Source organism: Qipengyuania huizhouensis (assembly GCF_019711635.1).
Taxonomy (GTDB): Bacteria; Pseudomonadota; Alphaproteobacteria; order Sphingomonadales; family Sphingomonadaceae; genus Qipengyuania; species Qipengyuania huizhouensis.
In genome coordinates, this window is sequence record NZ_JAIGNT010000006.1 from 1 (window position 1) to 54,055 (window position 54,055).

65 protein-coding genes and 2 tRNA genes (1 of these 67 cut by a window edge) are annotated in these 54,055 nt (G+C 61.8%); 33 read left to right on the forward strand and 34 right to left on the reverse strand.

Translation table 11 applies throughout. The features are described from left to right. Positions 1–145: 145 nt before the first annotated feature. The 4 genes from K3180_RS06935 to recR all read right to left on the reverse strand — a co-directional run bounded on the left by K3180_RS06935 (position 146) and on the right by recR (position 3,402). Positions 146–505: a PilZ domain-containing protein gene (locus K3180_RS06935; RefSeq protein WP_221539362.1), complete on the reverse strand. Its 360-nt coding sequence runs from the start codon at positions 503–505 to the stop codon at positions 146–148. Between the two features lie 113 nt (positions 506–618). Then, positions 619–2,028 carry a DNA recombination protein RmuC gene (locus K3180_RS06940; RefSeq protein ID WP_221539364.1) on the reverse strand — a complete coding sequence of 470 codons (1,410 nt, stop codon included), beginning with the start codon at positions 2,026–2,028 and terminating at the stop codon, positions 619–621. A 147-nt stretch (positions 2,029–2,175) separates the two neighbouring features. Beyond that, positions 2,176–2,742, reverse strand: coding sequence for a peptide deformylase (locus tag K3180_RS06945; RefSeq protein WP_221539365.1), 567 nt, complete (start codon positions 2,740–2,742; stop codon positions 2,176–2,178). 63 nt (positions 2,743–2,805) lie between these two features. Then, entirely contained in the window at positions 2,806–3,402 is a 597-nt protein-coding gene (gene recR, locus K3180_RS06950) for a recombination mediator RecR (RefSeq protein WP_221539368.1), read from the reverse strand. A 140-nt stretch (positions 3,403–3,542) separates the two neighbouring features. On the opposite strand from recR, the gene fmt reads away from it, so the two are divergent. From fmt to K3180_RS06965, 3 genes are all read left to right on the forward strand, one after another. Next, positions 3,543–4,451: a methionyl-tRNA formyltransferase gene (fmt, locus tag K3180_RS06955; RefSeq protein WP_221539370.1), complete on the forward strand. Its 909-nt coding sequence runs from the start codon at positions 3,543–3,545 to the stop codon at positions 4,449–4,451. Further along, a complete protein-coding gene (gene truA, locus K3180_RS06960; RefSeq protein WP_221539373.1) occupies positions 4,448–5,197 on the forward strand; it encodes a tRNA pseudouridine(38-40) synthase TruA in 750 nt (249 codons plus the stop codon). Before fmt ends, truA begins: the two co-directional genes overlap by 4 nt. A gap of 83 nt (positions 5,198–5,280) precedes the next feature. After that, positions 5,281–6,390, forward strand: coding sequence for a zinc-binding dehydrogenase (locus K3180_RS06965; RefSeq protein ID WP_221539375.1), 1,110 nt, complete (start codon positions 5,281–5,283; stop codon positions 6,388–6,390). A 1-nt stretch (position 6,391) separates the two neighbouring features. On the opposite strand, the gene K3180_RS06970 is transcribed toward K3180_RS06965, so the two are convergent. Continuing rightward, positions 6,392–7,369, reverse strand: coding sequence for an asparaginase (locus K3180_RS06970; RefSeq protein ID WP_221539377.1), 978 nt, complete (start codon positions 7,367–7,369; stop codon positions 6,392–6,394). Between the two features lie 70 nt (positions 7,370–7,439). Here K3180_RS06970 and K3180_RS06975 point away from each other — a divergent pair. Further along, positions 7,440–7,515: transfer RNA gene (locus K3180_RS06975), tRNA-Val, on the forward strand. A gap of 2 nt (positions 7,516–7,517) precedes the next feature. Here K3180_RS06975 and K3180_RS06980 read toward each other — a convergent pair. Continuing rightward, positions 7,518–7,934 (reverse strand): TlpA family protein disulfide reductase, encoded by a 417-nt coding sequence (locus tag K3180_RS06980; RefSeq protein WP_247710388.1) that lies wholly within the window; start codon positions 7,932–7,934, stop codon positions 7,518–7,520. Positions 7,935–8,094: 160 nt separating this feature from the next. Here K3180_RS06980 and argH point away from each other — a divergent pair, with 160 nt between their 5' ends. From argH to K3180_RS07000, 4 genes are all read left to right on the forward strand, one after another. Further along, complete coding sequence (gene argH / locus K3180_RS06985; protein WP_221539613.1) at positions 8,095–9,468, forward strand: argininosuccinate lyase; 1,374 nt, start codon at positions 8,095–8,097, stop codon at positions 9,466–9,468. Between the two features lie 5 nt (positions 9,469–9,473). Next, positions 9,474–9,710: a hypothetical protein gene (locus K3180_RS06990; protein WP_221539380.1), complete on the forward strand. Its 237-nt coding sequence runs from the start codon at positions 9,474–9,476 to the stop codon at positions 9,708–9,710. A gap of 62 nt (positions 9,711–9,772) precedes the next feature. After that, positions 9,773–11,035, forward strand: coding sequence for a diaminopimelate decarboxylase (gene lysA, locus K3180_RS06995; protein ID WP_221539383.1), 1,263 nt, complete (start codon positions 9,773–9,775; stop codon positions 11,033–11,035). Further along, on the forward strand, positions 11,035–11,805 hold the full coding sequence (locus K3180_RS07000) for a precorrin-2 dehydrogenase/sirohydrochlorin ferrochelatase family protein (RefSeq protein ID WP_221539385.1): 771 nt from the start codon (positions 11,035–11,037) through the stop codon (positions 11,803–11,805). Before lysA ends, K3180_RS07000 begins: the two co-directional genes overlap by 1 nt. On the opposite strand, the gene K3180_RS07005 is transcribed toward K3180_RS07000, so the two are convergent. Beyond that, positions 11,802–12,773 (reverse strand): MarR family winged helix-turn-helix transcriptional regulator, encoded by a 972-nt coding sequence (locus K3180_RS07005; RefSeq protein WP_221539388.1) that lies wholly within the window; start codon positions 12,771–12,773, stop codon positions 11,802–11,804. The genes K3180_RS07000 and K3180_RS07005 overlap by 4 nt on opposite strands. A 157-nt stretch (positions 12,774–12,930) precedes the next feature. Here K3180_RS07005 and obgE point away from each other — a divergent pair, with 157 nt between their 5' ends. From obgE to K3180_RS07020, 3 genes are read left to right on the forward strand one after another with little or no spacing between them, the layout of a single operon-like run. Then, positions 12,931–13,986, forward strand: coding sequence for a GTPase ObgE (gene obgE / locus K3180_RS07010; RefSeq protein ID WP_221539390.1), 1,056 nt, complete (start codon positions 12,931–12,933; stop codon positions 13,984–13,986). Between the two features lie 4 nt (positions 13,987–13,990). Then, positions 13,991–15,112: a glutamate 5-kinase gene (gene proB / locus K3180_RS07015; RefSeq protein ID WP_221539393.1), complete on the forward strand. Its 1,122-nt coding sequence runs from the start codon at positions 13,991–13,993 to the stop codon at positions 15,110–15,112. Continuing rightward, positions 15,109–16,014: an NAD-dependent epimerase/dehydratase family protein gene (locus tag K3180_RS07020; protein ID WP_221539395.1), complete on the forward strand. Its 906-nt coding sequence runs from the start codon at positions 15,109–15,111 to the stop codon at positions 16,012–16,014. The genes proB and K3180_RS07020 overlap by 4 nt, the downstream gene beginning before the upstream one ends. Before the next feature lie 40 nt (positions 16,015–16,054). Here the strand turns inward: K3180_RS07020 and K3180_RS07025 are convergent, their stop codons facing one another. From K3180_RS07025 to K3180_RS07065, 9 genes are all read right to left on the reverse strand, one after another. Next, on the reverse strand, positions 16,055–16,810 hold the full coding sequence (locus K3180_RS07025) for a phosphoadenylyl-sulfate reductase (RefSeq protein ID WP_345719440.1): 756 nt from the start codon (positions 16,808–16,810) through the stop codon (positions 16,055–16,057). Beyond that, the gene (locus K3180_RS07030; protein WP_221539398.1) at positions 16,807–17,253 is read right to left on the reverse strand and encodes a DUF934 domain-containing protein; all 447 of its coding nucleotides are present in this window, start codon (positions 17,251–17,253) and stop codon (positions 16,807–16,809) included. The genes K3180_RS07025 and K3180_RS07030 overlap by 4 nt, the downstream gene beginning before the upstream one ends. After that, positions 17,246–18,877, reverse strand: coding sequence for a nitrite/sulfite reductase (locus K3180_RS07035; protein WP_221539400.1), 1,632 nt, complete (start codon positions 18,875–18,877; stop codon positions 17,246–17,248). The genes K3180_RS07030 and K3180_RS07035 overlap by 8 nt, the downstream gene beginning before the upstream one ends. Next, positions 18,877–19,173: a DUF2849 domain-containing protein gene (locus K3180_RS07040; RefSeq protein ID WP_221539402.1), complete on the reverse strand. Its 297-nt coding sequence runs from the start codon at positions 19,171–19,173 to the stop codon at positions 18,877–18,879. The genes K3180_RS07035 and K3180_RS07040 overlap by 1 nt, the downstream gene beginning before the upstream one ends. Then, complete coding sequence (gene cobA, locus K3180_RS07045) at positions 19,170–19,925, reverse strand: uroporphyrinogen-III C-methyltransferase (protein ID WP_221539403.1); 756 nt, start codon at positions 19,923–19,925, stop codon at positions 19,170–19,172. Before cobA ends, K3180_RS07040 begins: the two co-directional genes overlap by 4 nt. Before the next feature lie 174 nt (positions 19,926–20,099). Continuing rightward, on the reverse strand, positions 20,100–21,158 hold the full coding sequence (locus K3180_RS07050; protein ID WP_221539405.1) for a mechanosensitive ion channel domain-containing protein: 1,059 nt from the start codon (positions 21,156–21,158) through the stop codon (positions 20,100–20,102). Between the two features lie 2 nt (positions 21,159–21,160). Next, positions 21,161–22,372 carry a cystathionine beta-lyase gene (gene metC, locus K3180_RS07055; RefSeq protein ID WP_221539407.1) on the reverse strand — a complete coding sequence of 404 codons (1,212 nt, stop codon included), beginning with the start codon at positions 22,370–22,372 and terminating at the stop codon, positions 21,161–21,163. 2 nt (positions 22,373–22,374) lie between these two features. Continuing rightward, positions 22,375–23,208, reverse strand: a complete 834-nt coding sequence (locus K3180_RS07060; RefSeq protein WP_221539409.1) for a sulfurtransferase — start codon at positions 23,206–23,208, stop codon at positions 22,375–22,377. A 36-nt stretch (positions 23,209–23,244) separates the two neighbouring features. Then, on the reverse strand, positions 23,245–24,360 hold the full coding sequence (locus K3180_RS07065) for a hypothetical protein (protein ID WP_221539411.1): 1,116 nt from the start codon (positions 24,358–24,360) through the stop codon (positions 23,245–23,247). Between the two features lie 102 nt (positions 24,361–24,462). Here K3180_RS07065 and queF point away from each other — a divergent pair, with 102 nt between their 5' ends. Further along, positions 24,463–24,921 (forward strand): preQ(1) synthase, encoded by a 459-nt coding sequence (queF, locus tag K3180_RS07070; RefSeq protein ID WP_425594520.1) that lies wholly within the window; start codon positions 24,463–24,465, stop codon positions 24,919–24,921. Positions 24,922–24,934: 13 nt separating this feature from the next. After that, the gene (locus K3180_RS07075) at positions 24,935–25,729 is read left to right on the forward strand and encodes a DUF1499 domain-containing protein (RefSeq protein ID WP_345719441.1); all 795 of its coding nucleotides are present in this window, start codon (positions 24,935–24,937) and stop codon (positions 25,727–25,729) included. 103 nt (positions 25,730–25,832) lie between these two features. On the opposite strand, the gene K3180_RS07080 is transcribed toward K3180_RS07075, so the two are convergent. Together K3180_RS07080 and K3180_RS07085 are read right to left on the reverse strand one after the other, a co-directional pair. Further along, positions 25,833–25,908 (reverse strand) — tRNA-Ala (locus K3180_RS07080). Between the two features lie 54 nt (positions 25,909–25,962). Further along, positions 25,963–26,868 carry an ABC transporter permease gene (locus K3180_RS07085; protein WP_247710389.1) on the reverse strand — a complete coding sequence of 302 codons (906 nt, stop codon included), beginning with the start codon at positions 26,866–26,868 and terminating at the stop codon, positions 25,963–25,965. A gap of 72 nt (positions 26,869–26,940) precedes the next feature. On the opposite strand from K3180_RS07085, the gene K3180_RS07090 reads away from it, so the two are divergent. Next, positions 26,941–27,621: a GcrA family cell cycle regulator gene (locus K3180_RS07090; protein WP_221539412.1), complete on the forward strand. Its 681-nt coding sequence runs from the start codon at positions 26,941–26,943 to the stop codon at positions 27,619–27,621. Between the two features lie 63 nt (positions 27,622–27,684). Further along, on the forward strand, positions 27,685–28,218 hold the full coding sequence (locus K3180_RS07095; RefSeq protein ID WP_221539414.1) for a DUF1993 domain-containing protein: 534 nt from the start codon (positions 27,685–27,687) through the stop codon (positions 28,216–28,218). Here the strand turns inward: K3180_RS07095 and K3180_RS07100 are convergent. From K3180_RS07100 to K3180_RS07130, 7 genes are all read right to left on the reverse strand, one after another. After that, entirely contained in the window at positions 28,215–28,895 is a 681-nt protein-coding gene (locus K3180_RS07100; protein ID WP_221539416.1) for a polyamine aminopropyltransferase, read from the reverse strand. The genes K3180_RS07095 and K3180_RS07100 overlap by 4 nt on opposite strands. A 69-nt stretch (positions 28,896–28,964) precedes the next feature. Further along, positions 28,965–30,026, reverse strand: a complete 1,062-nt coding sequence (locus K3180_RS07105; RefSeq protein WP_221539418.1) for a methyltransferase domain-containing protein — start codon at positions 30,024–30,026, stop codon at positions 28,965–28,967. Positions 30,027–30,216: 190 nt separating this feature from the next. Beyond that, positions 30,217–32,511: a polyribonucleotide nucleotidyltransferase gene (gene pnp / locus K3180_RS07110; RefSeq protein ID WP_221539420.1), complete on the reverse strand. Its 2,295-nt coding sequence runs from the start codon at positions 32,509–32,511 to the stop codon at positions 30,217–30,219. A gap of 179 nt (positions 32,512–32,690) precedes the next feature. Beyond that, the gene (gene rpsO, locus K3180_RS07115; protein ID WP_221539422.1) at positions 32,691–32,960 is read right to left on the reverse strand and encodes a 30S ribosomal protein S15; all 270 of its coding nucleotides are present in this window, start codon (positions 32,958–32,960) and stop codon (positions 32,691–32,693) included. A gap of 4 nt (positions 32,961–32,964) precedes the next feature. Beyond that, complete coding sequence (gene truB, locus K3180_RS07120; RefSeq protein ID WP_345719442.1) at positions 32,965–33,981, reverse strand: tRNA pseudouridine(55) synthase TruB; 1,017 nt, start codon at positions 33,979–33,981, stop codon at positions 32,965–32,967. After that, positions 33,978–34,667 (reverse strand): site-2 protease family protein, encoded by a 690-nt coding sequence (locus K3180_RS07125; protein ID WP_221539427.1) that lies wholly within the window; start codon positions 34,665–34,667, stop codon positions 33,978–33,980. The genes truB and K3180_RS07125 overlap by 4 nt, the downstream gene beginning before the upstream one ends. 38 nt (positions 34,668–34,705) lie before the next feature. Next, positions 34,706–35,284: a thymidine kinase gene (locus K3180_RS07130; protein ID WP_221539429.1), complete on the reverse strand. Its 579-nt coding sequence runs from the start codon at positions 35,282–35,284 to the stop codon at positions 34,706–34,708. Between the two features lie 106 nt (positions 35,285–35,390). Here K3180_RS07130 and K3180_RS07135 point away from each other — a divergent pair, with 106 nt between their 5' ends. Beyond that, the gene (locus K3180_RS07135) at positions 35,391–37,019 is read left to right on the forward strand and encodes an AbgT family transporter (RefSeq protein WP_221539431.1); all 1,629 of its coding nucleotides are present in this window, start codon (positions 35,391–35,393) and stop codon (positions 37,017–37,019) included. Between the two features lie 3 nt (positions 37,020–37,022). On the opposite strand, the gene rbfA is transcribed toward K3180_RS07135, so the two are convergent. From rbfA to pspF, 7 genes are all read right to left on the reverse strand, one after another. Continuing rightward, positions 37,023–37,421: a 30S ribosome-binding factor RbfA gene (gene rbfA, locus K3180_RS07140; RefSeq protein WP_221539433.1), complete on the reverse strand. Its 399-nt coding sequence runs from the start codon at positions 37,419–37,421 to the stop codon at positions 37,023–37,025. Next, positions 37,421–37,840, reverse strand: coding sequence for a PaaI family thioesterase (locus K3180_RS07145; protein ID WP_345719443.1), 420 nt, complete (start codon positions 37,838–37,840; stop codon positions 37,421–37,423). The genes rbfA and K3180_RS07145 overlap by 1 nt, the downstream gene beginning before the upstream one ends. Beyond that, positions 37,837–40,350, reverse strand: a complete 2,514-nt coding sequence (gene infB / locus K3180_RS07150; RefSeq protein ID WP_221539435.1) for a translation initiation factor IF-2 — start codon at positions 40,348–40,350, stop codon at positions 37,837–37,839. The genes K3180_RS07145 and infB overlap by 4 nt, the downstream gene beginning before the upstream one ends. Before the next feature lie 20 nt (positions 40,351–40,370). Continuing rightward, complete coding sequence (locus K3180_RS07155) at positions 40,371–41,111, reverse strand: DUF448 domain-containing protein (RefSeq protein ID WP_221539438.1); 741 nt, start codon at positions 41,109–41,111, stop codon at positions 40,371–40,373. Beyond that, positions 41,092–42,777 (reverse strand): transcription termination factor NusA, encoded by a 1,686-nt coding sequence (gene nusA / locus K3180_RS07160; RefSeq protein WP_221539440.1) that lies wholly within the window; start codon positions 42,775–42,777, stop codon positions 41,092–41,094. The genes K3180_RS07155 and nusA overlap by 20 nt, the downstream gene beginning before the upstream one ends. Then, the gene (gene rimP, locus K3180_RS07165) at positions 42,777–43,334 is read right to left on the reverse strand and encodes a ribosome maturation protein RimP (RefSeq protein ID WP_221539442.1); all 558 of its coding nucleotides are present in this window, start codon (positions 43,332–43,334) and stop codon (positions 42,777–42,779) included. The genes nusA and rimP overlap by 1 nt, the downstream gene beginning before the upstream one ends. Before the next feature lie 135 nt (positions 43,335–43,469). Continuing rightward, positions 43,470–44,495 (reverse strand): phage shock protein operon transcriptional activator, encoded by a 1,026-nt coding sequence (pspF, locus tag K3180_RS07170; RefSeq protein WP_221539444.1) that lies wholly within the window; start codon positions 44,493–44,495, stop codon positions 43,470–43,472. 156 nt (positions 44,496–44,651) lie between these two features. Here pspF and K3180_RS07175 point away from each other — a divergent pair, with 156 nt between their 5' ends. From K3180_RS07175 to K3180_RS07230, 12 genes are read left to right on the forward strand one after another with little or no spacing between them, the layout of a single operon-like run. Next, positions 44,652–44,804 (forward strand): hypothetical protein, encoded by a 153-nt coding sequence (locus K3180_RS07175; protein WP_221539446.1) that lies wholly within the window; start codon positions 44,652–44,654, stop codon positions 44,802–44,804. Further along, positions 44,801–45,706: a phage shock protein PspA gene (gene pspA / locus K3180_RS07180; protein ID WP_425594521.1), complete on the forward strand. Its 906-nt coding sequence runs from the start codon at positions 44,801–44,803 to the stop codon at positions 45,704–45,706. The genes K3180_RS07175 and pspA overlap by 4 nt, the downstream gene beginning before the upstream one ends. Before the next feature lie 3 nt (positions 45,707–45,709). Then, a complete protein-coding gene (gene pspB, locus K3180_RS07185; protein WP_221539448.1) occupies positions 45,710–46,006 on the forward strand; it encodes an envelope stress response membrane protein PspB in 297 nt (98 codons plus the stop codon). Continuing rightward, positions 46,003–46,380 carry an envelope stress response membrane protein PspC gene (gene pspC / locus K3180_RS07190; protein WP_221539450.1) on the forward strand — a complete coding sequence of 126 codons (378 nt, stop codon included), beginning with the start codon at positions 46,003–46,005 and terminating at the stop codon, positions 46,378–46,380. Before pspB ends, pspC begins: the two co-directional genes overlap by 4 nt. Positions 46,381–46,404: 24 nt before the next feature. Further along, positions 46,405–46,713, forward strand: coding sequence for a hypothetical protein (locus tag K3180_RS07195; protein ID WP_221539452.1), 309 nt, complete (start codon positions 46,405–46,407; stop codon positions 46,711–46,713). Then, complete coding sequence (locus K3180_RS07200) at positions 46,713–47,021, forward strand: hypothetical protein (protein WP_221539454.1); 309 nt, start codon at positions 46,713–46,715, stop codon at positions 47,019–47,021. Before K3180_RS07195 ends, K3180_RS07200 begins: the two co-directional genes overlap by 1 nt. Beyond that, positions 47,021–47,326 carry a hypothetical protein gene (locus K3180_RS07205; RefSeq protein WP_221539456.1) on the forward strand — a complete coding sequence of 102 codons (306 nt, stop codon included), beginning with the start codon at positions 47,021–47,023 and terminating at the stop codon, positions 47,324–47,326. Before K3180_RS07200 ends, K3180_RS07205 begins: the two co-directional genes overlap by 1 nt. Continuing rightward, positions 47,323–47,610, forward strand: a complete 288-nt coding sequence (locus K3180_RS07210; RefSeq protein WP_221539457.1) for a hypothetical protein — start codon at positions 47,323–47,325, stop codon at positions 47,608–47,610. Before K3180_RS07205 ends, K3180_RS07210 begins: the two co-directional genes overlap by 4 nt. Positions 47,611–47,650: 40 nt before the next feature. Continuing rightward, positions 47,651–47,884 (forward strand): hypothetical protein, encoded by a 234-nt coding sequence (locus tag K3180_RS07215; protein WP_221539459.1) that lies wholly within the window; start codon positions 47,651–47,653, stop codon positions 47,882–47,884. Beyond that, positions 47,881–48,057 (forward strand): hypothetical protein, encoded by a 177-nt coding sequence (locus K3180_RS07220; protein ID WP_221539461.1) that lies wholly within the window; start codon positions 47,881–47,883, stop codon positions 48,055–48,057. Before K3180_RS07215 ends, K3180_RS07220 begins: the two co-directional genes overlap by 4 nt. 43 nt (positions 48,058–48,100) lie before the next feature. After that, complete coding sequence (locus K3180_RS07225; protein WP_221539463.1) at positions 48,101–48,508, forward strand: SufE family protein; 408 nt, start codon at positions 48,101–48,103, stop codon at positions 48,506–48,508. Position 48,509: 1 nt separating this feature from the next. Next, positions 48,510–48,857 carry a YbaN family protein gene (locus K3180_RS07230; RefSeq protein ID WP_221539465.1) on the forward strand — a complete coding sequence of 116 codons (348 nt, stop codon included), beginning with the start codon at positions 48,510–48,512 and terminating at the stop codon, positions 48,855–48,857. Between the two features lie 213 nt (positions 48,858–49,070). Here the strand turns inward: K3180_RS07230 and K3180_RS07235 are convergent, their stop codons facing one another. Together K3180_RS07235 and K3180_RS07240 are read right to left on the reverse strand one after the other, a co-directional pair. Beyond that, positions 49,071–49,589 carry a sterol desaturase family protein gene (locus tag K3180_RS07235; RefSeq protein WP_221539627.1) on the reverse strand — a complete coding sequence of 173 codons (519 nt, stop codon included), beginning with the start codon at positions 49,587–49,589 and terminating at the stop codon, positions 49,071–49,073. Between the two features lie 38 nt (positions 49,590–49,627). Further along, complete coding sequence (locus K3180_RS07240) at positions 49,628–50,050, reverse strand: acyl-CoA thioesterase (protein ID WP_221539467.1); 423 nt, start codon at positions 50,048–50,050, stop codon at positions 49,628–49,630. Between the two features lie 122 nt (positions 50,051–50,172). Between K3180_RS07240 and leuC the strand changes: the two genes are divergently transcribed. The 5 genes in view from leuC to K3180_RS07265 are tightly spaced (at most 39 nt apart) and all read left to right on the forward strand, a layout consistent with a single transcriptional unit that may run on beyond the window. Then, positions 50,173–51,609, forward strand: coding sequence for a 3-isopropylmalate dehydratase large subunit (leuC, locus tag K3180_RS07245; RefSeq protein ID WP_221539469.1), 1,437 nt, complete (start codon positions 50,173–50,175; stop codon positions 51,607–51,609). Positions 51,610–51,648: 39 nt separating this feature from the next. Next, a complete protein-coding gene (locus tag K3180_RS07250) occupies positions 51,649–51,807 on the forward strand; it encodes an isopropylmalate isomerase (RefSeq protein ID WP_160608011.1) in 159 nt (52 codons plus the stop codon). Between the two features lie 26 nt (positions 51,808–51,833). Continuing rightward, positions 51,834–52,670, forward strand: coding sequence for an N-acyl homoserine lactonase family protein (locus K3180_RS07255; protein WP_221539471.1), 837 nt, complete (start codon positions 51,834–51,836; stop codon positions 52,668–52,670). Beyond that, positions 52,670–53,281 (forward strand): 3-isopropylmalate dehydratase small subunit, encoded by a 612-nt coding sequence (leuD, locus tag K3180_RS07260; protein ID WP_221539472.1) that lies wholly within the window; start codon positions 52,670–52,672, stop codon positions 53,279–53,281. The genes K3180_RS07255 and leuD overlap by 1 nt, the downstream gene beginning before the upstream one ends. Beyond that, positions 53,278–54,055, forward strand: partial view of an NADPH:quinone oxidoreductase family protein gene (locus K3180_RS07265; RefSeq protein ID WP_221539473.1) — the 5' portion only. 221 nt of this gene lie beyond the right edge of the window; the window shows 778 of its 999 coding nt (coding positions 1–778); the start codon lies at positions 53,278–53,280; the stop codon falls past the right edge of the window. The genes leuD and K3180_RS07265 overlap by 4 nt, the downstream gene beginning before the upstream one ends.

Here is a 54,055-nt window from a genome sequence, read left to right on the forward strand (position 1 = left end):
ACACATGGGCGCCTCAACAAGCTAAGCTCAGTTCAAATTATCCCTTGCCAACGGAGAGCCGTCCACACAGGCGTCGTTAGCCGACATTCGGATCATCAGCTGCCGTACACTGCATGCACCGAGCGCGAGTTGGCAGCAGGACCGCTCAGGACGTTCGCGTCGGAACGTGGGTGCGTTTCTCTATCTCGGGCACGGGCTTGCGACCCCGGGCCTCGTTCCTGCCGCCTTCAGCAATGATATGATCGAGCACGGAGGGATAGAGCGGCTGCTCGAACTCGATGCCGACGTTGCGTTTATCTATCCATTTTACCTGCGCAGCGAGGGGCCCGATCGAGCCGATCCGGATGGTGATGGCGTTGCCCTTCTGGACGCGTCCGACCAGATCGGAAAACTGGCAACCATATTCGGAGAGATCCTTGATCGCGACATTGAAGCCCATGCCGGTGCCCTTGCGATAGCGCCCGAGCACGGCGATCGAGTATCTTTTTTCTCTGCGTAGATCCATTCGCCCACTCCGGCAGTATTTGCCCAATGTGATTGCGAAACCCGAATTGTGTTTATTCTGCTGGTAAACGGATAGGGCGGAATCGTTTACGAATGGCTAAAGCAAGGGTGCGATCACTCCGCCGCTTCACGCCCGTCTTCCGCCGAACTTCCGATCTGAGCGACGTCTTCGGCATTGTAGCGCGGTGTCGACTCGACTTTCGGCACTTCCTCGATTTCCCGCTTGCCGATCTCGATCCCCTTCTCGTGCAGGCGCCGCCCGGCTGACAGGACATTGCGCTCGAAACTGCCGACGAACTTGTTGTAATTGTTGACTGCGGTTTCCAGCCCGCCACCGACGCGCTTCATGTGTTCGGCGGCGACGGCGAGACGATCGTAAAGCTCCGCCCCGGCCTTGCCGATTTCCACCGCCTCGCGGGCGATCGTATCCTGCCGCCAGACCTGCGCCACCGTGCGCGCAATGGCGACGAGATTTGTCGGAGTTGCGAGCAACACCTTGTTACGGAAGGCGAAATCCCACAGCTCGGGATCGTGTTCGAGCGCCGCGGCAACGAAATGTTCCCCCGGCACGAACATTACAACATAGTCGGGCGCGTCGTCGAACTGGCTCTGGTAGCTCTTCGATCCCAGCGTTTGGACGTGGTTGCGCATCGACTTCGCGTGCAGATCGAGATGCCGCACGCGCTCCTCGTCGCCCTCTGCCTCGAAAGCCGCCTGATAGGCGTTGAGCGAGACCTTGGCGTCGATCACCAGCTTCTTCTGGCCCGGTACGTTCACGATGGCATCGGGACGCAAGCGGCCTTCATCGGTCGAAACTGAGTGTTCGAGGATATAATCGGTATGTTCGCTCAGCCCGCACTGTTCGAGCACGTTCTGCAGCGCACGTTCGCCCCAGCGCCCCCGCGCCTTGGGGGCATTGGTCAGCGAATTGCCCAGCCGCTGCGCTTCGCGCCGGACCTCTTCCTGCCCGCGCTGCATTTCGGTGATCTGCTGGTAGAGCCGCCCGAAGGCATCGGTGCGTTTCTCCTCCAGCGCGGCCACCTGCTTCTCGTAGGCTTCGAGACGTTTGCCGACCGGGTCGAGCAGGGCCTTCAGCTTTTCTTCGGACGTTTTTTCCGAATGGCCGAACCGCTCGGTTGCGCTGGCGAGAAATTTCTCCTGCGCCGCGCCGAGTACCTTGGCGCCCGTATTCTCGAACTCCTTGACGAGGTTGACGCGCGATTCCTCAAGCAGGCGCTTCTGTTCCTCGAATCCGGCGCGTTCGGCCTTGAGCGCGGAGAGTTCCTCGCGCGCCTTGTCCAGCGTTTCCGCCAGTGTATCGGCGCGCGCGGCTCGTTCGGACATGGTCGCCAGTTCGGGAGCCATGCGGGCGAGCTTGTCGGAAAGGTCTTTCGCCTCCGCATCGCGCTCGGCATGGCGCGCCTGCCAATCGGCAGCCGGAGCCGAGCCAAACCGATGGCCGAGGAAATAGCCCAGGCCGAGGCCAAGGATCAGCGCGATGATGGCGAGAAGTGAGGGGTCCATCCCGCCACACTAGAAGGAACGGAGAGGGAACACCAGAGGCTGGCTCGTAACTTCCCACAAACGTCATCCCAGCGAAAGCCGGGAACTTCCTCGACGAGGCGATTGGGCCGATAGCTATCCCAGCTTTCGCTGGGATGACGGGCTTGCCTACGCCGCTTCGCGCAGCTTCCGCAGCTTCTTCAGAGCCATGTTGCGCTTCAGACGCGAAAGATGGTCGATGAAGAGAATGCCTTCGAGGTGGTCCATCTCGTGCTGGAGGCAGGTGGCCATCAGCCCGTCCAGATCTTCCTCGTGCGTTTCGCCCTCTAGGTCCTGATAGCGCACGCGGCAGGTCGCCGGACGGTCCACATCGGCGAAGATGTCGGGAACCGAGAGGCAGCCTTCCTGATAGGTCGCCAGTTCTTCCGCCGGATCCAGAATCTCGGGGTTTATGAAGACCCGCGGTTCCTTCTTGGTCGGATAATGGACGTGTTCGTGGCCGCCGTGGTTGCAGACTTCGCCCTCGGCTTCCTCGTCTTCGGGCTGGAGGTCGATCACGAGCACGCGCTTGGGCACGCCGACCTGGATTGCGGCGAGACCGATACCGGGCGCATCATACATGGTTTCGAACATGTCGGAGACGAGTTCGCGCAGTTCGTCGTCGAACTCCGTTACAGGTTCGGACACGACCTTGAGCCGGGGATCCGGCACTTCGAGGATTTCACGGATAGCCATGAAGGGTCAAATAGTCGCGAAATCGGCGATTTTCAATCAAATTGGGACGGTCAGAGTGATCGACTAGCCGAGCGGCCTGCGAGCTCTCAAGGCCTGCGCAAGGGTCCCCTCATCCAGGTAATCCAGTTCCCCGCCCACCGGCAGACCGTGGGCCAGCTGGGTAATTCTCACGGGAAAGCCCTCCAGCCGCTCGGCAAGGTAATGCGCTGTGGTCTGCCCTTCGAGTGTGGCATTCATCGCGAGCACGACCTCGTCCACCCCGCCTTTTTCCACGCGCGACAGCAGGCTGGCGATGTTGAGATCCTCGGGCCGGATGCCATCCAGCGCGGAGAGCTTGCCGCCGAGCACATGATACCTGCCGGTGAAGAGCTTCGCCCGGTCGAGCGCCCATAGATCCGCCACATCCTCCACCACGCACAGCCCCTTGCCATCACGACGCGGATCGGCGCAGATTCCGCAGGGATTGGTGGTATCGACATTGCCGCAGGTGCTGCATTCGACCAGCGTATCGCCAACCGTCGCGAGCGCTTCGAGCAAGGCGGGCAGTGCGCTTTCGCGGCGCTTGACCAGCCACAGCACGGCACGTCGTGCGCTGCGTGGGCCGAGGCCGGGAAGGCGGGCCAGCGCAGAAGCGAGCGTTTCGATTTCTTGTGAGGCCATCGCGCTTTGTTAGAAATCCGTTCGGGCTGAGCTTGTCGAAGCCCTGCACTTTCTTATAGCGCTGCACAAGAAGTGAAGTACGGCCGTTGACCTTTGGCCAGCTTCGCTTCCGACAAGCTCAGGGCGAACGGAGGTATCGGTTGCGCATAATCTTCATGGGATCGCCGGAATTTGCCGTGCCGACGCTGCAGGCTCTGGTCGATGCTGCGCATGAGGTGATCTGCGTCTACACCCAGCCGCCCCGCCCGGGCGGAAGGCGAGGCAAGGAACTGACGAAAACTCCCGTGCACCAACTGGCCGAGCGGCTTGGTATCGAGGTCCGTCATCCCACCTCGCTCAAATCGGCCGAGGAGCAGGAGAAATTCGCCGCGCTCGATCCCGATGTGGCAGTGGTGGCAGCCTATGGATTGATCCTCCCCCAGCCGATTCTCGATGCGCCGAAGCGTGGCTGTCTCAACGTCCATGCCTCTTTGCTGCCCGCATGGCGCGGAGCTGCGCCGATTCACCGCTCCATCATGGCGGGCGACGAACTGACAGGGGTGACGATCATGCAGATGGAGGCCGGACTCGACACCGGCCCGATGCTTGCCACAGTGCGCACGCCGGTTGAGGACAAGACCACGGGCGAATTGACCGAGGAGCTGGCAGAACTGGGCGCGCAGCTTATGGTCGGCACGCTGATCGATCTCGATGCACTGCATGCGGTGGAACAGGACGACGAAGCAGCGACCTATGCGAAGAAGATCGACAAGGCCGAGGCGCGGATCGACTGGTCGCGGCCTGCTGCGGAAGTAGTTCGCCATATCCACGGTCTCTCTCCTTTCCCCGGCGCATGGTTCGAAATGGAAGGGCTGCGCGTGAAGGTGCTGCGCGCCGAATTGGCGGAAGCTTCTGGTGAGGCGGGAACAGTGCTCGATGGCGACCTGGCCATCGCCTGCGGTGAAGGAGCCATCCGCCCCGCCCGCCTCCAGCGCGCAGGCAAGCCCGCGATGGATCTGGCGGAATTCCTGCGCGGCAATGCAATCGAAAAAGGCGCGCACCTCACGTGACCCGCTTCGCGCTCACTCTGGAATTCGACGGTACGCCCTTCTTCGGTTTGCAGCGGCAGGACAACGGTCCGAGCGTGCAGCAATCGCTCGAGGAGGCAGCCTTTCGCGTCACGGGCGAGGATGTCCGCCTCCATAGTGCGGGCCGTACCGATACAGGGGTCCACGCGCTCGCCATGCGCAGCCACATGGATATCGAGAAGGACATCGCCCCCTTTCGCCTGATGGAAGCGCTCAATGCGCAGGTCCGGCCGGACCCGATCGCGGTGACACATTGCGAGATCGTGCCCGACGACTGGCACGCACGGTTTTCCTGCACCGGGCGCAGCTATGTTTACCGCATCGCCAACCGCCGTGCACCGCTGACGCTGGAGCGCAACCGGCTGTGGCAGGTCCCGCAGGAACTCGACCACGAAGCGATGGACCGCGCCGCCAGGGCGCTCGTGGGCCTCCACGATTTTACCACCTTCCGCTCTGTTCAGTGCCAGTCGCAGAGTCCGATCAAGACACTGGACCGGCTCGATGTAGAACGGGAGGGCCAAGAAGTGCGCATCCACGCCGCCGCGCGCAGTTTCCTCCATCATCAGGTACGTTCGATGGTCGGCTGCCTCGCGCTGGTCGGCATGGGCCGCTGGCGCGAGGAGCAGTTGGCCGAGGCACTGGAGGCGAAGGATCGGCAGGCTCTCGGCCTCAACGCGCCACCCCACGGCCTCTATTTCGTCGAGGCGACATATCCGGAAGATGCATGACGTAACGGCACCCTAGCCAAGCCTGTTTTCGAGGCGTAGCGAAGCCCGGAACAGGTTTCGTAAAGCAACGAAAGGGAATTCCGATGACCACCGGCAAGCAGCTTTTCACCACGCTGACAAGCGACGGGACGCTCACCCTCGCGATAGAGGAGGTCACCTTCCCCGACCCGACCGGCAACCAGATATTGGTCAAGATGGAAGCCGCCCCCATCAACCCTTCCGATCTCGCGATTCTCACTGGCGCGGCAGATTTCGAGAATGCCGAATATTCGCCGGGCAAGGTCGTTGCCAAGATGCCCGAACCTTTCAATTCGGGCCAGAAATCGCGCCACGGTCAGAAGCTTCCCGCGGGCAACGAAGGCGCGGGCACAGTGATAGCCACGGGTGACAGCGACATGGCCAAGGCGCTCATGGGCAAACGCGTTGCCTGTGTCCCTGGAAATGCTTTCAGCCAGTATGCCATCGCCGACGCAGCCATGTGCCTGCCGTTGGGCGAGCATAGCGCCGAAGCGGGGGCGTCCAGCTTCGTCAATCCGATGACCGCGCTCGGCTTCGTCGAGAACGCCAAGGCAGATGGCCAGAAGGCGATCCTCCACACCGTCGGTGCGTCGAACCTCGGCCAGATGCTCAACCGCATTTGCCTCGAGGATGGGATCGACCTCGTCAACATAGTGCGCAAGGACGACCAGGCCGAACTGCTGAAATCGCAGGGCGCGAAGCATGTCGTCAATTCCTCGGATGGCGATTTCATGGACCAGCTTCGCAGTGCCATTGCGGAAACGGGTGCATTTTACGGCTTCGATCCTATCAGCGGCGGACAGATGGTCGATAGTTGCTTCAAGGCGATGGAGCAGGTCGCCGTCTCGCAGATGAGCGAATATTCACGCTATGGCTCCAACCAGCACAAGCGCATGTTCATCTATGGCCGTCTTGATTTCGGACCGACCATATTGACGCCTGCCTATGGCTTCGGCTGGACCTTGTCGGGCTGGCTGCTGACGCCTTTCCTCCAGAATGCCGGCATGGAAACAGTCATGCGGATGAGGAAGCGCGTGCTCGACAATCTGACCACCACTTTTGCCAGCAATTACAAAACCAGGGTCGACCTGGAAGGCATGCTGACCAAGGACGCGATCCTCGACTATCGCCAGATGAAAACCGGCGAGAAATATCTCGTTACGCCAAACGGCTGAGCTAGCGGCGGTCGAATTTCTTCTGGATGGCGGCGGGGTCGGTGATCCCGTTCGCCAGCAGAAGTTGCAGCAGGATCCGCGCCTTTTGCGGATTGAGCGCCCGCGCGGCGACGAAGCCATTCTCCGCGTCTTCGGGCTCGAGATCGACCAGGCCTTCGTCGGCGCGGCTGGCACGCACCACTGGCAGACCCCGCCTGACCTGAACTTTCAGCGCCTCACGAACTTCCTCGGGCATATTGCCCTCACCCACGCCTGCCACAACGATGCCGCGCGTCGCCTGCCCCACCTGCCGCCCGACGCTCGTAGCCTCCAGACCGGCATAGGCATATATGATGGCGACCTCCGGCAAGGTGTCCGACCATTCGAATGAAGTGGCGCTGCCCTGCCGCCACGGCGCACCGAACCATTCAAGGCTAGACGGAGTTACGAGAGCTATGGATTCGCGCGGGAAGCCGCGGAATGCCTCTGTCCCGCGTGTCCTGACCTTGCGCACATCGCGCGCGGCGAACACGCGGTCGCCCATGACCACCAGCACTCCCCGTCCCGATGCGTCTGGATCGCTTGCGACGCGCACGGCATTGGCAAAATTCCGCAAGCCATCGTAGCCGACGGCATCGGCGGGCCGCATCGCGCCCACAACGACTACAGGTTTGTCGGCGGGCAGCGTCAGATCGAGAAGAAAAGCGGTTTCTTCCAGCGTATCGGTGCCGTGGGTCACGATTACGCCGGCGCATGATTCTTCGGCCAGCGCTTCCATTATCGCGGGGTGGAGCGCATTCCAGACCTCCGGCCCAATGTCCGCCGAATCGATATTGGCGATTTGCCTGCCGGACAATTCGGCTTCGAGCCCGAGCCCGCCGACCTTTTCGAGGTAATCCTCGATGCCGATTTCACCCGCACGGTAATCCTTGGCGATGGCAGATCCGGCGATTCCCGCGATGGTGCCGCCTGTGGCGAGGACTGTAAGCCTGGTCGTCATGACGAAGCGCGATAGCGGCAATTGATTTTCCCGTCACGCACGCTATGTGGCGCTCTCCCGACACCGGTTGGGGCGCTTAGCTCAGTTGGTAGAGCATCTCGTTTACACCGAGAGGGTCGGCGGTTCGAGCCCGTCAGCGCCCACCATTTCACTCGAAGCGCAAGGCTTCGTCGATCGCGGTGCGGGCTTCCTCGCTCGACCAGTCGTAATCGCCCCGCACCCGCCAGACTTCCTGCCCCAGCGCGTTGTAAAGCACGGTCGTGGGAAGCGCGGTATCGCCCAGTGCGAAGCTCAGCTCTGCGTCCGGGTCCATCCATGAACCGAGATACTCGAACTGGTTTTGTGCGAAGAATTCCGCGACCTTGTCCTCACCGCCCATGTCCTGACTGGCGGTGATAACGCGCATTCTGCCTTCGTAGTCGCCCGCCAGATCGTCGAGCAGCGGCATTTCCTTCACGCAGGGGGCGCACCAGGTCGCCCACAAATTGAGCAAGACCGGGGTTCCCTGCACTGCCCCAAGATTGAGTTCCCGCCCGTCGAGATCGCGTAAATTCGATGCAGGCATGAGCTCTCCCGCCATGCTGCGATCGATTTCGCCGCTTGTCGGTGCCGAAGCACCGTTTTCTTGCGCCTCTTCCGGCGCGCTCCTATCGCAGGCCGCAACGAAAAGACCGAGGACACAGGCAAACGTGAGCGACAAGCGGGACAATTCGGGCTCCAACAGCATGTGGGGCGGAAGGTTCGCCGAAGGACCTAGCGCCATCATGCGTGAAATCAACGCCTCGATCCCATTCGACAAGGCGCTGTGGCGCGAGGATATCTCCGGGAGCCGGGCGCATGTCGCGATGCTGGCGAAGCAGGGTATCGTGAGCGAGCCGGATGCGAAGGCAATCGATGAAGGCCTCCAGCAAGTGGCTGCGGAATACGAGCGTGACGGGGTGCCCGTGGATTGGGATCTCGAAGACATCCACATGACCGTTGAATCCCGCCTTACCGAGATTATCGGCCCGGTTGCCGGACGCCTCCATACCGCGCGCAGCCGCAACGACCAGGTGGCAACCGATTTCCGCATGTGGGCGCGCAGCGCAATGCAGCGCGCCATCGCCGGTATCGACGCTGTCCTTTCCGCTCTGATCGAACGGGCCGACGAACACGCCGCCAGCATCATGCCCGGTTTCACACACCTCCAGACGGCGCAGCCCGTGACGCTCGGCCATCATATGCTCGCCTATTTCGAGATGCTGGTGCGCGACCGTTCGCGCTTTGCCGACGCGCTGGATCGGATGGACGAATGCCCGCTGGGTTCGGCTGCACTGGCCGGAACGGGCTTCGATCTCGATCGTGAAATGACGGCGGAGGCGCTGGGTTTCGCTCGGCCCACCCGCAACAGTCTCGATGCTGTCTCCGACCGGGACTTCGCGCTCGATTACCTGATGGCGGCAAGCCAGTGCTCGCTCCACCTCAGCCGTCTCGCCGAGGAATTCATTATCTGGGCGAGCCAGCCTTTCGGCTTCGTCAAATTGCCCGATATCCTCTCCACCGGCAGCAGCATCATGCCGCAAAAACGCAACCCCGATGCAGCCGAACTGGTGCGTGGCCATGCCGGGCGGATAATCGGCTGCGCTACCAGCCTGATGGTCACGATGAAGGGGCTTCCGCTCGCCTATTCGAAGGATATGCAGGACGACAAGCCGCCGGTCTTCGAGGCTGCGAGCCTGCTCGATCTCAGCCTCGCCGCGATGGCAGGCATGGTGGCCGATAGCGGGTTCGACACGGCAAGGATGCGCAAGGCGGCAGAGGCGGGCCACGCGACTGCAACGGACTTGGCCGACTGGCTCGTCCGGCAGGCCGACATCCCGTTCCGCGAGGCACATCACATTACCGGCGCTGCGGTAAAACTGGCAGATCAGAAGGGCGTTGCGCTCGATGGACTATCTCTCGAAGATCTTAAGAGGATCGATAATCGCATCGACGAACGCGTCTTCGATGCGCTCTCCGTCGATGCTTCCGTGGCGGCCCGGTCTTCCTATGGTGGGACTGCGCCGGTCCGTGTTAGGGAGCAGGTCGAAGCCGCCCGCAAGCGGTTGAAGGAGTTCTGATCGACATGCGCAAAATCGCTGCCCTTGGTCTTGCCATCGCGCTCACCGCTTGCGGCCAGAAGGCCGAACTGACGCCGGTTGCGGGCGAGACATTGCCGCCCAAACCCTATGGTGCAGAGGTGCAGCCCGATGCGGCGGAATTGCTGGCGCTGGACCCGCAGGCTGCGCCAGACCGGTCGGTGGAACTGCGCACCCGTTCCGAAGAGCGCGAGGACGATCCCTTCGACCTCCCGCCCGAGTGAATTTCCGGTCGCAAAGCACAGCTTGTTAGACTTCGCGCCCCGGATTCGGCAGAGGCGCAGGCATGGACCATTTCCAGCTTCGTGACGGCATCCTGCACGCCGAGGATGTGCCGCTTCCCGCTATCGCCGACGAGGTCGGCACCCCTGTCTATGTCTATTCCCGCGCCACGCTGGTACGCCATGCCCGCGTATTCCGCGATGCCCTTTCGGGCCTCAAGGATCCGCACATCGCCTTTGCGGTGAAAGCCAATCCGAACCTTGCCGTACTGCGTGTGCTGGCAAACGAAGGTTACGGTGCCGACGTGGTTTCCGGCGGCGAGCTGACCCGTGCGCTGGCTGCGGGCATGAAGCCGGAGGACATCGTTTTTTCCGGTGTCGGAAAGACCCATGCGGAACTCCAGCAAGGTCTCGAACAGGAGATCGGCCAGTTCAACATAGAGAGCGAGGAAGAGGGCTACGAACTCGCCGCGATCGCGCGGCGCTTCGGCAAGCAGGCGGCCTGCGCCCTGCGGGTAAATCCCGATGTCGATGCGCGCACGCATGAAAAGATTTCGACCGGCAAGCGCGAAAACAAGTTCGGCGTTCCGCTTGATCGGGCCACGGAAATCTACACCGCTCTGGCAAAGGAAGACGGGCTCGATATGCGCTGCATCGCGGTGCATATCGGCAGCCAGTTGGCCGATCTCGAACCGCTGGAAACGGCCTTCGGCAAGGTCGGCGCGCTGATTGCCGAATTGCGCAATGCGGGATGCAGCGTGACCCATGCCGATCTCGGCGGAGGGCTCGGTGTACCATACAAGGCGGGCGAGGAGCTTCCCGCCCCTGCCGAATATGGCGCGATGGTGGCGCGGGTCACCAAGGACTGGGACGTGCGGCTGATGTTCGAGCCCGGCCGCGTGATTGCCGGAAATGCCGGAGTGCTGCTGACGCGGGTCGTGCGCGTGAAACGCGGGATCGAGCGGCCGTTCGTCGTGGTCGATGCCGCGATGAACGATCTGGCTCGCCCCGCCATGTATGGCGCGTGGCACGATTTCGAAGCAGTGCAGCCGACCGGCGAGAAAACGATCGCGCATATCGTCGGCCCAATCTGCGAGACCGGCGACACCTTCGCGATGGACCGCGAATGCGATGCTCTGATACCGGGCGATCTTGCCATTTTCCGCACCGCGGGCGCATATGGCGCGACCATGGCGTCCAGCTACAATTCCCGAGGGTTCGTGGCCGAGGTCCTGGTGGACGGCGACCGTCATGCCATCGTTGCCGATCGCATCCCGGCAGATGCGATCATGGACGCCGAACGCGTGCCCGACTGGCTGGAAAGCTGATGCATTCGCTGCCGCTGTTCCACCGAATCGCGGGCGAGCGGGTCGTCGTCGTCGGCTCGGGCGGGATGGCGGCAGCAAAAGTTCGCCTGGTGGAACGTGCAGGCGGGATCGTTTGCGCAGAAACCGAAGCACACCACGCGAAGCTTGCCTTCGTTGCATTGGAGGACGAGCGGGCGGCAGAGGCTGCGACCCTGCGCCTGAAACGCGCGGGGCTGCTGGTCAATGTCGCCGACCGTCCGGAATTGTGCGACTTCACGCTGCCCAGCATACTGGACCGCGAACCGGTGCTCGTCGCTATCAGCACGGGCGGAGCTTCGGCCGGATTGGCAAAGCATCTCCGGCTGCGGCTCGAGAGGCTTATCCCCCAGTCTATCGGAAATCTTGCAAGCGGGCTTTCCTCTATACGTGAAAAACTGCGTGCGCGATGGCCCGATGCCGACATGCGGCGCAGCGCGCTGGACCGGGCCCTCGAAGAAGGAGGCCCGCTCGATGTGCTCCAGGCAGAGTCCGCGTCGCGTATCGATACGTGGATAGAAACCGGTACGATGGAAGGCGAAACGTCGGTTTTCGAGTTCGTCCTGACGAGCGACGACCCTGACGACCTGACCCTGAGGCAGGCTCGACTACTGGGCAGAGCGGACACAGTGCTTCACGACCCGGCAATTCCGGAAGCCATTCTCGTGCGAGCCCGTGCCGATGCCCGGCGGTACCCCTTGCCCGATGAAGAGCCGACAAGCGGCTTGACCGTGATCCTTCGCCGGTCGATCTAGACCGCCAGCAACTCGTCCGCCGTAATTCCGACTGCTTCGAAGTAACGCGCCATGGCATCGGCTGTGGTATCATCCAGAGCGATGTGTGCACGACGACGATCGTGCGGATCGGGAATACGCACCAGCAAGCCGGCATCGACCATCTGGCTGATCCAGCGCAAACCCGTCGTCGCCGGCACCCCCGCCGCGATGCAGAGCGAAGTGACGCTGACTCTGCGCCGTTCCGACTTCGCAGCCGCAAGGTCGAGCAAAATGTCCCAGGCCGGGTCGGCAAACAGTTCGGCATCGAAAAACTTTGCCCGTGCCTGTCGCGCCTGGATTATCCTGCGAATACGATCCCCCGGCGGGAGGCGGGGAGGCTTTTCACGCGACGCGGAATATTCTTCTCCCTGCTGCGCGAAAGCCTGGGTTGGCGATTCGAACCGGAATGGCCCACCCCCCTCTCGCTGGCCCGGTGACAGACTTTCGAGCCGTTCGGCAATCTTGCTCATCTGTTCGGTCAGGCGGAGGAGCATCAGCCGGTCTTCCTCGGCCAGTTCGCGCAGCCGCAAATTGGGTACATGGGCAAGCACGCGGCCAATCGCGATTACCCTTTCCGCACGACAGGGATCGACGAGTATTTGTGCGCCCGACATCGCGAAACAGCCGAATACGGCATCGAGCGATGCCATCGTGGTCGAGACGACGATGTGCGCACCCGACTTGCCTGCACGCATATCGAGCCGCGAAAGCAGCGCGACGGCGGCAGCATCCGCCTCTGCGCAATCCACCAGCACCAGATCGCCCAGTGCACCTGACGCGCCAGACGCGAACTCATCGAGGCTGCAGCATTCCAGAATCCGGAATCCGGCAGCTTCGGCATCTTCGCGCAACTGCCCCCTTACCGTGTCCCGATCGGCCAGAATCGTTATCGCCAGCTGAAAACCGGCGCTGTCAAAAACAGGTTCATAGGTGAAATCGGCCTGCATCGAATCGAGCTCCTTCACGTCAGTTCGGAACTTAGTGAGAACAAAGAGGGAACATATCAAGAATATGGAGAGACCGACGGATGCTCCACTGGGGTGTCTCTCACAGTCGATCCCGGATCGCTCGCCTTCCGCCGAAAAAGCGATTAGGGCGCACTCCATGCACTTCCTCGACCAGGCAAAAATCTACCTCAAGTCCGGCGGAGGCGGCCCCGGCGCCGTCAGCTTCCGGCGTGAGAAGTATATTGAATACGGCGGCCCGGACGGCGGCAATGGCGGCAAGGGCGGTGACATTGTATTTCGTGCCGTTCAGGGCCTCAATACGCTGATCGATTTCCGCTATTCGCAGCATTTCAAGGCGCAGCGAGGGAAGCACGGCATGGGCCGTGACCGTACCGGCGCAGGCGCGCCCGATCTCGTTATCGAAGTGCCGGTCGGCACGCAGGTCCTATCCGAGGACAAGGAAGAAATCCTCGCCGATTTTACCGAAGTCGGGCAGGAAGTGGTCTTCCTCGAAGGCGGTATGGGCGGCCGCGGCAACGCCAGCTACAAGAGCAGCACCAACCGTGCCCCTCGCCAGCACCAGCCCGGCGTTCCGGGTGAGGAAATGTGGGTCTGGCTGCGGCTCAAGCTGCTGGCGGATGTGGGGCTGCTGGGACTGCCCAATGCAGGCAAGAGCACCTTCATCAACCAGGTGACGAATACCAAGGCCAAGGTGGGTGATTATGCATTCACTACCTTGGTGCCCAAGCTGGGCGTAGTGCGCCACAAGGGCCGCGAATTCGTGCTCGCCGATATTCCAGGCCTGATCGAAGGCGCGGCAGAAGGCGCAGGTATCGGTGACCGTTTCCTTGGCCATATCGAACGCTGCCGTGTCCTGATCCACCTGATCGATATCGCGGGCGAGAATCCGGCCGACGCGTATCGTACGGTCAATTCCGAGCTGGAAGCTTACGGCGCGGGACTTCTCGACAAGCCGCAACTGGTCGCGCTCAACAAGCTCGACCTTGCCGACGAGGAACTGGGCAAGGCCTTCGCCGACGAATTGCTGGAAGCAGGGGCGGAAAAGGTCTTCTCCATCTCGGGAGCCACGGGCTCGGGCATCGAGGAGTTGCTCGATGCAATTCTGAGCTATCTGCCCGACCGCACTTCGACCGAAACCCATGCGGAAGAAGTCGAAGACGAGGACGAAGCTCCTGACTGGTCGCCCATCTGACCGCATGACAATCGAGACACTCTCCGGACTCGTCGGGACAAAGCGTCTCGTGATCAAGGTCGGCTCGGCGTTGCTGATCGAAGGAGGTGAGGCGCGGTCGGACTGGCTGGCGACACTTGCCGGAGAAATTGCCGACCTGAGGAAGCGCGGGACACAAGTGATCGTGGTGTCCTCGGGCGCAATCGCTCTTGGCGCTGCCAGGCTTGGCCTGACGAAAGGCGGGCGAGGTAGCCTCGCCGATGCACAGGCCGCGGCCTCTGTAGGGCAAGTCGAATTGGCACGCCTGTGGTCCGAAATGTTCGGCAGGCACGATATCGTCGCAGCCCAGATGCTGGTGACACTTGGCGATCTTGAAGATCGTCGGCGCTATCTCAACGCTTCGGCAACGCTGGACCGCTTGATCGAGGCGGGAGCGATCCCTGTGGTCAACGAGAACGACAGTGTCGCGACGGAAGAGATCCGGTTCGGAGACAATGATCGGCTGGCGGCGCGTGTTGCTCAGGCAGCGCAGGCAGATGCCGTGCTGCTCCTTTCCGACGTAGACGGCCTATATGATCGTGATCCGAAGGAGCCGGGTGCAGAACTCGTCGCCATCGTCGAGGGTGTCACTCCCAAAATCATCGCCATGGCGACAAGGGAATCCTCGTCGGGCCTGGGCTCGGGCGGGATGCTGGCTAAGCTGCAGGCAGCGCGAATTGCCGAGCGTGCCGGGATTGCGCTTGCCATCATCAACGGCAAGCACGATGCGCCTATAACCGAGGCGGTGAATGCCAACCGCGGAACGCTGTTCCTTCCGCAGGGTGACGAGAACGCGCGCAAGGCATGGCTGTCGGGGCGGCTGGCCCCTGCCGGTGTGCTCAGCGTAGATGAGGGCTGCACCAAGGCGCTGGCGAATGGCGCCAGCCTGCTCGCTGCTGGCCTTACCGATGTGGAAGGCGACTTCCGGCGCGGCGACCTCGTCGCGATCTTCGGTGCCAAGGGCGAACGGCTCGGCCAGGGTCTCGTCGAATATACTGCCGCCGAATGCCGCGCCATTCTGGGCCTTCGCGAGGAAGAACAGGCCGAGAGGCTTGGCTACGCACCGCGTGCGGCGATTGTTCACCGCGATCATATGGTGCGCGGATGATTATTGCCCTGACCGGGGCGACGGGCTTCGTCGGTCAGGCCGTGCTCGATGCCGCAGCGCGTCAGGGTGTGGAAGTCCGGGCGCTGACCCGCCGCGCGCAAAAGCCGCGCGCAGGAGTGACATGGATCGAAGGAAGTCTGTCCGATAATGCATCGCTGGCGCGACTGGTCGAAGGCGTAGACAGCGTCGTCCATGTCGCCGGACTGACAAATACCTCCGACCCGCGAGAATTCGAGATCGCCAATGTGGAAGGTACGACTGCGCTGCTGAACACCCTGCGTTCCAGCCCGATGAAGCGCTTCATTTTCACCTCTTCGCTGTCTGCACGAGAACCGAAGCTGTCGCTCTACGGCGCATCCAAGGCGAAAGCGGAAGCCTATGTCGAAACCAGCGGACTCGATTGGACCATCGTGCGCCCCCCCGCAGTTTACGGCCCGCGCGACAAGGATATGTTCGAGCTGTTCCGTACGGCCAAATACGGCATCGTACCGGTACCGCCCAGGGGTCACACATCGCTCATCCATGTCGACGATCTTGCAGAATGCCTGCTTGCGCTCGCTCTTGATGGGGTCGCTACGGGTGCCACACTGGAACCGGACGACGGACGCAGCGGCGGCTATGAACACGGGGAGCTGGCAAAGCTGATTGGCAACGCCGTGGGGAAGAAGGTCCTTGCTCCGCACCTACCCAAGGTGCTGCTCGCGCTTGCCGCCCGCTCGGATCGTCTGATCCGCGGGAGCCGGGCCAAGCTCACTCCCGACAGGGTCGGATACATCGTCCATCCCGACTGGGTTTGCCGCCCGGAACGCGCCGTTCCAGCTGGTATCTGGACGCCGCGCATCGACGGTCCCGAAGGCCTGGCATCCACCGCGCGCTGGTACAGAGACGAGGGCTGGCTCTAAACGGGGAGCGCCAAAGCTGCCCGGTGCCCTTGATCTCCCGCTACAGGAACGGCTCTTCGCCCGGTTTGTGGATACCGCATTCGACCTTGTCCCAGCCCGCCCAGCGACCGGCGCGGGGGTCTTCCCCTGGGGCGACGGCGCGCGTACAAGGTGAGCAGCCGATAGAAGTGAAGCCGCGATCGACCAGAGGGTGGCGCGGCAAGTCGTGCTCTTCAAAATAGGCGGCGATGCGATCGGCATCCCAGTCGATCAGCGGATTGATCTTGAACCGGCCCTGCGCGTCCGACGTGTCGATTTCGAAGCGCGGCAGGTTTGCGCGGGTCGAAGACTGAAAGGCCTTGCGCCCGGTCAAGCTGGCATCGAAACCGGATAAGGCTTTCTCGAGAGGACGGACCTTGCGCAGCTCGCAGCAACCATCGGGGTCATAAGACCAGCGCAGACCACTTTCGTCACGCGCCTGCAAATCTTCCAAGTCAGGATAGACATTGACGAGATTCAGGTCGAGCCGCGCGGCCAACAGGTCGCGATAGGCGAGAGTTTCAGGAAAGTGCTTGCCTGTTTCGAGGAAAAGCACCGGCACCGAAGCATCGATTTGCGATACCAGATGGAGCAGCACGGCACTTTCGGCACCGAAACTGGAGACGATGGCGATGTCACCGACGAGGTTGCCCTCCAGTACCGCACCAAGCCACTCGTCCGTATCGCTTCCGCGGAACATGCGATTGAGCCGGATGGCATCCTGCTCCTTGAACCGCGGCCCGGTGTCGATCCGGTCTATCGCGCGCAGTTCGTTCACCCGTGCCTCTTGTTCCAGATCGGTGTGGATGCGTCGGCAGCCGATTGATAGACCTCGGGCCAGCGCGATAGCGCGGCCTCGACATCACTTTGATCGAGCGGTGCGTCCGGATCGAAAGCATCGAAGCCGCAGCGGCGCATATAGGCAACCTGATCGACCAGCACGTCGCCGACTGCTCGCAATTCGCCTTCGTAACCAGCTTCGCGCAGCAACCTTGCCGAGGAGTAGCCCCGCCCATCGCCGAAAGAGGGGAAGTTGACTTCGACGAGAGCGAGGCGTTCGAGATGGGGGATCAATTCGCGCGCATCATCACCCGGCTCGACCCGGACTGCGCTGGCCGAAGACTGGTCGAGGAAGGAATCGACAGTCACTGCCGCATGATCGACTGGATCGTCCTTGCGATAGCGGATCAGACGGTCGTTTTCGGACGAAAGGTCAGCCATAAAGCGCCTCCTTGAAGGGGGTCATGCCGATACGGCGGTAGGTATCGAGGAAGCGTTCGCCGTCCTCGCGTTCGCGCAGATAGACATCGGCTGCAGTCTCGACCGCATCTACGATGCCCGCTTCATCGAAGCCCGGACCGGTAATCTTGGCCAGGCTGACATCTTCCGCCTCGCTTCCGCCGAGGAGCAACTGGTAGTTCTCGACGCCTTTCCGATCGACGCCGAGGATGCCGATGTGGCCTGCATGGTGATGGCCGCACGCGTTGATGCAGCCGGAGATCTTGAGCTTGAGTTGGCCCAGAGCCTCGGTCTTGCCGCTGGCGGAAAAACGCTCCGAAATCTTCTGCGCCACCGGGATCGAGCGGGCATTGGCAAGGCTGCAATAATCGAGACCCGGGCAGGCGATAATGTCCTCGACAGTATCGAGATTAGGGCTGCCCAGACCGGCTGCTTCCAGCGCGGTCCACAGCGCGTGGAGATCCGCCTTGCGGACATGCGGCAGGACGATGTTCTGGGTGTGCATGACGCGCAGTTCGTCGAAGCTGTACTCCTCCGCTAGGTCGGCCATCAGCCGCATCCGCTCGGACGTCGCATCCCCCGGAATGCCGCCAACCGGCTTGAGGCTGATCACCGCAGAGGCATAGCCCGGTACCTTATGGGCCACCGTATTGCGATCCACCCAAAGCGCGAAATCCGGATCGGAACGGTCGATATCTTCGCTTGCGCTCTGATCGAAGGCAGGGTCCTCGAAGAAAGTGCGGATACGTTCCAACTCAGCGAAAGGCGGTTCGATGCCCTCGTCCAGCATATGCTCGAATTCGGCATCGACTGCCTTGGCGTATTCCTCCGCGCCCATCTCATGGACGAGGATCTTGATCCTCGCCTTGTACTTGTTGTCGCGCCGGCCTTCACGATTATAAACCCGCAGGCAGGCTTCGGCATAGGTCACCAGCCGGTCGAGCGGGACGAACTCCTTGATGCAAGGCGCAATCATCGGAGTCCGGCCCATCCCGCCCCCAACATAGAATGCGGCGCCAAGTTCGCCGTCCTGTTCGACAATCTGGATACCGATATCGTGCAGACGCATTGCAGCGCGATCGGTATCGCTGGCAATCACAGCAATCTTGAACTTTCGCGGTAAGTAGCTGAATTCAGGGTGGAAGCTCGACCACTGGCGCAATAGCTCGGCATAGGGGCGCGGATCGACCAGTTCGTCTGCCGCGGCACCTGCGAAATGGTCCGAACTTATGTTGCGGATGCAGTTGCCGCTTGTCTGGATGGCGTGCATCTCGACCTTGGCGAGGTCCGCCAGGATATCGGCAGCGTCTTGCAGCCTGATCCAGTTATACTGGATGTTCTGCCGCGTGGTGAAGTGGCCGTACCCGCGGTCGTACTTGTCGGCGATGTCAGCCAGCGCATGCATCTGGCGGCTGTTAAGCGTACCGTAGGGGATTGCGACGCGCAGCATATAGGCGTGCAATTGCAGATAGAGACCGTTCATCAGCCGCAATGGTTTGAACTGATCCTCGGTCAGTTTGCCTTCCAGCCGCCGGCGTGCCTGATCGCGGAATTCCTCGACGCGAGCATCAACCATGGCCTGGTCGTAATGGTCATAAAGATACATCAGATCACCCAGTTGCCGATGTCGGGATCGGCAGGTTTGAGAGTGAGGTCGGGACGCACCGTAGGCCCCAGTGCACGAATGCGGTCCTTGATATGCACCGGGCGTGGGCTGCCTGCATGCAACTCCGCGTCGATCGCATAGGACGCGTTGACCCGGCGTGCGGCTTCCTCCCGCCGGGCGATTTCCTCCTCGCTGCCGCTAACATCGGCGGCGTCCTCCACATGAAGCGACCAGTCGCTACCGGTCCACCAGATCACCTCACCGCTTTTCAGATCGTTGCCGGTCAAAATCCTCATGCAACAGCCTCCTGGGCAACGACGGCCAGCGCGCTGTCGCGTGCGGTCACTTCTCCGATCACTATCAATGCAGGACTGACCACATTCTCGTGTTCCACCAGATCGGGGAGACCGGCCAGAGAGCTCCGCAATACGCGCATGGTCGGCCTTGCCCCGTTCTCGATGACGGCCACCGGCATCGAAGGGGACAACCCATCCGCCATCAGTTTTTCGGCAATCTGCGGCGCGGTTTTCACGCCCATATAGATGACCAGGGTCCGCCCCTTGCCGGCAAGCCCCGCCCAGTTCTGCTCGGCCGGGCCTTTGCACTGGCCCGCCACGTAACTGACGATCGAAGCGGCATCGCGATGGGTCAGCGAAATCTGTGCGGCCGCAGCGGCGCCGTTCGCTGCACTGATACCGGGGACCACCTCCACCGATACGCCCGCTGCATGAGCGGCCTCTGCTTCCTCTCCGCCACGTCCGAATATGAATGGATCGCCGCCCTTCAGGCGCACAACGTCCTGTCCATTGCGGGCAATCGCAATCAGGAGGCGGTTGATTTCATCTTGCGGAAGCGTGTGCTTCGAACGCTGCTTCGCCACCGAAATCAGTTTTGCCTGCGGATGTGCAAGCCTGAGAATCGAGGAATCGACAAGCCCGTCATGGACGATGACACCCGCAGCTTCGATAAGCCGCGCAGCGCGCAAGGTAAGAAGGTCGGGATCGCCCGGTCCTGCACCGACGAGATAGATGGTTCCATCCTTTGCCATGTCTGCAAATTGCGGACTGGCACGCGATTGCGCCAAGCAGAATGAGTAGCCGGGGCGGAAGATCGAATTTTGAAATCGAAGCTGTCACGCATGAAAGGCGATATTTCAAAATCGCCGCTGCGCAAGCCGGAAGCTGAGCTTTAGTGTCGATACCCGATGTGGGGCGAATTGAAGCTAGTCTCGGGTCTCGCCCTTTTGCCGGGACATGGCCTCGAACCACCTCTCCAGCTGGTCGCTCGAGCGGATATGGATGTCGCGCTGCGGGAAGGGAATTTCGACCCCGTGCTCCTTGAACAGCCACCATAATTGTTTCAGCACTGCACTACGTACATTGCCGACGCCGTCTTCCGGATCGCGAATCCAGCAATGGATCGTGAAATTGACGGAATTGTCGCCGTATTCGCTCATCCAGACTGTCGGCGGCGGTGCCTTGAGCACGCGCTCGCAGCTTTTCGCAGCTTCGAGCATCAGCTCCTCGGCCAGATGCATGTCCGCTTCGTAGCTGACGCCCACAGGCACCTGCATGCGCACGTTCTTCGAAGAATAGGACCAGTTTTCCACCTGATTGATCATCAGGTTTTCGTTCGGGATCAGGTATTCGCGCTGATCGCGTGTCGTCACAGAGACTGCCCGTACGCCGATCTTGCGTATCTGGCCGAAGGTTTCGTTGCCGGCCATGTCGGTTACCGCGATCACGTCCCCCGGCTTGATCGATTTATCCATCAGCAGGATGATCCCGGCTATCAGATTACCGAAGGTTTTCTGCAGGCCGAAACCAATCGCAAGACCGAAGGCACCGGAAAATACGGCCAAGGCCGTAAGATCTATGCCAAGAAGGTCGATGCCGAGAAAGAAGGCCGCTGCCCAGATGACGATCGTGAGGATCTTCTCCGCGAGCAGTTGCTGCGTGTCGTCAAGTTTCGTGAAACGCCGCACCCCGCGGCGGGCAAGTTTGCTCACGAACCAGGCAAAGAACAGCACGCCTATCAGGATGACGGCGACGATCACCACGTCGAAAAGCGAGATGCGCATGTCACCCAGGCTCAGTGCCACGGCGTCGAGCGTGTCCAGCAGCGAACCGACAGTTTCGTTCTTGCTGCTGACGGCTTCCCGAATTCCCTCCGCCGCCGCGACACTACTGTCCTCGGGCGCATCCTCGGCCAAGCTCCATGCTTGTTCGACCGGAGTCGCCTCGGAACCTGGAGCCTCTGCTGGTGAAGTTTCGCCCTGCACGTCTATCCTTGATCCATTGCCGTGAAGGCCTGTTTGAGGTCGGCGATAAGATCGTCCGTATCTTCGAGCCCGATGGATAAGCGAATACCGAGCCTGTCCTCAAGCCCCCATCCCTCTTTGGGCCATGCCATTTGCGAGCGTACCGGGTCGACATCGAAAGGTAGAGCCAGGCTTTCGAAGCCGCCCCAGCTATAACCAATACCAAACAGGTTCAACGCATCGATCAAACTGCAACGCGCAGCATCGTCGCGCCCCTTGAGGACGAAGCTGAACAAGCCGCAGCCTCCGGCAAAATCGCGCTTCCAGAATTCATGCCCTGGCGCACCAGGCAGCATGGGGCAAAGAACATGGGCCACCTCGTCGCGCTCTGCGAGCCACTGCGCTATGCGTAGGGCGCTAGTCGTTTCGTGCTGCAGACGCACGCCCATAGTTCTGAGCCCCCTCAGTGCCAGCGCCGCATCGTCAGGGGAAACGACGTGTCCGAGTTGCTGGGCCGTCTGCCGTAGTCGACGGTGCCAGCGCTCACCGGCACTGGCGGCACCCATCATGAGATCCGAATGACCGCCGATATGCTTGGTGAGCGAGGTTATGGTAATATCGCAGCCGTGTTCCAGCGCGGCAAAGCCCAACCCGGTCGCCCAGGTGTTGTCGAAGAGGCTCACTGCCCCTTTATGGCGAGCTATCGTCGTTAACGCAGGAATGTCGCAGACTTCCATGGTTAGGCTGCCGGGGCTTTCCAGCATGACGGCCTTGGTTCGTTCGCAAAACGCCCGCTCATAAGCCTCTACGTCCAGAGGGTCGAAGAAACGATGCTCGATACCATACCGCTTCAGCATCCCCATCGCGGTGTTCCGGGTGGGATCGTAGGCGTTGTCTGCTACGAGCAACACGTCGCCGCTGCGTAAAACCGTCAGAAGTGCAGCGACGATCGCCGCCACTCCGCTCGGATAGAGTACAGTACCTTGAGCGCCAGGCTCCAGCTCCGTCAGCGCCTCGGCCAGCGCCCATTGCGTAGGCGCGCCGCGACGACCGTAAAAGAAACGTCCATCTTCATTGGTCTTCACACCATCTCGCAAGGCGGCGCAATCGGGATATAAATGCGTGCTCGCGCGCCACACGGGTGGGTTGACCACGTGTTCTGCGAAGTCACCGGAGCGCCCGCCCGTCACGAGACGCGTTGCCAGCGATTGCTCTTTCTTGCCGCCCCCCGCCATGGTCAGTTCGCCTTTCCGAGTTCCTTGGGCGTATCCGGGTCGGCACCCCATTCCATCCAGCTGCCATCGTATAGCGCGGCACCCTCCTTACCGATTAGTTCGAGCCCGAACAGCAGTACGCTCGCCGTCATTCCGCTGTTGCAACTGGTCACGATCGGCCCGTCAAGATCGATGCCAGCCTCCTCGAATTCCCGGCGAATCGCTTCGATATTCTTATAGGTTCCGTCCTCATTAATCAGCCTCGTGAAGTGAAGGCTCCTCGAACCCGGGATATGCCCCTGCGACCCGCTACCTTCGCGTCCTTCGAACCGACCGGCATCGCGTGCGTCGATCACTTGCCAGGCACCGTCGGAAATATTGTCGAGCATTTCATCCCTGGTCCTGACTTCGCGGCGCGACACCGGCTCTTCCCGGTGACGGGGTGCATGGTCTACTTTACGCTGCGATAGTTCGCGCCCTTCATCTCTCCATTTGGCTAGTCCGCCGTCAAGGATGGCTACTTTCTCTTCGCCATAGCGGTCCAGGATGAACCAAGCCCGCGCGGAGGATTTGATCGCGCTGTCATCATAGAGCACGATACGGCTCCCGGGGGCGATACCCAGTTTGCCCATTCGCTCGGCAAATTGCGCCGCCGTCGGCACGGCCTTGGGCACTGCCGAACCGGTATCGATAAAGCTGGCGAGATCGAGAAACCGTGCCCCGGGGATATGACCTTCCCCAAACTCCCTCGCCGCATCGCGTCCGGTGTCGGGCAGATGCATCGACGCATCGAGTACCACGAGATCGTCCGAGCCAAGGCGGGCTGCAAGCCATTCGGTCGAAACAAGCATTTCCATCCCGGCTTGCTAGCGGTCGCCAGCCGAGGTGTCGATTCAGTCCAGCGCGCGTGCGGCAATCGGTTCGTAGCTGCGAGGTCCTTCGTCGATGCGAAAGGGTGTGACGCGCCCGCCACCGGGTATCCCGAGCCCAACTACGAACGTCTTGACCAGAGGCTCTGCACTGGCTCCATCAAGGCGGACCCTCAGCAGCGGAACGAAAAGTGCAGCCTTGCCCTGCCGGATGACGCGCGCCTGAGACAGCGGAATGGTGATCTGACCGTCATAGCGCACGCTCTGGCCCGGGGCGATACGATCGAAAGTATGGCGCTTTTCCAGCCTCTGCGAAGTACTGGCAACCTGCTGCTCGACCGGCACGCCGCCATGCGCTGAAACGATGTCCGCTCCGAATTCGACATTGGAAAGCGCCTTTGTGGAACGGTTCATCAACGACACACGATAATGCAGCGTTGCGTTCATCACCGACCGGGTGAGCTTGATTGCCTCAGCTCGGATCTGAAGATCGGTGGGCGCGGCCAGACCGCCGCCGCTCCCAACCACGGGCTTCTCGATCTCCGGTGGAGGAACATTGCGGCGACGTTGCGAAAGGAAATAGCCGAGACCGAGCAAGGCCAGCAATCCGCCGCCGACTGCAGGCCATATCCAGTTGATGCCTGCATCCGAAGACTCGGCAACGGAAGCAGCATCGGTTGCCGTTCCATTAGCGGGATCGACACTCTCTCGCTCTTCGGGCGCATCCGTCGGAATGGGTGCGGGCACGATCGGTGCAGTTTCACCCGGTTCCAGCGGCAGACGCTCTTGCGCGGTAGGCAGTGCACTAGGTTGAGGGCGCGGCGTGCTCGCTGAACGGTCTGCGGGAGTACCAGTAGTGGTGGTGGTCCTCGTCGGCACCGGTGTCGGTGTCGGACTCGGCAGAGTGGGTACGGCAGCCGTCGACCGTGCCGTTGGAGTCGGCGAAGGCGTGGGCGTTCCGATTACACGCGGCGCTACCGGCAGATTGCCGCTTTCGGTATCGACCGGACCCTGTACGCGCGGGCTTGCCGTCGGGGTGGGATTCGGCGGCAACTGGAAGTCCTGCGCACTTTGTGCCGACAGGCCGGCAGGCGCAGCGAGGACGAGCGCAACGAAGGGAAGGCGAAAACGGATGTGCATGGACAAAGGAGCCTGATCGGGTCGGCGCGCTGAATAGGCACTGAAGCGATCAGTTCCAAGCCCCGGCTTGCGCCTATGCTCCATTCGCGGCAGATGCGCGACATGAGCGACACAGTGACACCCAGGTTCCTCGGCGAAAACAGCCCTCTTCCCACCTCGCCCGAGGAGGCCGAACTCGACTACGTGCCGAACCCCCGTTCGGGTCAGCTTTACATGGTCCGCTTCGCCGCGCCCGAATTCACCTCTTTGTGCCCGGTGACCGGCCAGCCGGACTTCGCGCATCTGGTGATCGACTATGCCCCCGGTGAAACAATCGTCGAATCGAAGAGCCTCAAGCTTTTCCTGGGCTCCTTCCGCAATCATTGCGGATTTCACGAGGACGTGACTGTGGGCATCGGCCAGCGATTGTTCGAGGAAATGCAGCCGAAATGGCTGCGTATCGGCGGCTACTGGTATCCGCGCGGAGGCATTCCGATCGACGTGTTCTGGCAGAGTGGCGGCGTGCCGGAAGGGCTATGGGTTCCCGAGCAGGGCGTCTCGTCCTATCGTGGAAGAGGTTGAGAGGAGACAGCGCGTGATTGCGAATCTGCCGAAGTATGCCTTGTGGCTAGCCCTTGCGCTGCTCCTGTGGTTTGCGGTTGCGGTCTTTGGACCCAAATTCGGCGTGATCGACTGGCAGACCGGGCTGGGCACCATGGTCCGCACGATCGGTCCCATTTTTATCGGCGCGACTGCTCTGATAGCTTTGATCGCCCTCGTGCTGGTACTCTGGAAGGGTCCGCGAAATCAGTGGTGGAAAGCGGCCTTCGCACTCGCCATTCCCGCGGCGCTGATGGCCGGCCTCGTCTCGGTGGCGAACCAGGCCGCGAGCGTGCCGCCGATCCACGATGTCGCCACCGATACTTTGAACCCGCCCTCGTTTTCCGAGGCCACGATAGCCAAGCGGGAAGAAATCGGGGCGAACCCGCTCAACGATTACCAGGCGCCGCTTGGTCAGCTGGAACCGTGGAAGAAGGCACTCGCAGACAGTCCTCTGGCCGGAAAAAGCCATGCGCAAGTGATTGCGGACAGCTTTCCCGAACTCCGGCCAATCCCGTTCGACATTCCCCGCGACCAGGCGATGGCGCTCGTTGCGGCAGCTATGAGCGACATTGGCTTGGAGGACATCCGCAGCGACGTACAGGCAGGTACGATCGAAGGAACGGCAGAGACCTTCGCTTTCGGCTTCAAGGACGACGTGGTGGCCAGAATCGAAGACGGCGTCATCGACCTGCGCTCGGTAAGCCGCGTCGGCCTGTCGGACCTTGGTTACAACGCCGCGCGCCTGCGTGAATTGTCCGATGCCATCAAGGCACGACTCAACGGCTGAACCGGTTGACCAACGGTCGAGTCAGTCCTTGAACGCTTCCGCCACCAGCGGCTGCGATGAGGACATCATGAGGAAGTAGCGCGGAAACCTGTTCCGAGAAACCTGGTGGAGCCGAGCGGGATCGAACCGCTGACCTCGTCATTGCGAACGACGCGCTCTCCCAACTGAGCTACGGCCCCGTAACCGGTCTGGAACAGATGTTTAGCGAATGGTCCCGTGCAAGAAAAGACCGGTCAGCTACGGATTTTCCAACCGGAAGCGAGGATCCGATAGACCAGGAAGGCGAAGGCCAGATTGAAGACACCGAGCCCGATCGCGCTCTGCACGAGGGCCGAGTTGGTATCGCCAATGTCGCTCTGGCCGAGAAAACCGAAGCGAAAGCCGCTTATGACATAGAAGAAGGGATTGAAGCGGCTGATGATCTGGAACGTGGGAGCGAGGTTGTCGATCACGTAGAACGTACCCGACAACAAGCTCAGTGGTGCTATCACGAAATTGGTCACGGCGGCGTTGTGATCGAACTTTTCCGCCCAGATCGACGCAAGAAGCCCCATCAGCGCGAGCATGATCGCGCCCATCAGCCCGAACCACGCGACCGCCCATGGATGCGCCAGCGACAAATCCACCCCTGGATAGAACGCCATGGCCAGCGCCACGACTGCACCCACTGCGACGGCCCTGGTAACTGCGGCTGTGACTATCCCCGTCATCAACTCGCCAGTCGAAAGCGGCGGCATGAGCAGGTCGATGATTGTGCCCTGGATCTTGCCCGACAGCAGCGAAAAGCTGGAATTTGCAAAGGCGTTCTGCATCATGCCCATCACGATCAGCCCGGGCGCGACGAAGGTGGCGAAATTCACTCCCAGGATCTCTCGTCCTTCTCGGCCCAGCGCGACCGTGAAAATGACCAGAAAAAGCAGTGTCGTGACGGCAGGGGCCCAGATCGTCTGCGTCTGGACCTTGAGAAACCGGCGAACCTCCTTAATATAGAGGCTCCATAAACCCACGCGGTTGATCCCGGTAATCACGGGTTCCCCCCGCTTTGGGAAACTGCCCCTCCCCTTGCCCGGATTTTCCGTGAACGAGGCATCGTCACTGCTCTGAGAGGAAGCGGGAACGGGTTGGACTTGATCGGCCATGGGCGTGCGCCTAGGGCCAAGCACTTCCGCTGGCAAGATGCAGGCGGGGACACGAAGGATACGGATTTCGTAATGAGCTGGACCGACGAACGGATCGCGACGCTGAAGAAGATGTGGGAAGGCGGTTCGACCGCCAGCCAGATTGCCGAGGAACTGGGCGGCGTAAGTCGCAATGCGGTGATTGGAAAGGCTCACAGGCTGGGTCTCAAGTCGCGCCCTTCACCGGTCAAGGCGGCCGAGAAAAAGAAAGCTGCGCCGAAGCCGAAGCCCACGCCCAAGCCGGTGGCCAAGAAGGTTGCCCCGCGTCCTGCACCTGCCCCTGCTGCTGCACCTGCCGCTCCGGCGGCCGCTCCGCCAGCGGCGAGGCCGGACAGCGCCAATCCTTCGCAGCCGTTGCCCAACCGATCGCCCGACCTCCCGAAGATCGTTTCGGTCGGCCCTGGCGGATTCCTGAGGCAGGGGCCAGGCGACCAGCAGCCACCTATTCCACCCGCGCCGCCGCGCAGGCTGGTTCCGGCCAAGCCCGATCCCTCCATCGCTGACAAGACCAGCCTGCTCGATCTGTCAGACAAGGTCTGCCGGTGGCCGATGGGCCATCCCGGCGAACCGGACTTCCATTTTTGCGGCGAGGCGGTGAACCCCGGCTTTCCCTATTGCGTCGAGCACTGCGGGAGGGCCTATCAGGCCCAGTTGCCGCGCGGCGCGCGGCGTCCTCCTCCGCCACTTCCGTTCGGCGGACCACGCGTCCGCTAAAAGCGATTTCCATCGGGCCCGCCGGTTTGAACTGGCGGGCCCTTTTCATTACCGGAGTGCCTAATGGCTTTCGACCTCCACGCCGCTTTCGTACCCACCATCCGCCAGCTGCTGGGGGCACTTCCCGGCTTGGTCGACAAGGCCGAGGCCTTCGCCGCGGACGGTTCATGCTCCGATGCCGAACTGCTCGACGCCCGACTGGCGGAGGATATGTGGCCGCTACCCTGGCATATACGCGCCTGCTGGATGCACAGCGGCTATGCGCTCGATCAGCTCGCTGGCGGCGCGTTCACGCCCGACTTTACGGATATTCCGACCAATTGGGCCGCAATGCACGAGATGATTTCCGCGGCGGACCGGCGAATGGCATCGGTTACGCCGGGCGAAATCGACGCGCTGGCCGACCGGAATATCGATTTCGTGCTCGGTGGAGAAACGCGTTTCACCCTCCCGGGCGAGCGGTTCCTGCTCGGCTTCAACATGCCCAATTTCCAGTTTCACGCGACGACATTCTACGGCATCCTGCGCATGAAGGGCGTATCGCTGGGCAAGCGGGACTACATGGGCAACCCCGCCGGACCAATGTTCCAGCGCTAGGGTTTTCTGGCGAACCAGATCGTGTGGTGCGGCCCCTTGTTGTTGGGGCGTGCCCGGACTGTGCGCTCCTCCACATTGAACCCGGCCTCTTTCAGGCGCGTGCGGAACTTGTGGTCGGGCGCAGCAGACCAGACGGCAAGCACGCCACCGGAATTCAGCGCATCGCGCGCCTTGCCCAGACCCGTTCGCGAATAGAGCCGCTCATTCCCGTCGCGCACGATCCCGTCGGGTCCATTATCGACATCGAGCAGGATCGCATCCCATTTGGCGCAGGTTCCGTCATTGGCATCGTCGATCAGCGCCGCGACGTCGCACAGCACCACATCGCCGCGCGGATCATCCAGTGTGTCCCCGGTGAGATGCTGTAGCGGTCCTTTCGCCCAGTCGAGGATTTCGGGCACGACTTCGGCCACTACGACCCGCGCGCCCTCGCTTGTCTTTTCCAGTGCCTTGCGGAAGGTAAAGCCCATGCCATAGCCGCCGATCAGCACACGCGGCGCTTTCCTGTTCAATTCCGCAAGGGTGAGTTCGGCGAGTTGCTCTTCGCTGAACTGCATGCGCGTACCCATCAGTTCGTTACGCCCGAGCATGATGATATGATCGCGCCCGTGGCTGACCAGCGTGAGCGTCTCCCCTCCGGGAATTTCGGCAGTGGCAATGGTTTCACGCGGGAGCATGGCTGGCCTTTCGGGCTGGCGGGATATTCAACTCGCGTCCCGATAGCGCGCCCGCCACCTGCGCGATAGTCAGCCTGTGACTTCGAGAACCATATTGGTGGGCGTCTCCGATGCCCTGCGAATATTGGAGAACCCGGCCTCGTTGAGCACCTTGGTGAGCCGTTTCTGTCCAGCCTGCGCCCCAAGGCCGAGACCAACAGGTTGAGACAGCGATGCCGGAGTGCATACGGTGGTGGAGAAGGCATAGAAGATCTGCCCCAAGGGATGCATGTTTTCCGCCATAGTGTCTCCGGCCATCGGCTCGACCAGCATCAGCGTGCCGTCATCTTTCAGCTTCTCGCGAATGTGCCGGGCTGCGCCCACCGGATCGCCCATGTCGTGCAGCGCGTCGAAAATGCATGCGAAGTCGTAGTCGTTGCCATCGAAATCCTGTGCTGTAGCGACCTGGAAATCGACATTGGTCACGCCCGCCTCTGCCGCCTTGCGGCGTGCTTCCTCAATTGAGGGTTCATGGAAATCGATGCCGTGGATAGTCGAATTGGGATAGGCCTTTGCCAGCAGCACGGTCGAAGACCCATGGCCGCATCCGATGTCGGCCACCTTTGCGCCCTTGGTCAATTTGCCCTCGACGCCATCGAGCGCGGGTATCCAGCTTTCAACCAGATTGGCCTGATAACCCGGACGGAAGAAGCGGTCGGTCCCACAGAAAAGACACTGCGAGTGCTCTCCCCACGGCCGGCCTTGGCCGGATCTGAAGGTATCGACCGACTTCTGGTGTTCTTCATATTGCGAGACCACCGCCATGATGAACCCCTGCATGTTCGCCGGCTGCCCCTCCCGCGCGAAGACCAGCGCCTGCTCGGGAGAAAGCGAAAAGGTTTCGTCCGCAGGATGGAAGGTGACGTAGCCCGCTGCGCTGACCGAACCGAGCCACTGGTGCAGGTATTTCTCATTATATCCGGTCTTCTCGGCGATCTGTGCAAGGGTCAGACGCCCTTCGCCGTCTAGCGTGTCGAAGATCCCCGACTGATCGCCAATATAGGCCATGAAAAGGCTGAGCGCACCGGCAACGTCGCCGATCACCTTGCCGGCGAGTTCTTCCACTTTCGTCGTGTCGATCTGCTGAATCATTTTCGCTCTCCGCAATGCTGGAAAAGCGACCCCTTGCGATCCGGGTTCTATGGTGCCGCGACTCGCTCTTGGATGGCGGGAATCCGACTGCCGACGATCTAGCACATTGCGGGCAAAGATACGAAGAAGGGCCGCCGGCGAACCGGCGACCCTTCATGTTTGTCTGCCCCGCTTTCGCGGGAAAGCGGACTTAGTCCTTCAGGAAGTCCGGCACGTGGCTTTCACCACCCCCGTCATTTCCACCGCGACCTTCGCCACGGCCGCCACCGCGACTACCGCCGCGAGGACCACCGCGACCGCCGCGACGATCGCCGCCACCGCCGCCGCGCGGGCCACGATCACCGCGCGGTTCGCGCGGCGGGCGGGTGTCTTCCAGCTCTTCGCCGGTTTCCTGGTCGACGACGCGCATCGACAGGCGAACCTTTCCGCGCTGGTCGATCTCGAGAACCTTGACCTTCACTTCCTGGCCCTCCGACACGACGTCGGTCGGCTTCTCGACGCGCTCGTTCTTCATTTCGCTGACGTGGACGAGACCGTCCTTGCCGCCCATGAAGTTCACGAATGCGCCGAAGTCGACGATGTTGACGACCTTGCCGTTGTAGATCTTGCCGACTTCCGCCTCTTCGACGATGCCTTCGATCCACTTGCGAGCCGCTTCGATCTCGTCGGCGTTCGAGGAGCTGATCTTGATCACGCCCTCGTCGTCGATGTCGACCTTGGCACCGGTTTCTGCAACGATCTCACGGATCACCTTGCCGCCAGTACCGATGACGTCACGGATCTTCGACTTGTCGATCTGCATCGTCTCGATACGCGGAGCGTGCTTGGACACTTCACCGCGAGCGCCCGAAAGTGCCTTGGTCATTTCGCCGAGGATGTGTGCGCGGCCGGCCTTCGCCTGCTCGAGCGCCTTGGTCATGATTTCCTGCGTGATGCCGGCAACCTTGATGTCCATCTGGAGCGAGGTGATGCCTTTTTCGGACCCTGCGACCTTGAAGTCCATGTCGCCGAGGTGGTCTTCGTCACCCAGGATATCGGACAGTACGGCGAATTTGTCGCCTTCGAGGATCAGGCCCATGGCGATGCCGGAAACAGGGCGTTCGATCGGAACGCCGGCATCCATCATCGACAGACAGCCACCGCAAACGGTCGCCATCGAGCTCGAGCCGTTCGACTCGGTGATGTCCGACAGGATACGGATGGTGTAGGGGAAATCCTCGTGGCTCGGCAGCACCGGGTGCAGCGCGCGCCATGCGAGCTTTCCGTGGCCCGTCTCGCGGCGGCTGGTGAAACCGAAACGGCCGACTTCGCCGACCGAATAGGGCGGGAAGTTATAGTGCAGCATGAAGTGATTGTACGACAGGCCTTCGAGACCGTCGATCATCTGCTCGGCATCCTTGGTGCCCAGCGTGGTGGTGCAGATCGCCTGCGTTTCACCGCGCGTGAACAGCGCCGAACCGTGCGTGCGGGGCAGCAATCCTACCATTGCCTCGATCGGACGGACCTGGTCCACCTTGCGACCGTCGATGCGTGTGCCGTCGTTGAGGATCGAACCGCGCACGATGTCGCTTTCGAGCTTCTTCACCAGCTTGAGTTTGCCGAGGTATTCGGCCGGATCATCGTGGCCGAGACTTTCATAATGCTCGCGCGCCTTGGTACGGGCGGCGTTGATCGCATCCTGGCGTTCGGCCTTGTTGGTGATCTTGTAGGCGGCTTCGAGGTCTGCGCCGATAATGCCGCGCAGTTCCTCGAGCGTGGCCGACTTGTCTTCGACCGGATCGAGATCCCAGGGATCCTTGGCAGCCTGTTCGGCGAGATCGATGATCGCACCGATGACCTTGCGGCTTTCCTCATGCGCGAACATGACGGCGCCGAGCATTTCCTCTTCGGTCAGCTCCTTGGCTTCGGATTCGACCATCATCACCGCATCCTGCGTGGCGGCAACAACGAGGTCGAGGCGACCCTCTTCGTCCAGCGCCTTGTCGAGGCTCGGGTTGAGTTCGTATTCGCCATTGCGGAAGCCGACGCGCGCGGCGCCGATCGGGCCCATGAAGGGTACGCCCGAGATGGTCAGTGCAGCCGAAGCGGCGATCATCGCGACGATATCGGGCTCGGTCTCGCCGTCATAGGACAGGACCTGCGCGATAACGTTGATTTCGTTGTAGAAGCCTTCCGGGAAGAGCGGCCGGCAGGGCCGGTCGATCAAGCGGGAGGTCAGCGTTTCCTTCTCTGTGGCGCGGCCTTCGCGCTTGAAGAAACCGCCCGGGATACGGCCCGCAGCGGAGAATTTTTCCTGGTAGTGGACGGTCAGCGGGAAGAAATCCTGCCCTTCCTTCACACTCTTGGCGGCGGTCACGGCGCAGAGCACCACGGTTTCGCCATAGGTGGCCAGAACGGCACCGTCTGCCTGACGGGCGATGCGGCCGGTTTCGAGGGTGAGGGTCTTTCCGCCCCACTCCAGCGATACGGTTTTCGTGTCGAACATGTATTTTCCTTATGAACCCGCACGGCCTTATTGCGGTGCGGGGCCTACTATGCCGGGTAATCCGTCCCGGTCCGGTTCGAGGCGATTTTTCCTGCCTCTGGTGTGCCGCCTGCGCCGAATTGCGAAGGGGGCCATATGCGAAAAGGGCGGCCCGTTTGAGCCGCCCTTCCCGAAAACTCTTACTTACGAAGACCCAGCTTCTGGATCAGGGCGTTGTACCGCTCGACATCCACCTTCTTGAGATAGGCGAGCAGGTTGCGACGCTTGTTGACCATCATGAGGAGGCCACGGCGCGAGTGGTTGTCCTTGTGATTGGCCTTGAAGTGATCGGTGAGGTTGCGAATACGCTCGGTGAGGATCGCGACCTGGACTTCCGGCGAACCGGTATCACCCTTGCCCTGGGCGTTGTCCTTGATGATTTCAGCTTTACGCTCGGTGGTAACCGACATTCATTTACTCCGCGACATCCGATAGGTTGAAACCCCGCACGACCTTGGCCGAGCCTCCTTCGAGTTCCATCAACGCCACCGGGGTGTTTCCCAGCTTGGCAAGATGGAGCCCGTCGGCCCATTCTCCATGAACGGGGGGCAGGTCCGACAATACCCGGCCCTGGCGGACCGCCTGCGCGCTGTCGGGATCGAGGGGAAGGACCGGGATGTCGTCCAGTCCCGCCTCTAGCGGCAGGAGAAGGTTTTCGATGGGCGCGCCCTTAGCGATTTCTTCCGCCGAGTCCAGCGAAATCGCCTGATCCTCGCGGAACGGGCCAGCCTTTACCCGCCTGAGATAGGTGACATGGCCCACCGTACCAAGCGCGTGTGCGATATCCCGTGCCAGAGACCGGATATACGTGCCCTTGGAGACATGCGCTATCAGGGTCACGCAATCCGCCAGTTCGAGCGGGGCCTGCGGATCGTAGGGATCCGGCCGACCGGAAGTGGTGGCAAAGCTGGAGCGCAGGGCAGCATCCTCGCGCTCGGCCAGAAGGCGGAGATCGTGAATCGTCACCTGGCGGGTCTTCATTTCCACCTCTTCACCGGCCCGCGCGAGATCGTAGGCGCGCTTGCCGCCAACCTTGATTGCGGAAAATGCGGGCGGTGCCTGTTCGATTTCTCCCGAGAAATGTTCGAGTACGGCAGCGATGGCAGCAATCGGCGGGCGGCGGTCGCTGCGGTGAACGACCTCCCCTTCGGTATCCAGCGTGTCGGTCTGTTCCCCGAACTGGATGGTGAATTCGTAGATCTTGTCGCTGTCCAGCATTCGTCCAGCCAGCTTGGTCGCTTCGCCCAGCGCAATCGGTAGTACGCCTTCCGCGAGCGGATCCAGCGTTCCGCCGTGGCCGACCTTCGTCTTCGCGTAGCCGCCCTGCCGGAGCACGCGTTTGACCAGCCCGACGGCCTGCGTCGAGCCGAGCCCGCGTGGCTTGTCGAGCAGCAGCCAGCCGTGCGGTGCGGGTTTGCTCTGCTGGCTCACGTGATGAAATCCTCGATACCGGCGGCGACGGAATAGAACAGCCCGGTCAGCCATTCGACCGGCGGGAAGATGGTGTTCTCGATCCAGCGTGCGTCGGGAAAGGCCCATGTCGCCGCAATCAGAACGACCAGTAGTAGCATCCCCATAGCCTGCAGCTTCTGCCAGTGATGCGCCCAGCGACGCGGCATCAGCCCGCCAACGATATGCGATCCGTCGAAGGGCGGGATAGGAAGCATGTTGAACAGGGCGAGGAAGACGTTGATGACGATGAAGGAGCCGAATGCGGTCAGCGCCCAGTCGGAGAGCGCGACGCCCCAAGTGGTTGCAAAGCCCGCCAGCATGCCGAAGATGATTGCGCCGAGGAGTGCGAGAAGTATGTTCGTTCCCGGACCTGCGGCGGCAACGGCCATCATGCCGTAGCGCGGATTGTCGAGCCTGCGCGCATTGACGGGCACCGGCTTGGCCCAGCCGAAGATCGGACCCCCGAACAGTGCCAGCGCGCCCGGCACCAGCAATGTGCCGATGGGATCGACATGTTTGATCGGGTTTAGCGTGAGCCGTCCCATATCGCGCGCGGTCGTGTCGCCCAATGCCAGTGCGGTCCAGCCATGGGCGACTTCGTGGAACACGATTGCGATGATGAGGCAGGGGATGAGGACCGCTGCGAGCGTAAGGGTTTCGGCCATGGCGACTATGTAGGCACGCGAAAGTGAACGCGCACCCTCTAGCGGGCCAGCGCCTCGGAAAAATGCCTGCGGCACATGGCGACATAGCGGTCGTTGCCGCCGATTTCGGTCTGCGCGCCTTCGCTGACCGCCTTGCCATTTGCGTCGACGCGCAGGTTCATCGTGGCCTTGCGACCGCAATCGCACACGGCCTTCATCTCGACCAATGCATCCGCAATGCCAAGAAGCGCCGCCGAGCCGGGAAAGAGTTCGCCCTGGAAATCGGTGCGCAGGCCGTAACACAGCACCGGGATGCCCGCATCATCCGCAAGACGCGCCAACTGCCAAACCTGGTCACGGGTGAGGAACTGCGCCTCGTCGACCAGCACGCAGGCAAGTGTGGTCTCTTTATGCTCTTCCAGTACGCGCGCCTCGATATCTGTATCGGCTTCGTAACGATGCGCATCGCTGGCAAGCCCGATGCGGCTGGAAATCGCGCCAAAACCGGGCCTGTCGTCCAGCGCAGCGGTCCACAGCGAGACCTTCATCCCGCGCTCGCCATAGTTGAACGCGGCCTGGAGCAGGGTGGAACTCTTCCCTGCATTCATGCTGGCATAGTAGAAATAGAGCTTGGCCATCGCCGGGGTCTAGCGCCAGCGGACAGGGCTGTTAAGGAGATCGACAGACAGGATTGGGGATGAGATACCTCGACAAACCAATAAAAGTAAGGTGAGTGGGATTTCCATGGCAGAAGCACAGGCGACTTCGGGCAAGCAGGGTGGCATTCTCGGCTGGATCGAACGAAGCGGCAACAAGCTGCCCGATCCGGTTTTCCTGTTCTTCTGGCTGATCGCGATATTGGTGGTTGTTTCCATCGTCGCCTCACTCACCGGGCTTTCCGCCGCGCATCCCACCGAAGTCGATGCCGACACCGGAGCGGCCACCATCATCACTGCACAGAGCCTGCTGAGCGCGGAGAACATCGCGCGGCTCTGGGTCGAAATGCCGCAGACCTTCACCCACTTCCATCCACTCGGCTATGTGTTGGTCGTGATGCTGGGTGCAGGTGTTGCCGAGCGCGCGGGCCTGTTTGGCACAGCGATGCGCGCGGGCGTTCGGAATGCGCCGGTCTATCTGCTGACGCCCATCGTCGCCTTCGTCGGCATGATGGGAAATCTTGCCGCCGATGCCGCTTATGTTGTTCTCATCCCGCTCGCCGGAATTATTTTCCATGCCGCCGGACGCCATCCGGTCGCGGGTATTGCCGCTGCCTTTGCCGGCGTATCGGGCGGGTTCTCTGCCAATTTGCTGCCCGGCCAGCTCGACGCGCTGCTATTCGGCATTACCGAGGCTAGTGTGGAGACGGTCTTCGGTGATTTTACAGCCAATATCGCCGGTAACTGGTATTTCATCGCCGCGATGACATTCATCTTCCTGCCGGTGATCTGGTTCGTGACCGACAGGTTGATCGAACCCCGCCTCGGGCCATGGAACCCCTCCATGGCGGGCAAGGCCGTCTCGCCGGAGCAACAGGGCGAAGTTGCCGATGGGGACCGCCCGCTTTCGGCTGCCGAGAGCAAGGGACTGCGCTGGGCAGGGCTCGCCGTACTTTTCGTCGTCGGCCTGTGGCTATTCTTCACGCTCGGCCCCGGAACCCCGCTGATCGACGAAGGCGCTTCGCCCGAAGCACAGCTTACTCCCTTCTACCAGAGCCTCGTCGCAGGCTTCTTCCTGCTCTTCCTCCTTGCCGGCTGGGCCTATGGCAAGGCTGCCGGGACGATCGACGATCACCGGGGACTTGTGAAGATGATGGCCGGGGCAATGGAGGATCTTGCCTATTACCTCGTTCTCGCCTTCGCCGCCGCGCATTTCGTGGCGATGTTCGCCTGGTCGAACCTCGGCCTGATCCTCGCAGTGAACGGAGCCGATTTTCTCGGCAACAGCGGCCTGCCCGCATGGGCCCTGCTGACGGCGATCATTCTCGTCTCGGCCCTGCTCAACATCTTCGTCGGTTCGGCGAGTGCGAAGTGGGCGCTGCTTGCGCCGGTTCTCGTACCCATGCTGATGCTGCTGGGCATCTCACCGGAAATGGCAACCGCCGCCTATCGTGTGGGCGACGGGGCGACCAACATCATCACGCCGCTGATGGTCTATTTCCCGCTGATCCTGATCTTCTGCCAGCGCTGGCAGAAGGACTTCGGCCTCGGCAGCCTTGCAGCGACAATGCTGCCCTATTCGGTCGGCCTGTTGCTGGCAGGGCTGGCAATGACCATCGGATGGGTCGTGCTGGATCTTCCGCTCGGCCCGGGTGCTGAAGTATTCATGGATGTGCCGACGACGGTCGATCCGACCGCCCCGGCCAGCGCAGAGTAAGGCCTACTCTTCGTCCTCGAGGTCGCTCGCGACCTTGGGGTCGGAGAGCAGCTTCTCGATCCGTTCCGCCTCATCAAAGCTTTCGTCAGGCTGAAATGAGAGTTTGGGCGCAAACTTGAGCCCCAGTCGCTTGGCGACTTCCTTCTGGAAGAACGCCGTATTGGTGCGCAGTGCCTTCAGCACCGCCGCCTCGTCCTGCCCCAGCAGGGGTTTTACATAGGCCTTGGCGTTCCTGAGGTCGGGGCTCATCCGCACCTCGGTCACGGAAATGTTCGACGCACGCAGCACATCGTCATGCGCCTCCCCGCGTGCGAGCAGTTCGGACAATATATGCCGCACCCGCTCGCCCACTTTGAGGACGCGCACCGATTGCTGTTCGGGAGTGGAAAGGTTGCGGGCCATCACTTTTCTCCGGTCGGACGTGGTGTGGGGATGGCTGTACTGCTCGACCGCGCCAGGAGGTTACCCTCCCCGTCGAACAACTCGCCTTCGAGAAAGGTTACGCGCCGTCCGCGGCGGACCACGCGCCCCTTGCCAACGAGCGGTCCCGCCTTAACCGGACGCAGAAGCGTCATGGAGATTTCGAGATTGAGCGGCGCTTCCTCATGTTTCGTTGCCCAGACATGCGCCCAGCCCATTACCTCATCGAGGAATCCTGCGACGAGGCCGCCCTGCACACTGCCGCGCGGGGTTATGAAACTTTCCGGCGCATGGAAGCGCAGGGTGATCTCCTCGCGCTCCTCATCGAAACTGTCGAAGGCCACGCCCATCAGCTCCGCATGAGCGGCGCCGAGGGCGTGCCTTTGGGGATCAACGCTCACAGTGTGCGTTCACGCTCCTCGACCTCGAACACTTCAAGCTGGTCGCCCGGCTTGATGTCGTTCGTGTCGGCGAGGACCACACCACATTCGAGACCGGCGCGGACTTCGTCCACATCGTCCTTGAAGCGGCGCAACGAGGCGATAGTCGTGGCCGAGACGATGACGTCTTCGCGCGTGAGGCGTGCATGCAGCCCCTTGCGGATGACGCCTTCCTCGACCAGCAGGCCAGCGGCCTTGTCCTTCTTGCCCGAACGGAACACTTCCTTGACCGCAGCACGGCCGACGACGTGTTCGATCCGCTCCGGACCCAGCTCGCCCGCCATCTCCTTCGCGATTTCCTCGGTCAGGTGGTAGATGACGTCGTAATATTTCATCTCCACGCCGTCGCGCTTCACCAGTTCGCGCGCCTTGGCATTCGGCCGGACGTTGAACCCGATGATGGGAGCGTTCGAGGCGGCTGCCAGCTGCACGTCGCTTTCGGTGATTGCACCCACGCCTGCGTGCAGAACGCGGACCTTGATGAGATCGTTCGACAGATTGTGCAGTGCGGTCGTGATCGCTTCCACCGAGCCCTGCACATCGGCTTTCACCAGCACTGGGAATTCGACCACGTTCGAGGCGAGGTTGTTGAACATCGTATCGAAGCTGGTCGGCGCAAGCGCGGTGCGCTTTTCGGTCGCCTTTTCCTGGCGATACTGCGCAACCTCGCGGGCACGCTGTTCGTTTTCGACCACGGTCAGCACATCGCCCGCACTCGGCACACCGCCAAGGCCGAGGACCTCGACCGGCATCGAAGGTCCGGCCTTCTTGATCTGCTTGCCCTGGTCGTCGACGATGGCGCGGACACGGCCGCTCTGCGTGCCGACTACGAAGGTGTTGCCACGTTCCAGCGTACCGCGGGTGACGAGTACGGTCGCGACCGGGCCGCGGCCCTTGTCGAGCTGCGCTTCGATGACAGTTGCCTCGGCCATGCGGTCGGGGTTCGCCTTCAGTTCGAGCAGTTCGGCCTGCAGCGCGATCTTCTCGAGCAAATCGTCCAGACCTGTCTTCTCCTTGGCGGAGATTTCCACGTCCTGCACATCGCCGGACATCGATTCCACGATCACTTCGTGTTCGAGCAGACGGGTGCGGATGTTGTCCGGATTGGCTTCCGGCTTGTCCATCTTGTTGATCGCAACAATCATCGGGACGCCTGCGGCCTTGGTGTGGTTGATGGCTTCGATCGTCTGCGGCATGATGCCGTCATCGGCAGCCACCACCAGCACCACGATATCGGTGATGTTGGCACCCCGCTGGCGCATCTGGGTAAAGGCGGCGTGGCCCGGCGTGTCGAGAAAGGTAATGGCATCGCCGCCCTTCGTCTGCACCTGGTAGCTGCCGATATGCTGCGTGATACCGCCGGCTTCGCCCTTCACCACATTGGCGCCGCGAAGTGCGTCGAGCAGCGAAGTCTTGCCGTGGTCGACATGGCCCATGATGGTGACGACTGGCGGACGGGGCTTCAGCGTCTCTTCCGGATCGACATCTTCGTCATTCGTAATATCGACGTCGGCTTCGGAGACCTTCTGGATATTGTGGCCGAACTGCTCGACCAGCAGTTCTGCCGTATCCTGGTCGATCGTCTGGTTGACGGTGACCATCATATCGAGATTGAAGAGTTCCTTCACCAGGTCGGCGCCCTTTTCGCCCATGCGCTTGGCCAGTTCGCCGACGGTGATTGCCTCGGGAACGATGACATCGCGTACCTGCTTCTCACGCGGCTTGCTGGAGCCGCCGCCCTGCATGCGGCGTTCCTTTTCACGCGCACGCTTGAGCGCGGCAAGGCTGCGCGCACGGCGGCCTTCGTCCTCGTTCAGGGCCTTCTTGACGGAAAGCTTGCCGGAGCGGCGCTTGTCCGGCGTTTCGGCAACGCGCGCAGGCTTGTCTTCTTTCTTCTTGGCGCGTTCGGGCTTCTTGATTTCCGGACGCTTGACGGGCGTGAACTGGCGCGGAGCCGGAGCAGGCGAACTCTCATCGGCAGGCACTTCCTCGGGAGCCGGTGCTTCTGCTGCCTCAGCTGCCGGACTCGCGGGCTCTTCCGCCGCCTTGCTGGCGGCTTCTTCTTCGGCCTTGCGCTTGTCTTCGGCGCGCTTCTTCTCGTCTTCGGCGGCCTTCTTGGCCTGCTCCTCGTCACGCTTGCGCGCTTCTTCGGTCAGGCGCAGGCGCTCTTCCTCGGCCTCACGCTGGAGACGGGCAACGCGTTCCTGCGGAGTTTCCGAAGCGGGCGCGGCCTTTTTCGGCGCAGCCTTCTTGGCCGCCGGAGCTGGGGCAGGAGCCGGGGTCGGCTCGGGCTCGGGCGCGGGCGGCGGGGGAGGCGGCGTTTCACCGGGCTTCAAGAGCTTGCGGCGGCGCTTCACCTCGACCGCCACCTTGTTGGTACGGCCGTGGCTGAAGGTCTGCTTGACCTCGCCCGGCTGCGCGCCCTTGAGGCTCAGCGGTTTACGGGCAGGTTTCTTGTCGTCGTCGCTCATTCTTGCTCGTTTCTCTTCGTTCAATCGTTCGTATCGTCACCGGCGCGTACGGATGCGCGCCCGAATTCGTCGGGCCAAGTTCCGTTCGGAATTTCTTGCCCCAGATAATGCATCAGCCGCTTCAAGGGCTTGAGAACCCGCGCGGCCGCAGCATCGTCGGCCAGACCGAAATGGACGACATTGTCGCGGCCCAATGCCACAGACAGAGCGTCGCGGTCCAGTGGCAGTGTCCAGCCGCGTTCGCCGCTGCCTTCTGCCTCACGCCCTACACGCCAGGCCTGATCGAGTTTCTTGCGCCCGTCTTCGCTCGCGTCGTTGGCATGGAAGAGTGCCGACACTCCACCCATGCGGGCGGACTCCGCAATACGCTGTGTGCCCAAGATAAGGGCTCCGACGCGCATTTCGAGACCCAGTCGGTCGAGAAATACGCGCGTGAGCGCATCCGCGATCCTTTGCGACAGATCCTCGGGTATCTCGAGATCGCCGGTCTTGAACGCGCGCGCCAGGCCCGCTTTCAGTTTCCCGTTGCGCTGCGCCTCCTCGATCGCCGTGCGAGAGGAACAGACCCATGCCCCCCGTCCCGGTGCCTTTTCCTGCGCATCTGGCAGTACGAGGCCGGAGGGCGAGGCGGCAAGCCGGACCAGCGCATCGCGCGAGCCCGTCTCTCCGGTCAATATGCAGCGCCGTTCGGGCTCCGGTCTACGGGGCCTGCGGGCTTCAGCGATGTCGGACGTCAGGCTCTCATTGGGTGGAGTCCGCATCGGCGGCCTCCTGCGTGTCGGCGGCTTCGGCAGATGCCGGAGCTTCCTCTTCGGCTGCTGCCTTTGGCTCTTCGTCCTCGAACCAGTGCGCGCGGGCAGCCATGATGATCTCGTTGCCCTGCTCTTCGGTCAGGCCGTATTCGCCCAGCACGCCGCCCTTGTCCTGCTCGCGCATCGGACGGTCACGGCGCATCGGCGGGCCATCAGCATTGTTTCGGCGACGTGGAGCTTCGCGCTTCTTGGCGATCAGTTCGTCAGTGGCGAGGTCCGCCACATCGTCGAGCGTCTTGAGACCCGCCTTGCCGAGCGTGACCAGCATCGCTTCGGTCATATGCGGCAGTTCGGCCAATTCGTCTTCGACGCCCAGTTCACGGCGCGCGGCACGATGCGTTTCTTCCTGCCGATCGAGCGCTTCTTTCGCACGGTTCTGGAGTTCTTCGGCCAGTTCCTCGTCGAAGCCTTCGATGCCGGCGAGCTCTTCGAGCTCGACGTAAGCGACTTCTTCCAGCTCTGCGAAACCTTCGGCGACGAGCAGCTGCGAAAGCGTTTCGTCGACGTCGAGTTCCTCTTCGAACATCTTGGAGCGCTCGGCGAATTCCTTGCTGCGCTTTTCCGAAGCTTCTTCCTCGGTCATGATGTCGATCTGGTTGCCGGTCAGCTGGCTGGCGAGGCGGACGTTCTGGCCGCGGCGACCAATGGCGAGGCTGAGCTGGTCGTCGGGCACGACGACTTCGATGCGGCCATCTTCCTCGTCGAGTACGACGCGGCTGACGGTGGCCGGCTGGAGCGCGTTCACGATAAAGGTCGCGCCATCTTCCGACCAGGGAATGATGTCGATCTTCTCGCCCTGCAGTTCCTGCACCACAGCTTGGACGCGGCTGCCCTTCATACCGACGCAGGCACCGACCGGATCGATGCTGCTGTCATGGCTGATCACGCCGATCTTCGCGCGGCTGCCCGGATCGCGGGCGGCGGCCTTGATTTCGATGATGCCGTCGTAGATTTCGGGCACTTCCTGCGCGAACAGCTTGCGCATGAAATCGGGGTGCGCGCGGCTGAGGAAAATCTGCGGCCCGCGGTTGTTGCGTTCGACCTTGGTGATCAGCGCGCGGACACGCTCGCCCACGCGGGCAGCCTCGCGCGGGATCTGCTGGTCGCGACGGATGACACCTTCGGCGCGGCCGAGGTTGACGATTACATGGCCGAATTCGACCGACTTGATCACGCCGGTGATCACTTCGCCGGCGCGGTCCTTGAATTCTTCATACTGGCGCTCGCGCTCGGCATCGCGGACCTTCTGGAAGATGACCTGCTTGGCGGACTGCGCATCGATACGCCCGAGATCGACCGGGGGCAGCGGATCGACGATGAAATCCCCGACCTTGGCATCCTTCTGGAGCTTCTCGGCAGCCTTGAGATCGACCTGCTTGAAATAGTCTTCGACTTCTTCAACGACCTCGACAACGCGCCACAGGCGAAGATCGCCGGTCTGCGGGTCGAGCTTGGCGCGAATGTCGTTCTCCGCGCCATAGCGGTTACGGGCGGACTTCTGGATCGCCTCTTCCATCGCCTCGATGACGATGGACTTGTCGATCATTTTTTCCGATGCGACCGCATTGGCGATTGCAAGGAGTTCTGCCTTGTTGGCGGAAATGGCACTGGCCATCAGTCGTCTGCCTTTTCTTCTTCGATGTCTTCGGCACCACTCGTGTCGAGCGGCTGGGTGGCGGCAATGAGCGCGTCGGTCAAGACGAGCTTTGCCGTGTGGATCTGGTCGCGGTCGAGTTTCACCTCGCCGGCTTTGGCATCTATAATGACAACGCAATGACCTTCGATGCCCTTGAGGTCACCCTTGTAGTTGCGCTGGCCGTCGAAACCCTTGACCATGCTGATCTTCGCTTCGTGGCCGGCCCACTGCTCGAAATCCTTCGCGCGGGTGAGCGGACGGTCGATACCGGGCGAGCTGACTTCGAGGTGATAGGCGCCTTCGACCAGCACTTCGCCCTGCTCTTCCAGCTCGTCGATCCGGTCCGACACGCGGCGCGAAAGTGCAGCGCATTGTTCGATCAGTAGCTGGCCCGTCGCCGGGTCTTCCGCCATGATCTGGAGCGCCTGCGCCCCGTCCCCGGCTTCCGACGGCATCATCTTGACGCGCACGAGCTCGAAACCCAGCGCCTGCGCTTCGGGTTCGATAACTTCGTTCAAGCGGTCAATATCAGCCATTCATACTCCGGTATGGACTTGCATTGCGACAAGCGGGTTTCGTGCCGGCCCCTTGCGGCGCCAGCCCCACAGTGTCGCGACAATGTCGGGATTGAGGGCCAGATAGGCGCGAGTCCCGCCAAAAGCAAGTCTCGTTCAATTGTCGTCGGTGAGACCGTGCTTCTTGATGGCATGGCGCAACTGGTCGTAGCTGAGGCCCAGCGCCTTGGCGGTCTGGCGCTGGTTCCAGCGATGCTTGCCGAGCGCGTGCTCGAGAATGGCCTTTTCATGAGCATCCACGGCGCTGCGCAGGTCCTCGACGGCGTCAAGATCGGGTGCCGCCGGTTGAGTAGTAGCTGCAGGACTACCATCGGACCGTTTCCGCGGCGTGGGAGGCGAGACCGGCTTCCACGGGCTTTCGAACGGGTCGAACTGGACATGCCCGATCGGGCTTCCCCAATCGTCCCAGCGATAGACCGCCCGTTCGATCACATTGCGCAATTCGCGGACATTACCAGGCCATTGATGGTTTTCGAGCTGCTGCGCGACATGCTCGGAAAAACCCGGCCAGGCTTCCCATCCCAGTTCGGCACCCATGCGCCGGCCGAAATAGTCGGCCAGCACCGCAATATCTCCCTCGCGCACGCGCAGGGGTGGAAGGGTGATAACCTCGAAACTGAGGCGGTCGAGCAGGTCGGCGCGGAACTCGCCGCGCTCGGCCTTGGCGGGCAGGTCCTCGTTGGTGGCGGCGACGATGCGCACATCCACGTTGATCGGGCGCGAGGAGCCGATACGCGTGACCTCGCCATATTCCACGGCGCGGAGCAGGCGTTCCTGTGCGCCCATCGACAGCGTACCCAGTTCGTCGAGAAAAAGCGTACCCTTGTCGGCTTCCTCGAACCTTCCGGCGCGCTGTCTGGTAGCACCGGTGAATGCCCCGGCCTCATGACCGAACAGCTCCGCCTCGATCAGCGTTTCGGGCAAGGCTGCGCAATTCATCGTGACGAGAGGTTCTTCCCATCTGTTGGAAAGGCGATGAAGTCGCTCGGCGATCAATTCCTTGCCGGTACCCCGTTCACCGATGACCAGCACGGGCCTGCGCATGGGCGCCGCACGACTGGTGCGCTCGACCGCGTCGAGAAAGGCGCCGGACTGGCCGATGTACTGATTTTCCCGCTCCATGGCCAAGATATAGGAATTTTCACCAAGGGTTGGCAATACCCACCACAATGTCGTTCGTCGAAAACTCTGAAAAGCACCGTTTTCTGCGGCAAATCGAGTTTGGCACACCGCTTGCTTAACATGGGACAACACCAGTTCACGTCCAGGGAGGACACCATGTACAACCGCAAGTTCTTCAGCACCCAGCTCGGCAAGGCCGCCCTCGCCAGCATTGCGATGATGACGGCTTTCGTTGCGCTGAGCTCGCAGATCACGGTCACCACGCCAATGCCGATGGTGGCATCCATCGGGCATGTGGAAATCGCGTGAGCGACCACAAGCATCCCCTTGGGCCGGAGCGCCGCACTCCCGAAAGTCCCCAGCGCAAGTCCCGCGCAGCGGACGCTCCGGCCCGCCCCAAGCGCGTGACCCTCTCGCGTCTCGACAGCGAGGTCGAACGGCTCCGCCGCTCGCCCACGCCGACGCAGGATAGCGGCCGTGACCGGGCCAACCAATTTTTCTCCAGTGGAGTACCTTTAATGGGAATCTTCAGCCGTACCCGCGACATTATTGCGGCCAATTTCAACGATCTCCTCGATCAGGCGGACGATCCGCAGAAGATGATCCGCATGATCATCATGGAAATGGAGGAGACGCTTGTCGAAGTTCGCGCCAGCGCCGCCCGCACCATTGCCGACCAGAAGGAAATGCACCGTCACACGGTGAAGCTGGACAAGCTCCAGGCCGACTGGGGCGAAAAGGCGCAGCTCGCACTGTCGAAGGACCGCGAGGACCTGGCCCGTGCAGCACTGGTCGAGAAGAAGAAGGCCGCCGACATGGCCGACCAGCTCAAGCAGGAGATCGCGGTGCTCGACGATGCACTACGCGCCTACGAGCAGGACATTCACAAGCTGCAGAACCGCCTGCGCGAAGCCCGCAGCCGCCAGACCGCCATCGCTGCGCGTCTCGAAAGCGCTGAGAACCGCGTCAAGCTGCGCAGCCTGATGACCGAAGACCGCGTTGACGAGGCACTCAGCCGGTTCGACCAGCTCGAACGCCGCGTGGACTATGCCGAAGGTCGCGCCGATGCGCTGAGCATTTCGGACAGCTCGGGCAAACCGAACCTGGCCGACGAGATCGCCGCGCTGGAGGGTGCCGATGCGATCGACGACGAACTTGCCCAAATGAAAAAGGCGCTCGGCAAGTCCGAAGACGCCAAGAAGGAGGACTGATCCGTGGACGACGTTTTTGCAATTGTCGCGATCTTCATCGCCCTGCCGTGGATCATCCTCCACTACATCACCAAGTGGAAGACTTCCGCCACTATCACCACCGACGACGAAGCCCTGCTCGAGGAACTCTACAACCTCGCCAAGCGGCTCGACGAACGGATGGATACGGTCGAACGTCTCGTAGCTTCCGACAACCCCGACTTCCGCCCCGCCCGCCTTGTCCATGACAGCGAACAGGACAACCAGCAGCTGCGCGAACTCGAACAGCTGATGGCCGAGAAAAAAGGAGCAACCAAGTGAACAGCCCCCGCACCACCCTCTATCGCGACAAGGCCAATGCGAAGCTGATGGGCGTCTGCTCCGGTATCGCGGACTATACGGGCGTCGATGCCTTCTGGGTTCGCCTCGGTTTCCTGGGTCTGACTTTCATCACTGGCGGTTCGACCATCCCGTTCTATTTCCTGGCCGGCATCCTGCTGAACAAGAAGCCCGCGCATCTCTATTCGGAGCCGGACGAGCAGCGCTACTGGCAGCGCGTTCGCCAGAGCCCGAAGCGCACCGCCCGCGAAATTCGCGCCAAGATGAAGGATGTGGACCGCCGCCTGGCCGAGGTCGAAACCTTCTACGTCAGCAGCAATCCGCGCCTGAACGCCGAAATCGAACGGCTCCGGTAAGCGCACGAAACAGGGAGGATAGTAATGGAAGATCTTGGCATCTTGATCCCGATCATTGCGCTGATGATCCCGATTGTGGCGATCTGGACCAAGCACCAGCAGAAGATCGCGGAAATGAATGTGGAGACGACCGCGAAGGCAACAGCCGAAAAGGCCGCGCAATATGCCAGCCACGTACAGGATCTTGAGGACCGCGTCCGCGTGCTCGAACGCATCGTCACCGACAAGGGATACGATGTCGCGACCCAGATCGAGGCACTGCGCGACCAACGTCGCGTGACCGATCAGGGAGCGGGCGTGCCGCTCGAATTGAAGAAGGGGGAGAAAGCCTGATGGAACTGATCACCGAAACCACAATGATCTTAGGCGTCATTGCGATATCGCTGGCCTGGGTCGCCAATACCTGGATCAGGGTCAAGAACGGCTACCCGCTCGAAAACAGCTGGGGCAAGGCAGTCTATCCCAAGAACGACCAGGCGGTCGAACGGGTGAAACTGCTGACTCAGGAAAACGCCGAACTGCGCGCCCAGCTCGGTTCGCTCAAGGACCGGCTCGGCAATGTCGAGCGCATTGTGACCGATAGCGGCTATCACCTCACGAACGAGATTGATCGCCTTCGCGACAAGCAGGACGCAAACTGATGGACGCCGACCTCATCCTGATCTTCGGCTTCATACTGCTGACTCTCATGATCGTCATGCCGATGGCGTACCTCTTCCAGAAGCGTGAGGCCGAGCACAAGGAGCGCAAGCTGGAACTCCAGGCGCGTGCCGAGGAAGCAAAGGCCGAACAGGCCCGCTTCTCCAATGGCGACTATTCAAAAATGGAAGAGCGCGTGCGCGTGCTCGAACGGATTGCGACGGACGGCAATCATGCGCTGGCCTCGCAGATCGACGAACTCCGCAAGCTCGACAGGATCGAGGATCGCACGGGAGCATCGTCATGAGCGCATGGGCCACTGTCGCAATCATCGCCATCATCGTGTGGGGCGTGGTCCAGCTGAGCAAGGCCCGCCACCGCGCCGACCGCGGCATCGTTGTCGACGAGCGTGGTAACGAGAGCGTGGCGGACATCGGAACCGACGCCGAGACGAACAAGGAAATCGAGGACCTGCGAGAACGCATCAAGGTGCTGGAGAGAATCGCCACCGACGGCAATTCGCTCGACGCGCAGGAAACCAAGAGGATCGCCGCCGAAATCGAAGCCCTGCGCGACAAGCGGGCCGAGTGAGGCGGGAAAGAGGAAACTGGTTCAAGGAGGACATGGGGAAATGTTCGAACCGACACTGATAGTCGCCGCTGCCAGCCTGACCGGCCTGGTCATCATTGCCGCCGCCATGCTGCGCGGATGGCAGGGATGGCTGGACCTGAAGCGCAGCGAGCTCGAAGGTCATCAAGGTCCGCGCCAGGAAGGCTCGTCGATCGGTGCTGCCCGGATCGAGCTTGCCGATCTGAAGGAGCGGATCAAGAAGCTCGAGGCGATCGCCAGCGGGGTGGACCTGTGAACAGCCGTACCGGGGAAGCTGCAAAGGCCGGCATCGGGCTCGGCAGCGCGATCGCCGTGGCGATTTCATGGGCACAGAACCAGTCGATCCTGTGGGCCATATTTCACGGCTTCATCAGCTGGATATACGTCATCTATTATGCCGTCACCCGCCCCGGCGGCATCACCGGCTGAGTCCAATGGACGCGTGTGCCGGCACCCGCTAGATGCCCCGCCCATGCGAGACCTTTCCGATATCCAAGAAGAATACGAGTTTCTCGAAGGCGACGAGCGGTACCGGCTGCTGATCGAGCTGGGCCGCGAGCTGGACGAGATGCCGGACGCGCTCAAGACCGACGCCACGCTGGTACGCGGCTGTTCGGCCAGCGTCTGGGTCTATCCCACCAGCGACAAGGGCAAGCTGCATTTCCTTGCCGACAGCAATGCCGCCATCACCAAGGGCATCGTGGCGCTGGTGATTGCCGCGGTTCAGGATCGGCCTGCTAGCGAGGTCGCCGAAATGGACATTCACGCTGCACTCGAGCCTTTCGATCTCAAGAACCAGTTGTCGAGCAACCGTACGCAAGGCGTCCCCAACATGATCGCGCTGGTAAAACAACACGCGGCTCGTATCGCAGCCGGCTGATATGCGCGCGCTTTACCGCGTTCTCGGCTATTTAGCGGTGGCTCTCGGTGCAATCGGGGCCTTCCTGCCAATCATGCCGACCGTCCCTTTTCTGCTGCTGGCGGTGTATTTCTTCGCCCGCTCCAGCCCCGAGCTCGAAAAAAGAATCCTCGACCACCCGCATTGGGGCCCGCAGGTCAAGGACTGGCGCGAACGCCGCGCGATCAGCCGCCGCGCCAAGACCATGGCGATCGGCGCAATGGCAACGGGCGCTGTGTTCACCTGGTACACACTTGGCGCGCCCTACTACTGGATATCGATCGCCATCCTCGTGATCGCCGGCAGCTGGATAGCGACGCGCAACGAATAAGCCGCTTTCCTACATCGTGCAGCTTGCGTTATGTCCCGAGAACGCGCTTCAGGATCATGGATTTCCAACCGAGCGGGGGGGGGCGGTACCGCCCAGGTGTCAACCAGGATATTTCTGGAAAAATCACATATTAACAGAAACTTGCCTTATTTTTTGACCGGTTGACACTGTGTCAACTTCGTTACCCGGCTCCCACCGCAGGCACACGCAAGATCAACCGCTCGCGCTTTCGCGTACCACGGCTTCGCCCGCCTCGCGCTGGCGCCTGAGTTCGGCTTTCAGGCTGGCCGGATCGCGCGCGAAGACGAAGCCGAAGCTGACACCGCCTTCCTTGCCGATGGTCGCATGGTGCAGCTTGTGCGCCTGCACCAGCCGCTTGGCATAGCCCTTCTTCGGAACCCATTTGAAATAGCGCTGGTGGACCAGCCCGTCGTGCACCAGCGTGTAGATCACGCCGTAGAACAGGATACCGAGGCCGATCCAGGTTGCTGGCCACCAGGCGTCGGCTCCCATTACCCACGCGCTGCCGAGCGCGAACATCGAAATGCTCGCCGCCGCTCCGACGATGGCATAGAGGTCGTTCTTTTCCAGCAGATTGTCGTGCGGCTCGTGATGATCGCGGTGCCAGCCCCATCCGAAGCCGTGCATGATATATTTGTGGCTGGCCCATGCCACCCACTCCATAGCCGCCACTGTTGCCAACACGATCAGTATGGGAAGGACGATTTCCATGACCGCAATATAGGCGCTGCCGGTCTCCGGCGCAAAGCCTACTCGGTCGCAGACGATGCCTTGCGCGGCATGCCGAAGCATTTTTCCGCGACTTCACGGCTGATGCGCGCTGGACGGTGGCTGTCGGCATCGAGGCAGCACCACATGCTCTTCACCTCGGCCAGCACATCTTCGCCCCGCCGGATCACCGTATTGTAAAAGCTACGCGCGCCCTTGATCTTTTCCAGCACGGTTTCGGCAATCACCTCGTCATCGAGGAAGGCCGGCTTGCGATAGGTGATTTCGTGCTTGAGCGCGACCCAGGCTTTGCTCGCCACCTCGTCCGCGGGCGCGAGCTTGCGCCAGTGCGCCAGCACCGTGTCCTGAACCCAGTTCAGGTAGCGCGCATTGTTCACATGTCCCATGAAATCGATATCTGCGGGAAGAACTTTGATCGGAAAAGAGAAGGGTTTTGCTGACATAGATGTAAATTAACAGATAAAACATTACGGTTCCATGATTCTCTCGTGACAAAAGGCATTCTTGGGCTGCCCTTCGATTTGCCATTTTGCCAAATCCCCCCGCCCTGCCGCACATTGGGCGCATGGCGAGCAAACCGCGCACACTCTACGAAAAGATCTGGGACGCTCATGTCGTCGAGCGACAGGATGACGGCACCTGCCTGATCTATATCGACCGGCATCTGGTCCATGAAGTCACCAGCCCGCAGGCCTTCGAAGCCTTGCGCCTTGCCGGGCGCAAAGTCCGCCGCCCGGATCTGACGCTGGCAGTTCCCGACCACAATCTTCCGACCACCGCCCGCACGGCAGCCGACGGTTCGCGCCTGCCCATCAAGGATGCGCAAAGCGCGGCACAGCTCGCCGCACTCGAAGCCAACGCCCCCTCTTTCGGCATCGACTACATCGACGCCGTCGCGCCCGAACAGGGCATCGTCCACGTCGTCGGCCCCGAACAGGGCTTCTCGCTTCCCGGCACCACCATCGTATGCGGTGACAGCCACACGGCGGCGCATGGCGGGATCGGCGCACTGGCTTTCGGCATCGGGACGAGCGAGGTGGAACATGTTCTCGCCACGCAGACGCTGCTGCTGCGTCCGAGCAAGACGATGGAAATACGCGTCGAGGGCGAGTTGGGACCCGGTGTTACACCCAAGGATCTCATCCTCCATATCATCGGCATGATCGGCACCGCGGGCGGGACAGGCCACGTCATCGAGTACCGCGGCGAGGTGTTCGAGCGTATGAGCGTGGAAGGGCGCTTGACGGTCTGCAACATGAGCATAGAGGGCGGTGCCCGCGCTGGGCTGATCGCGCCCGACGAAAGTGTTTTCCGATATCTGGAAGGTCGCCCTTACGCGCCGATCGGTGAAGATTGGGATCGGGCCGTTCGGTGGTGGCGCTCGCTCGCGACCGACGAGGATGCCGAGTTCGACAAATCGGTCGTCATCCAAGCCACGGATATCGAGCCGACCGTAAGTTGGGGAACCAGCCCGGAAGATGTGGTGGCCATCGGCGGCAAGGTCCCCTCCCCCGACAGCTTCGGCGATCCTTCCAAGCGCGAGGCGGTACGCAAGAGCCTCGACTACATGGGGCTTGTCCCGGACACCCCGATGGAAGAGGTCGCGGTCGAAAACATTTTCATCGGCTCCTGCACCAATAGCCGCATCGAAGACCTCAGGGCAGCCGCAGATGTCCTGAAAGGCCGCCGGAAGGCACCGGGCGTACGCTGGGCTATTGCCGTGCCGGGTTCGGGCCTCGTGAAGCGGCAGGCGGAAGAAGAGGGGCTGGACCGTATCTTCATCGATGCCGGTTTCGAATGGCGCGAGCCGGGCTGTTCGGCCTGTCTCGCAATGAACCCGGACAAGGTTCCGCCGGGCGAACGCTGCGCCTCCACCTCCAACCGCAATTTCGTGGGCCGCCAGGGGCCGGGTTCGCGCACCCATCTCCTCAGCCCGGCAATGGCTGCCGCCGCCGCGGTGACGGGCCGCCTCACCGATGTACGCAAACTGATGGGCGAGTGACCCCTTGCCCTCGGCGCGTGCAAATCCCATGAGAGGGTCATGACAAAGCTCCCCAAAGGCAAGGCCGCCATCGCCGGTGCGATCGGTTCCGCCGCAATCGCTGCAGCGCTGCTCTATGCGAACAAGCGCCGCGAAAAGAAAAACCAGCCGAAGCAGCCGGGGCCGATCCCTTCCGGCGAGAAACCGGAGACCGATTGAGATCGCGCTATAGAGGAGAGAGCAACATGTCGCCGAAATCAGTATTTCTGACCGCCCTGCTGGCGGGCATCGCCGCCCCTGCCGCCGCGCAAGAAGCTCCGGATATCGAGATGTGGCGCCTAGACTGCGGCACGATCGAACTCGGCGACACCGCACCCTTCTCAGATACGCATCTTTACGATGGCCAGCCTCGCACTTTGACCGACAGCTGCTACCTTGTCCGCAACGGCGAGAACTATCTGCTGTGGGACACCGGCCTGCCGGCGGCGCTCAAGGGCAGCAGCGCGAAGCAATGGGTGTTCACTCTAAGTGTCCAGCGGACCATCGCCGAACAGCTGACCGAACTTGACCTTGCACCCTCCGACATCACTTTCGTGGGCATCAGCCACTACCATGACGACCATATCGGCCAGGCGGCGGTATTTCCCGGCGCGGAACTGCTCATCGGGAGCGGCGATGCCGAAGCGGCAAGCTCCGGCCAGATGGAGGCAACCCGTGCGCAGCTCGCCCCCTGGCTGGCCGAAGGCGCATCGGGCAAGGTGACGCGTATCGCAGGAGACCATGACGTCTTCGGTGACGGGTCGGTCCGCATCGTGGCAATGCCCGGCCATACCCCGGGCCACAAATCGCTGGTCGTGGATTTGCCGCAGTCCGGCACCTACATGCTGACCGGCGATCTCTATCATTTCGAAGAGCAGATCGAAAACGCGGGTGTGCCGACATTCAACACTGATCGCGCCGATACACTCGCCTCGTTCCACCGCTTCAACCAGATGGCCGGCAATCTCGATGCGACGATCGTAATCCAGCACGATCCGCGCCATCTAGGCCGCCTGCCGGCATTTCCCGAGAGCGCGAAATAGTGGAAGCCGTTTCGACCATAGAAGGCCGCGCGATCCCGCTGGGCCTCAAGAATATCGATACCGACGTCATTATCCCGGCGCACTGGCTGAAGACCGTCAGCCGCGAAGGTTTGGGCAAAGGCGCCTTCGAGACGATCCGCCAGACTCCGGGCAACCCCTTCGATGTCGAGGATTTCGTCGGCGCTCCAATCCTTATTGCGGGCGACAATTTCGGCTGCGGGTCGAGCCGCGAACACGCCGCCTGGGCCATGCTCGACCTGGGCCTTACCGCAGTGATCGCGCCGAGTTTCTCGGACATCTTCTCGGGCAATGCCTTCAAGAACGGCATCCTGGCGGTCGAACTGCCGCAGGAACAGGTCGACCGGCTGCTCGAAGTCGCGAAGGATCACCCAATCACCATCGACCTCGAAAACCAGGTCGTCACTACCCCATTCCAGGATCGTTTCGCTTTCGAAATCGATCCTTTCCGCAAGCATTGCCTCATGGGTGGCCTCGACGAGATCGGGCTAACGCTGGAGCGTGATGCGGCCATCGAAAATCACGAAAAACAGCGCGCGGCCGGGCTTCCCTGGCTCGACACGCCCAATAAAAATCGGAGAGAACACGCATGAAAGCAGTCTTGTCGAAAGAGACCGGCGGCCCCGAAACCCTAGTCGTCGAGGAGGTGGACACACCCACACCCGGCAAGGGCGAGGTGCTGATCGATGTCGCAGCCTGCGCGATCAACTTTCCCGACACGCTGATTATCCGCGACATGTACCAGTTCAAGCCCCCCCGCCCCTTCGCACCCGGCGGAGAAATTTCGGGCACCATCGAGGCGCTGGGTGAAGGCGTCGAAGGTTTTGCGGTCGGTGACAAGGTCATCTGCGGCGTCGGCAATGGCGGACTGCAGGAGAAGGTCGCGGTCGCCGCTGCGCGCCTGTTCAAGGTTCCCGAGGGCATCGACCTGGTCCAGGCATCGGCGCTGCTGATGACCTACGGCACGACGATCCACGGGCTCAAGGACCGCGGCGACATCAAGGAAGGCGAGACCGTCCTCATTCTCGGCGCAGCAGGCGGCGTGGGCCTTTCGGCAGTCGAGCTTGCCAAGGCCTATGGCTGCCGCGTGGTGGCCGCCGTCTCTACCGAAGAGAAAGGCGAAGTGGCGAAGAAAGCCGGGGCGGACGAGGTCGTGATCTATCCCCGCGCACCCTTCGACAAGGATCAGTCCAAGGCTCTGGCGCAGGCATTCAAGGATGCGGTTGGCCCCGATGGCGCCGACATCGTCTACGACATCGTCGGCGGAGACTATTCCGAGCCGGCACTGCGTTCGATCGCCTGGGAGGGCCGCTTCCTGGTGGTCGGCTTCCCCGCGGGAATTGCAAAGATGCCGCTTAATCTCACCT

Excerpts from the sequence above, each read along its gene's own strand:
- K3180_RS06935 (WP_221539362.1), bottom strand. The coding sequence starts at position 505 with ATGGATCTACGCAGAGAAAAAAGATACTCGATCGCCGTGCTCGGGCGC.
- K3180_RS06940 (WP_221539364.1), bottom strand. The coding sequence starts at position 2,028 with ATGGACCCCTCACTTCTCGCCATCATCGCGCTGATCCTTGGCCTCGGC.
- K3180_RS06945 (WP_221539365.1), bottom strand. The coding sequence starts at position 2,742 with ATGGCTATCCGTGAAATCCTCGAAGTGCCGGATCCCCGGCTCAAGGTC.
- recR (WP_221539368.1), bottom strand. The coding sequence starts at position 3,402 with ATGGCCTCACAAGAAATCGAAACGCTCGCTTCTGCGCTGGCCCGCCTT.
- K3180_RS06965 (WP_221539375.1), top strand. The coding sequence starts at position 5,281 with ATGACCACCGGCAAGCAGCTTTTCACCACGCTGACAAGCGACGGGACG.
- K3180_RS06970 (WP_221539377.1), bottom strand. The coding sequence starts at position 7,369 with ATGACGACCAGGCTTACAGTCCTCGCCACAGGCGGCACCATCGCGGGA.
- K3180_RS06980 (WP_247710388.1), bottom strand. The coding sequence starts at position 7,934 with ATGCCTGCATCGAATTTACGCGATCTCGACGGGCGGGAACTCAATCTT.
- argH (WP_221539613.1), top strand. The coding sequence starts at position 8,095 with ATGTGGGGCGGAAGGTTCGCCGAAGGACCTAGCGCCATCATGCGTGAA.
- K3180_RS06990 (WP_221539380.1), top strand. The coding sequence starts at position 9,474 with ATGCGCAAAATCGCTGCCCTTGGTCTTGCCATCGCGCTCACCGCTTGC.
- lysA (WP_221539383.1), top strand. The coding sequence starts at position 9,773 with ATGGACCATTTCCAGCTTCGTGACGGCATCCTGCACGCCGAGGATGTG.
- K3180_RS07000 (WP_221539385.1), top strand. The coding sequence starts at position 11,035 with ATGCATTCGCTGCCGCTGTTCCACCGAATCGCGGGCGAGCGGGTCGTC.
- K3180_RS07005 (WP_221539388.1), bottom strand. The coding sequence starts at position 12,773 with ATGCAGGCCGATTTCACCTATGAACCTGTTTTTGACAGCGCCGGTTTT.
- obgE (WP_221539390.1), top strand. The coding sequence starts at position 12,931 with ATGCACTTCCTCGACCAGGCAAAAATCTACCTCAAGTCCGGCGGAGGC.
- proB (WP_221539393.1), top strand. The coding sequence starts at position 13,991 with ATGACAATCGAGACACTCTCCGGACTCGTCGGGACAAAGCGTCTCGTG.
- K3180_RS07020 (WP_221539395.1), top strand. The coding sequence starts at position 15,109 with ATGATTATTGCCCTGACCGGGGCGACGGGCTTCGTCGGTCAGGCCGTG.
- K3180_RS07030 (WP_221539398.1), bottom strand. The coding sequence starts at position 17,253 with ATGGCTGACCTTTCGTCCGAAAACGACCGTCTGATCCGCTATCGCAAG.
- K3180_RS07035 (WP_221539400.1), bottom strand. The coding sequence starts at position 18,877 with ATGTATCTTTATGACCATTACGACCAGGCCATGGTTGATGCTCGCGTC.
- K3180_RS07040 (WP_221539402.1), bottom strand. The coding sequence starts at position 19,173 with ATGAGGATTTTGACCGGCAACGATCTGAAAAGCGGTGAGGTGATCTGG.
- cobA (WP_221539403.1), bottom strand. The coding sequence starts at position 19,925 with ATGGCAAAGGATGGAACCATCTATCTCGTCGGTGCAGGACCGGGCGAT.
- metC (WP_221539407.1), bottom strand. The coding sequence starts at position 22,372 with ATGGCGGGGGGCGGCAAGAAAGAGCAATCGCTGGCAACGCGTCTCGTG.
- K3180_RS07060 (WP_221539409.1), bottom strand. The coding sequence starts at position 23,208 with ATGGAAATGCTTGTTTCGACCGAATGGCTTGCAGCCCGCCTTGGCTCG.
- K3180_RS07065 (WP_221539411.1), bottom strand. The coding sequence starts at position 24,360 with ATGCACATCCGTTTTCGCCTTCCCTTCGTTGCGCTCGTCCTCGCTGCG.
- queF (WP_425594520.1), top strand. The coding sequence starts at position 24,463 with ATGAGCGACACAGTGACACCCAGGTTCCTCGGCGAAAACAGCCCTCTT.
- K3180_RS07085 (WP_247710389.1), bottom strand. The coding sequence starts at position 26,868 with ATGGCCGATCAAGTCCAACCCGTTCCCGCTTCCTCTCAGAGCAGTGAC.
- K3180_RS07090 (WP_221539412.1), top strand. The coding sequence starts at position 26,941 with ATGAGCTGGACCGACGAACGGATCGCGACGCTGAAGAAGATGTGGGAA.
- K3180_RS07095 (WP_221539414.1), top strand. The coding sequence starts at position 27,685 with ATGGCTTTCGACCTCCACGCCGCTTTCGTACCCACCATCCGCCAGCTG.
- K3180_RS07100 (WP_221539416.1), bottom strand. The coding sequence starts at position 28,895 with ATGCTCCCGCGTGAAACCATTGCCACTGCCGAAATTCCCGGAGGGGAG.
- K3180_RS07105 (WP_221539418.1), bottom strand. The coding sequence starts at position 30,026 with ATGATTCAGCAGATCGACACGACGAAAGTGGAAGAACTCGCCGGCAAG.
- pnp (WP_221539420.1), bottom strand. The coding sequence starts at position 32,511 with ATGTTCGACACGAAAACCGTATCGCTGGAGTGGGGCGGAAAGACCCTC.
- rpsO (WP_221539422.1), bottom strand. The coding sequence starts at position 32,960 with ATGTCGGTTACCACCGAGCGTAAAGCTGAAATCATCAAGGACAACGCC.
- K3180_RS07125 (WP_221539427.1), bottom strand. The coding sequence starts at position 34,667 with ATGGCCGAAACCCTTACGCTCGCAGCGGTCCTCATCCCCTGCCTCATC.
- K3180_RS07130 (WP_221539429.1), bottom strand. The coding sequence starts at position 35,284 with ATGGCCAAGCTCTATTTCTACTATGCCAGCATGAATGCAGGGAAGAGT.
- K3180_RS07135 (WP_221539431.1), top strand. The coding sequence starts at position 35,391 with ATGGCAGAAGCACAGGCGACTTCGGGCAAGCAGGGTGGCATTCTCGGC.
- rbfA (WP_221539433.1), bottom strand. The coding sequence starts at position 37,421 with ATGGCCCGCAACCTTTCCACTCCCGAACAGCAATCGGTGCGCGTCCTC.
- infB (WP_221539435.1), bottom strand. The coding sequence starts at position 40,350 with ATGAGCGACGACGACAAGAAACCTGCCCGTAAACCGCTGAGCCTCAAG.
- K3180_RS07155 (WP_221539438.1), bottom strand. The coding sequence starts at position 41,111 with ATGCGGACTCCACCCAATGAGAGCCTGACGTCCGACATCGCTGAAGCC.
- nusA (WP_221539440.1), bottom strand. The coding sequence starts at position 42,777 with ATGGCCAGTGCCATTTCCGCCAACAAGGCAGAACTCCTTGCAATCGCC.
- rimP (WP_221539442.1), bottom strand. The coding sequence starts at position 43,334 with ATGGCTGATATTGACCGCTTGAACGAAGTTATCGAACCCGAAGCGCAG.
- pspF (WP_221539444.1), bottom strand. The coding sequence starts at position 44,495 with ATGGAGCGGGAAAATCAGTACATCGGCCAGTCCGGCGCCTTTCTCGAC.
- K3180_RS07175 (WP_221539446.1), top strand. The coding sequence starts at position 44,652 with ATGTACAACCGCAAGTTCTTCAGCACCCAGCTCGGCAAGGCCGCCCTC.
- K3180_RS07195 (WP_221539452.1), top strand. The coding sequence starts at position 46,405 with ATGGAAGATCTTGGCATCTTGATCCCGATCATTGCGCTGATGATCCCG.
- K3180_RS07200 (WP_221539454.1), top strand. The coding sequence starts at position 46,713 with ATGGAACTGATCACCGAAACCACAATGATCTTAGGCGTCATTGCGATA.
- K3180_RS07205 (WP_221539456.1), top strand. The coding sequence starts at position 47,021 with ATGGACGCCGACCTCATCCTGATCTTCGGCTTCATACTGCTGACTCTC.
- K3180_RS07210 (WP_221539457.1), top strand. The coding sequence starts at position 47,323 with ATGAGCGCATGGGCCACTGTCGCAATCATCGCCATCATCGTGTGGGGC.
- K3180_RS07215 (WP_221539459.1), top strand. The coding sequence starts at position 47,651 with ATGTTCGAACCGACACTGATAGTCGCCGCTGCCAGCCTGACCGGCCTG.
- K3180_RS07225 (WP_221539463.1), top strand. The coding sequence starts at position 48,101 with ATGCGAGACCTTTCCGATATCCAAGAAGAATACGAGTTTCTCGAAGGC.
- K3180_RS07230 (WP_221539465.1), top strand. The coding sequence starts at position 48,510 with ATGCGCGCGCTTTACCGCGTTCTCGGCTATTTAGCGGTGGCTCTCGGT.
- K3180_RS07235 (WP_221539627.1), bottom strand. The coding sequence starts at position 49,589 with ATGGAAATCGTCCTTCCCATACTGATCGTGTTGGCAACAGTGGCGGCT.
- K3180_RS07240 (WP_221539467.1), bottom strand. The coding sequence starts at position 50,050 with ATGTCAGCAAAACCCTTCTCTTTTCCGATCAAAGTTCTTCCCGCAGAT.
- leuC (WP_221539469.1), top strand. The coding sequence starts at position 50,173 with ATGGCGAGCAAACCGCGCACACTCTACGAAAAGATCTGGGACGCTCAT.
- K3180_RS07250 (WP_160608011.1), top strand. The coding sequence starts at position 51,649 with ATGACAAAGCTCCCCAAAGGCAAGGCCGCCATCGCCGGTGCGATCGGT.
- K3180_RS07255 (WP_221539471.1), top strand. The coding sequence starts at position 51,834 with ATGTCGCCGAAATCAGTATTTCTGACCGCCCTGCTGGCGGGCATCGCC.